The organism is Enterobacter sp. 01-M-03-SI-ECC, from assembly GCF_047530215.1.
Classification (GTDB): domain Bacteria; phylum Pseudomonadota; class Gammaproteobacteria; order Enterobacterales; family Enterobacteriaceae; genus Enterobacter; species Enterobacter chengduensis.
Genome location: NZ_JBLKDA010000008.1, coordinates 56,862 through 112,796 on the forward strand (window position 1 = coordinate 56,862; position 55,935 = coordinate 112,796).

General features: G+C 55.9%; 55 protein-coding genes and 1 other RNA gene (2 of these 56 running past the window's edge). 26 read left to right on the plus strand and 30 right to left on the minus strand.

Annotated features, from left to right (window positions below; translation table 11 throughout):
- The 5 genes from acrB to ACMWKK_RS09920 all read left to right on the plus strand — a co-directional run.
- On the plus strand, positions 1–2,587 hold the 3' portion of the coding sequence (gene acrB, locus ACMWKK_RS09900; RefSeq protein WP_112781126.1) for a multidrug efflux RND transporter permease subunit AcrB. The gene continues 560 nt to the left of window position 1, outside the view; 2,587 of the gene's 3,147 nt are visible here — the last part of the coding sequence; the start codon falls outside the window, past its left edge; it ends in the stop codon at positions 2,585–2,587.
- Positions 2,588–3,097: 510 nt separating this feature from the next.
- Entirely contained in the window at positions 3,098–3,472 is a 375-nt protein-coding gene (gene tomB / locus ACMWKK_RS09905; RefSeq protein WP_008499288.1) for an Hha toxicity modulator TomB, read from the plus strand.
- A gap of 27 nt (positions 3,473–3,499) precedes the next feature.
- On the plus strand, positions 3,500–3,718 hold the full coding sequence (locus ACMWKK_RS09910) for an HHA domain-containing protein (RefSeq protein WP_008499287.1): 219 nt from the start codon (positions 3,500–3,502) through the stop codon (positions 3,716–3,718).
- A gap of 206 nt (positions 3,719–3,924) precedes the next feature.
- Complete coding sequence (maa, locus tag ACMWKK_RS09915; protein WP_045328392.1) at positions 3,925–4,476, plus strand: maltose O-acetyltransferase; 552 nt, start codon at positions 3,925–3,927, stop codon at positions 4,474–4,476.
- A gap of 117 nt (positions 4,477–4,593) precedes the next feature.
- A complete protein-coding gene (locus ACMWKK_RS09920; protein ID WP_045328391.1) occupies positions 4,594–5,061 on the plus strand; it encodes a YlaC family protein in 468 nt (155 codons plus the stop codon).
- On the opposite strand, the gene ACMWKK_RS09925 is transcribed toward ACMWKK_RS09920, so the two are convergent.
- The gene (locus tag ACMWKK_RS09925) at positions 5,033–6,493 is read right to left on the minus strand and encodes a PLP-dependent aminotransferase family protein (protein ID WP_112781125.1); all 1,461 of its coding nucleotides are present in this window, start codon (positions 6,491–6,493) and stop codon (positions 5,033–5,035) included. The genes ACMWKK_RS09920 and ACMWKK_RS09925 overlap by 29 nt on opposite strands.
- A 100-nt stretch (positions 6,494–6,593) precedes the next feature.
- On the opposite strand from ACMWKK_RS09925, the gene ACMWKK_RS09930 reads away from it, so the two are divergent.
- Positions 6,594–7,304, plus strand: a complete 711-nt coding sequence (locus ACMWKK_RS09930; protein ID WP_045328389.1) for a GNAT family N-acetyltransferase — start codon at positions 6,594–6,596, stop codon at positions 7,302–7,304.
- Here the strand turns inward: ACMWKK_RS09930 and ykgO are convergent.
- Together ykgO and ACMWKK_RS09940 are read right to left on the minus strand one after the other, a co-directional pair.
- Positions 7,301–7,441, minus strand: coding sequence for a type B 50S ribosomal protein L36 (gene ykgO / locus ACMWKK_RS09935; RefSeq protein ID WP_003859006.1), 141 nt, complete (start codon positions 7,439–7,441; stop codon positions 7,301–7,303). The two genes, ACMWKK_RS09930 and ykgO, sit on opposite strands and share 4 nt — an antisense overlap.
- Positions 7,442–7,443: 2 nt before the next feature.
- Positions 7,444–7,704 (minus strand): type B 50S ribosomal protein L31, encoded by a 261-nt coding sequence (locus ACMWKK_RS09940; protein WP_006176933.1) that lies wholly within the window; start codon positions 7,702–7,704, stop codon positions 7,444–7,446.
- A gap of 220 nt (positions 7,705–7,924) precedes the next feature.
- Here ACMWKK_RS09940 and ACMWKK_RS09945 point away from each other — a divergent pair, with 220 nt between their 5' ends.
- On the plus strand, positions 7,925–9,490 hold the full coding sequence (locus tag ACMWKK_RS09945) for an EAL domain-containing protein (protein ID WP_112781124.1): 1,566 nt from the start codon (positions 7,925–7,927) through the stop codon (positions 9,488–9,490).
- Here the strand turns inward: ACMWKK_RS09945 and ACMWKK_RS09950 are convergent.
- On the minus strand, positions 9,483–9,755 hold the full coding sequence (locus tag ACMWKK_RS09950) for a metal/formaldehyde-sensitive transcriptional repressor (RefSeq protein WP_028012182.1): 273 nt from the start codon (positions 9,753–9,755) through the stop codon (positions 9,483–9,485). The genes ACMWKK_RS09945 and ACMWKK_RS09950 overlap by 8 nt on opposite strands.
- A 132-nt stretch (positions 9,756–9,887) precedes the next feature.
- Here ACMWKK_RS09950 and ACMWKK_RS09955 point away from each other — a divergent pair, with 132 nt between their 5' ends.
- On the plus strand, positions 9,888–10,730 hold the full coding sequence (locus tag ACMWKK_RS09955; protein WP_112781123.1) for a nickel/cobalt efflux protein RcnA: 843 nt from the start codon (positions 9,888–9,890) through the stop codon (positions 10,728–10,730).
- 38 nt (positions 10,731–10,768) lie between these two features.
- Here the strand turns inward: ACMWKK_RS09955 and ACMWKK_RS09960 are convergent, their stop codons facing one another.
- The 3 genes from ACMWKK_RS09960 to ACMWKK_RS09970 all read right to left on the minus strand — a co-directional run bounded on the left by ACMWKK_RS09960 (position 10,769) and on the right by ACMWKK_RS09970 (position 15,722).
- Positions 10,769–13,858 carry a beta-galactosidase gene (locus ACMWKK_RS09960; RefSeq protein ID WP_112781122.1) on the minus strand — a complete coding sequence of 1,030 codons (3,090 nt, stop codon included), beginning with the start codon at positions 13,856–13,858 and terminating at the stop codon, positions 10,769–10,771.
- Between the two features lie 104 nt (positions 13,859–13,962).
- The gene (locus tag ACMWKK_RS09965) at positions 13,963–15,033 is read right to left on the minus strand and encodes a LacI family DNA-binding transcriptional regulator (RefSeq protein WP_112781153.1); all 1,071 of its coding nucleotides are present in this window, start codon (positions 15,031–15,033) and stop codon (positions 13,963–13,965) included.
- A 77-nt stretch (positions 15,034–15,110) separates the two neighbouring features.
- Complete coding sequence (locus ACMWKK_RS09970) at positions 15,111–15,722, minus strand: YczE/YyaS/YitT family protein (RefSeq protein WP_112781121.1); 612 nt, start codon at positions 15,720–15,722, stop codon at positions 15,111–15,113.
- Positions 15,723–15,808: 86 nt separating this feature from the next.
- Here ACMWKK_RS09970 and ACMWKK_RS09975 point away from each other — a divergent pair, with 86 nt between their 5' ends.
- Entirely contained in the window at positions 15,809–17,230 is a 1,422-nt protein-coding gene (locus ACMWKK_RS09975; protein ID WP_112781120.1) for a PLP-dependent aminotransferase family protein, read from the plus strand.
- Between the two features lie 83 nt (positions 17,231–17,313).
- On the opposite strand, the gene ACMWKK_RS09980 is transcribed toward ACMWKK_RS09975, so the two are convergent.
- From ACMWKK_RS09980 to ffs, 3 genes are all read right to left on the minus strand, one after another.
- Complete coding sequence (locus ACMWKK_RS09980) at positions 17,314–17,529, minus strand: hypothetical protein (RefSeq protein WP_023293152.1); 216 nt, start codon at positions 17,527–17,529, stop codon at positions 17,314–17,316.
- A complete protein-coding gene (locus tag ACMWKK_RS09985) occupies positions 17,526–17,777 on the minus strand; it encodes a hypothetical protein (protein ID WP_023310587.1) in 252 nt (83 codons plus the stop codon). Before ACMWKK_RS09985 ends, ACMWKK_RS09980 begins: the two co-directional genes overlap by 4 nt.
- 260 nt (positions 17,778–18,037) lie before the next feature.
- An RNA gene (ffs, locus tag ACMWKK_RS09990) (signal recognition particle sRNA small type) lies at positions 18,038–18,134 on the minus strand.
- Positions 18,135–18,304: 170 nt separating this feature from the next.
- Between ffs and ACMWKK_RS09995 the strand changes: the two genes are divergently transcribed.
- Positions 18,305–18,616, plus strand: a complete 312-nt coding sequence (locus tag ACMWKK_RS09995; protein ID WP_045328379.1) for an MGMT family protein — start codon at positions 18,305–18,307, stop codon at positions 18,614–18,616.
- Positions 18,617–18,649: 33 nt separating this feature from the next.
- On the opposite strand, the gene ACMWKK_RS10000 is transcribed toward ACMWKK_RS09995, so the two are convergent.
- On the minus strand, positions 18,650–19,177 hold the full coding sequence (locus tag ACMWKK_RS10000; protein WP_045328377.1) for a YbaY family lipoprotein: 528 nt from the start codon (positions 19,175–19,177) through the stop codon (positions 18,650–18,652).
- 203 nt (positions 19,178–19,380) lie between these two features.
- Here ACMWKK_RS10000 and tesB point away from each other — a divergent pair, with 203 nt between their 5' ends.
- Entirely contained in the window at positions 19,381–20,241 is an 861-nt protein-coding gene (tesB, locus tag ACMWKK_RS10005; RefSeq protein WP_045328375.1) for an acyl-CoA thioesterase II, read from the plus strand.
- A gap of 96 nt (positions 20,242–20,337) precedes the next feature.
- Here the strand turns inward: tesB and amtB are convergent, their stop codons facing one another.
- From amtB to ACMWKK_RS10030, 5 genes are all read right to left on the minus strand, one after another.
- Complete coding sequence (gene amtB, locus ACMWKK_RS10010) at positions 20,338–21,627, minus strand: ammonium transporter AmtB (protein ID WP_024906831.1); 1,290 nt, start codon at positions 21,625–21,627, stop codon at positions 20,338–20,340.
- A 35-nt stretch (positions 21,628–21,662) separates the two neighbouring features.
- A complete protein-coding gene (gene glnK, locus ACMWKK_RS10015; RefSeq protein ID WP_008503304.1) occupies positions 21,663–22,001 on the minus strand; it encodes a P-II family nitrogen regulator in 339 nt (112 codons plus the stop codon).
- 220 nt (positions 22,002–22,221) lie between these two features.
- Positions 22,222–24,003: a SmdB family multidrug efflux ABC transporter permease/ATP-binding protein gene (locus tag ACMWKK_RS10020; protein WP_112781119.1), complete on the minus strand. Its 1,782-nt coding sequence runs from the start codon at positions 24,001–24,003 to the stop codon at positions 22,222–22,224.
- Positions 23,996–25,768, minus strand: coding sequence for a SmdA family multidrug ABC transporter permease/ATP-binding protein (locus tag ACMWKK_RS10025; protein WP_112781118.1), 1,773 nt, complete (start codon positions 25,766–25,768; stop codon positions 23,996–23,998). The genes ACMWKK_RS10020 and ACMWKK_RS10025 overlap by 8 nt, the downstream gene beginning before the upstream one ends.
- A gap of 30 nt (positions 25,769–25,798) precedes the next feature.
- Positions 25,799–26,257: an Lrp/AsnC family transcriptional regulator gene (locus ACMWKK_RS10030; protein WP_008503307.1), complete on the minus strand. Its 459-nt coding sequence runs from the start codon at positions 26,255–26,257 to the stop codon at positions 25,799–25,801.
- A gap of 115 nt (positions 26,258–26,372) precedes the next feature.
- Here ACMWKK_RS10030 and ACMWKK_RS10035 point away from each other — a divergent pair, with 115 nt between their 5' ends.
- The gene (locus tag ACMWKK_RS10035; protein ID WP_112781116.1) at positions 26,373–27,419 is read left to right on the plus strand and encodes a PLP-dependent cysteine synthase family protein; all 1,047 of its coding nucleotides are present in this window, start codon (positions 26,373–26,375) and stop codon (positions 27,417–27,419) included.
- A gap of 40 nt (positions 27,420–27,459) precedes the next feature.
- Here the strand turns inward: ACMWKK_RS10035 and cof are convergent, their stop codons facing one another.
- On the minus strand, positions 27,460–28,278 hold the full coding sequence (gene cof, locus ACMWKK_RS10040; protein WP_112781115.1) for an HMP-PP phosphatase: 819 nt from the start codon (positions 28,276–28,278) through the stop codon (positions 27,460–27,462).
- 101 nt (positions 28,279–28,379) lie between these two features.
- On the opposite strand from cof, the gene ACMWKK_RS10045 reads away from it, so the two are divergent.
- Both ACMWKK_RS10045 and queC read left to right on the plus strand, forming a co-directional pair.
- Positions 28,380–30,080, plus strand: coding sequence for an SgrR family transcriptional regulator (locus ACMWKK_RS10045; protein ID WP_112781114.1), 1,701 nt, complete (start codon positions 28,380–28,382; stop codon positions 30,078–30,080).
- Positions 30,081–30,146: 66 nt separating this feature from the next.
- On the plus strand, positions 30,147–30,842 hold the full coding sequence (gene queC / locus ACMWKK_RS10050; protein WP_045328365.1) for a 7-cyano-7-deazaguanine synthase QueC: 696 nt from the start codon (positions 30,147–30,149) through the stop codon (positions 30,840–30,842).
- A gap of 2 nt (positions 30,843–30,844) precedes the next feature.
- On the opposite strand, the gene ACMWKK_RS10055 is transcribed toward queC, so the two are convergent.
- From ACMWKK_RS10055 to bolA, 11 genes are all read right to left on the minus strand, one after another.
- Positions 30,845–31,174 carry an addiction module antidote protein gene (locus tag ACMWKK_RS10055; protein ID WP_063144765.1) on the minus strand — a complete coding sequence of 110 codons (330 nt, stop codon included), beginning with the start codon at positions 31,172–31,174 and terminating at the stop codon, positions 30,845–30,847.
- Positions 31,146–31,511 carry a type II toxin-antitoxin system RelE/ParE family toxin gene (locus ACMWKK_RS10060; protein ID WP_112781113.1) on the minus strand — a complete coding sequence of 122 codons (366 nt, stop codon included), beginning with the start codon at positions 31,509–31,511 and terminating at the stop codon, positions 31,146–31,148. Before ACMWKK_RS10060 ends, ACMWKK_RS10055 begins: the two co-directional genes overlap by 29 nt.
- A 47-nt stretch (positions 31,512–31,558) precedes the next feature.
- Positions 31,559–31,957 carry a YbgC/FadM family acyl-CoA thioesterase gene (locus ACMWKK_RS10065; RefSeq protein WP_023310574.1) on the minus strand — a complete coding sequence of 133 codons (399 nt, stop codon included), beginning with the start codon at positions 31,955–31,957 and terminating at the stop codon, positions 31,559–31,561.
- Positions 31,958–32,056: 99 nt separating this feature from the next.
- A complete protein-coding gene (locus tag ACMWKK_RS10070; protein WP_112781112.1) occupies positions 32,057–32,437 on the minus strand; it encodes a helix-hairpin-helix domain-containing protein in 381 nt (126 codons plus the stop codon).
- A 148-nt stretch (positions 32,438–32,585) separates the two neighbouring features.
- Positions 32,586–34,457: a peptidylprolyl isomerase gene (gene ppiD, locus ACMWKK_RS10075; protein ID WP_112781111.1), complete on the minus strand. Its 1,872-nt coding sequence runs from the start codon at positions 34,455–34,457 to the stop codon at positions 32,586–32,588.
- A gap of 212 nt (positions 34,458–34,669) precedes the next feature.
- Positions 34,670–34,942, minus strand: coding sequence for a nucleoid-associated protein HU-beta (gene hupB / locus ACMWKK_RS10080; protein WP_002444653.1), 273 nt, complete (start codon positions 34,940–34,942; stop codon positions 34,670–34,672).
- Positions 34,943–35,152: 210 nt separating this feature from the next.
- On the minus strand, positions 35,153–37,507 hold the full coding sequence (lon, locus tag ACMWKK_RS10085) for an endopeptidase La (RefSeq protein WP_023334706.1): 2,355 nt from the start codon (positions 37,505–37,507) through the stop codon (positions 35,153–35,155).
- A gap of 182 nt (positions 37,508–37,689) precedes the next feature.
- On the minus strand, positions 37,690–38,964 hold the full coding sequence (gene clpX / locus ACMWKK_RS10090) for an ATP-dependent protease ATP-binding subunit ClpX (protein ID WP_045328356.1): 1,275 nt from the start codon (positions 38,962–38,964) through the stop codon (positions 37,690–37,692).
- 126 nt (positions 38,965–39,090) lie between these two features.
- The gene (gene clpP / locus ACMWKK_RS10095; RefSeq protein WP_008503317.1) at positions 39,091–39,714 is read right to left on the minus strand and encodes an ATP-dependent Clp endopeptidase proteolytic subunit ClpP; all 624 of its coding nucleotides are present in this window, start codon (positions 39,712–39,714) and stop codon (positions 39,091–39,093) included.
- 260 nt (positions 39,715–39,974) lie between these two features.
- On the minus strand, positions 39,975–41,273 hold the full coding sequence (gene tig / locus ACMWKK_RS10100) for a trigger factor (protein ID WP_045328353.1): 1,299 nt from the start codon (positions 41,271–41,273) through the stop codon (positions 39,975–39,977).
- A 330-nt stretch (positions 41,274–41,603) separates the two neighbouring features.
- Complete coding sequence (gene bolA / locus ACMWKK_RS10105) at positions 41,604–41,921, minus strand: transcriptional regulator BolA (RefSeq protein ID WP_021241655.1); 318 nt, start codon at positions 41,919–41,921, stop codon at positions 41,604–41,606.
- Positions 41,922–42,226: 305 nt separating this feature from the next.
- Here bolA and ACMWKK_RS10110 point away from each other — a divergent pair, with 305 nt between their 5' ends.
- From ACMWKK_RS10110 to ACMWKK_RS10145, 8 genes are all read left to right on the plus strand, one after another.
- Positions 42,227–42,805, plus strand: coding sequence for a lipoprotein (locus tag ACMWKK_RS10110; RefSeq protein ID WP_112781109.1), 579 nt, complete (start codon positions 42,227–42,229; stop codon positions 42,803–42,805).
- Positions 42,806–42,850: 45 nt separating this feature from the next.
- The gene (gene ampG / locus ACMWKK_RS10115) at positions 42,851–44,326 is read left to right on the plus strand and encodes a muropeptide MFS transporter AmpG (protein ID WP_045328351.1); all 1,476 of its coding nucleotides are present in this window, start codon (positions 42,851–42,853) and stop codon (positions 44,324–44,326) included.
- Positions 44,327–44,803: 477 nt separating this feature from the next.
- Positions 44,804–45,751 carry a cytochrome o ubiquinol oxidase subunit II gene (cyoA, locus tag ACMWKK_RS10120; RefSeq protein ID WP_014882770.1) on the plus strand — a complete coding sequence of 316 codons (948 nt, stop codon included), beginning with the start codon at positions 44,804–44,806 and terminating at the stop codon, positions 45,749–45,751.
- 16 nt (positions 45,752–45,767) lie between these two features.
- Positions 45,768–47,759 carry a cytochrome o ubiquinol oxidase subunit I gene (gene cyoB, locus ACMWKK_RS10125; RefSeq protein ID WP_014168864.1) on the plus strand — a complete coding sequence of 664 codons (1,992 nt, stop codon included), beginning with the start codon at positions 45,768–45,770 and terminating at the stop codon, positions 47,757–47,759.
- Positions 47,749–48,363, plus strand: coding sequence for a cytochrome o ubiquinol oxidase subunit III (locus ACMWKK_RS10130; protein WP_008503324.1), 615 nt, complete (start codon positions 47,749–47,751; stop codon positions 48,361–48,363). Before cyoB ends, ACMWKK_RS10130 begins: the two co-directional genes overlap by 11 nt.
- Positions 48,363–48,689 (plus strand): cytochrome o ubiquinol oxidase subunit IV, encoded by a 327-nt coding sequence (locus ACMWKK_RS10135; RefSeq protein ID WP_006176899.1) that lies wholly within the window; start codon positions 48,363–48,365, stop codon positions 48,687–48,689. The genes ACMWKK_RS10130 and ACMWKK_RS10135 overlap by 1 nt, the downstream gene beginning before the upstream one ends.
- 11 nt (positions 48,690–48,700) lie before the next feature.
- The gene (cyoE, locus tag ACMWKK_RS10140) at positions 48,701–49,588 is read left to right on the plus strand and encodes a heme o synthase (RefSeq protein ID WP_013095848.1); all 888 of its coding nucleotides are present in this window, start codon (positions 48,701–48,703) and stop codon (positions 49,586–49,588) included.
- A 213-nt stretch (positions 49,589–49,801) separates the two neighbouring features.
- A complete protein-coding gene (locus tag ACMWKK_RS10145; protein WP_112781108.1) occupies positions 49,802–51,163 on the plus strand; it encodes an MFS transporter in 1,362 nt (453 codons plus the stop codon).
- Between the two features lie 31 nt (positions 51,164–51,194).
- Here the strand turns inward: ACMWKK_RS10145 and ACMWKK_RS10150 are convergent, their stop codons facing one another.
- Positions 51,195–51,686, minus strand: a complete 492-nt coding sequence (locus ACMWKK_RS10150; RefSeq protein WP_033144770.1) for a YajQ family cyclic di-GMP-binding protein — start codon at positions 51,684–51,686, stop codon at positions 51,195–51,197.
- Between the two features lie 121 nt (positions 51,687–51,807).
- Between ACMWKK_RS10150 and panE the strand changes: the two genes are divergently transcribed.
- Together panE and yajL are read left to right on the plus strand one after the other, a co-directional pair.
- On the plus strand, positions 51,808–52,719 hold the full coding sequence (gene panE, locus ACMWKK_RS10155) for a 2-dehydropantoate 2-reductase (protein WP_045328344.1): 912 nt from the start codon (positions 51,808–51,810) through the stop codon (positions 52,717–52,719).
- Positions 52,682–53,275, plus strand: coding sequence for a protein deglycase YajL (yajL, locus tag ACMWKK_RS10160; RefSeq protein WP_112781107.1), 594 nt, complete (start codon positions 52,682–52,684; stop codon positions 53,273–53,275). Before panE ends, yajL begins: the two co-directional genes overlap by 38 nt.
- 94 nt (positions 53,276–53,369) lie before the next feature.
- On the opposite strand, the gene thiI is transcribed toward yajL, so the two are convergent.
- Complete coding sequence (thiI, locus tag ACMWKK_RS10165) at positions 53,370–54,818, minus strand: tRNA uracil 4-sulfurtransferase ThiI (RefSeq protein WP_112781106.1); 1,449 nt, start codon at positions 54,816–54,818, stop codon at positions 53,370–53,372.
- 191 nt (positions 54,819–55,009) lie between these two features.
- On the opposite strand from thiI, the gene xseB reads away from it, so the two are divergent.
- Both xseB and ispA read left to right on the plus strand, forming a co-directional pair.
- Entirely contained in the window at positions 55,010–55,252 is a 243-nt protein-coding gene (gene xseB / locus ACMWKK_RS10170) for an exodeoxyribonuclease VII small subunit (protein WP_045328337.1), read from the plus strand.
- On the plus strand, positions 55,253–55,935 hold the 5' portion of the coding sequence (gene ispA, locus ACMWKK_RS10175; RefSeq protein ID WP_112781105.1) for a (2E,6E)-farnesyl diphosphate synthase. The gene runs 217 nt beyond the window's last position; 683 of the gene's 900 nt are visible here — the first part of the coding sequence; its start codon is at positions 55,253–55,255; its stop codon lies off the right edge, out of view. It abuts the gene before it with no gap.

Consider the following 55,935-nt stretch of genomic DNA (forward strand, 5'->3'; position numbering starts at 1 on the left):
GATGGATCCGAACAAGCTGAACAACTTCCAGCTGACCCCGGTTGACGTCATCAGCGCGATTAAAGCGCAGAACGCCCAGGTAGCAGCCGGTCAGTTAGGCGGTACGCCGCCGGTGAAGGGCCAGCAGCTTAACGCCTCGATCATCGCGCAGACCCGTCTGACCTCGGCCGACGAGTTCAGCAAAATTCTGCTGAAAGTGAATCAGGACGGGTCGCAGGTTCGCCTGCGCGACGTGGCGAAAGTAGAACTGGGCGGTGAGAACTACGACATTATCGCGAAGTTCAACGGTAAACCGGCTTCCGGTCTGGGTATCAAACTGGCGACAGGCGCTAACGCCCTGGACACCGCCACGGCGATCCGCGCAGAGCTGAAGAAGATGGAACCGTTCTTCCCGTCAGGTCTGAAAATCGTTTACCCGTACGACACCACGCCGTTCGTTAAAATTTCGATTCATGAAGTGGTGAAGACGCTGGTTGAGGCGATCATCCTGGTATTCCTGGTGATGTACCTGTTCCTGCAAAACTTCCGCGCGACGCTTATCCCAACGATTGCCGTGCCGGTTGTTCTGCTCGGGACCTTTGCGATCCTGTCGATATTTGGCTACTCGATAAACACCCTGACGATGTTCGGGATGGTGCTCGCCATCGGCCTGCTGGTGGATGACGCCATCGTTGTGGTAGAGAACGTCGAGCGCGTCATGGCGGAAGAAGGTCTGCCGCCGAAGGAAGCGACCCGTAAGTCAATGGGTCAGATCCAGGGCGCGCTGGTCGGTATCGCGATGGTGCTGTCGGCGGTATTTATCCCGATGGCCTTCTTCGGGGGCTCAACCGGTGCGATTTACCGTCAGTTCTCGATTACCATTGTTTCCGCGATGGCGCTGTCGGTTCTGGTCGCGTTGATCCTGACGCCTGCGCTGTGTGCCACCATGCTGAAGCCAATTCAGAAAGGCGGTCACGGCGAGCATAAAGGGTTCTTCGGCTGGTTTAACCGCATGTTTGATAAGAGCACGCACCACTACACCGACAGCGTAGGTAACATCCTGCGCAGCACCGGTCGTTACCTGCTGCTCTATATCATCATCGTGGTGGGCATGGCTTTCCTGTTCGTTCGTCTGCCAAGCTCGTTCCTGCCGGATGAAGACCAGGGCGTGTTCCTGACGATGGCACAGCTTCCGGCGGGCGCCTCGCAAGAGCGAACCCAGAAAGTGCTGGATGAAGTGACGGACTACTATCTCACCAAAGAGAAAGACAACGTTGAATCCGTGTTTGCGGTTAACGGCTTTGGCTTTGCGGGTCGTGGTCAGAACACCGGTATTGCCTTCGTTTCTCTGAAAGACTGGTCTGAACGTCCGGGCAAAGAGAACAAAGTTGAGGCGATTACCGGCCGGGCAATGGGCACCTTCTCGCAGATTAAAGATGCGATGGTCTTCGCCTTCAACTTGCCAGCAATTGTTGAGCTGGGTACCGCGACCGGCTTCGACTTCCAGCTGATTGACCAGGCTGGTCTGGGACACGAAAAGCTGACGCAGGCGCGTAACCAGCTGTTTGGCGAAGTGGCTAAGCACCCTGACCTGCTGGTCGGCGTGCGTCCAAACGGCCTGGAAGATACGCCGCAGTACAAAATCGATATCGACCAGGAAAAAGCCCAGGCGCTGGGCGTATCCATCACCGACATCAACACCACGCTGGGCGCAGCCTGGGGCGGTAGCTACGTTAACGACTTCATCGACCGCGGTCGCGTGAAGAAAGTGTACGTGATGTCAGAGGCGCAGTACCGTATGTTGCCAAACGATATCAATAACTGGTTCGTGCGCGGCAGCAATGGTCAGATGGTACCGTTCTCGGCGTTCTCAACGTCACGCTGGGAATACGGTTCGCCGCGTCTGGAACGCTATAACGGCCTGCCATCCATGGAGATCCTCGGTCAGGCCGCGCCGGGCCGAAGCACCGGTGAAGCCATGAACCTGATGGAAGAACTGGCAAGCAAGCTGCCTGCAGGTATCGGCTACGACTGGACCGGCATGTCCTATCAGGAACGTCTGTCCGGTAACCAGGCCCCTGCTCTGTACGCCATTTCACTGATTGTGGTGTTCCTGTGTCTGGCGGCACTGTACGAGAGCTGGTCAATTCCGTTCTCCGTTATGCTGGTGGTACCACTTGGGGTAATTGGTGCGCTGCTTGCGGCAACGTTCCGTGGACTGACCAACGACGTCTACTTCCAGGTAGGCCTGCTGACAACCATTGGCCTGTCGGCGAAGAACGCGATACTTATCGTTGAATTCGCCAAAGATCTGATGGAGAAAGAAGGCAAAGGCCTGATTGAGGCGACGCTTGAGGCCGTTCGTATGCGTCTGCGCCCCATCCTGATGACGTCACTGGCGTTTATCCTCGGCGTACTGCCGCTGGTTATCAGCTCCGGTGCGGGCTCCGGCGCGCAGAACGCGGTAGGTACAGGCGTGATGGGCGGTATGGTTACCGCGACCGTACTCGCTATCTTCTTCGTACCGGTGTTCTTCGTGGTGGTTCGCCGCCGCTTTAGCCGAAAGAATGAAGATATTGAACACCGTCATTCGGTAGAACCTCACTGATACCGGTTTCACATGATAAAAAGGCCGCATTTGCGGCCTTTTTTATTTTCAGAAAAAATCATAAATTACGCTTATTGTGGTTTTATTTATTTTCTGCCATCTTAATTAGACATATCATAATTAACTGATAACTTAATCGGTGAATTCAGGATTTTTTTAATTTCATTTCTCCGCGTAAACTATTAGGAATATTCCTAATAAAAAGTTCTTACAAAGAAAAGACCGAATCCGAACTTTTCTCATCATTTTTGCTAAGCCAATGAAACGTAAGGAAGCGATAAAACACGCTCATTAATTGGGTTAAAAATGTTGGGTTCCGGATGCCCCTTTGCGTACCTGCTCGCAGTCTGCGGTTTTATTTGTAATTTTTCGTAATAGCGCGATGAAATCCAGGAGGGAGTGGCTTATAGTTAGGTTATCAGGAACACAGCGCTCATGTAGCTAAGTCAGTTGTATCCATCCCGACAATGATGTTCGGTGAGTAAGAAATCACTCAGAAGGGGATGCGCTATGGACGAGTACTCGCCAAAAAGACATGATATCGCACAGTTGAAATTTCTCTGCGAATCCTTGTACCATGACTGCCTTGCCAATCTTGATGAAAGCAACCATGGCTGGGTAAACGACCCAACGTCTGCCATCAATTTACAGTTGAATGAGCTGATAGAGCATATCGCAACCTTCGCACTTAATTATAAAATTAAGTACAATGAAGATAATAAGCTCATTGAGCAAATTGATGAATACCTGGACGACACCTTTATGTTGTTCAGCAGTTACGGCATTAACGCCCAGGATTTGCAAAAATGGCGTAAATCGGGAAACCGGCTATTCCGCTGTTTTGTCAACGTGAGCAGAGCTAACCCGGTTAGTCTTTCCTGTTAAAATTATTACAATTACTAAGGTGAATTTATGTCTGATAAACCACTCACAAAGATCGATTATTTGATGCGCTTACGACGTTGTCAGTCAATCGACACGCTTGAGCGCGTCATTGAAAAGAATAAATACGAGCTCTCGGATAATGAACTGGCGGTATTTTATTCAGCCGCTGACCATCGTCTTGCTGAACTGACCATGAATAAGCTATATGACAAAATTCCTACTTCTGTATGGAAATTTGTCCGTTAATCTTTGAAGGGTGTCTGTAGAGTTCTACGCCACGTTCTGAGTTTTTTACCTATCCCGTTATGCTCCCTGTGCCCAGGCCAGGTATCCGTGTAAAACGCGTTCAGCAGCAGCAATGTTGTGACTCCAGTCACATCGGCTTTTCGGGAACGTTCCCCTCCTGGCCTGTTCCGATTACCCTGCGGTAATCACATCCAGCGAGGTATCCAATGAGCTTAGAAAAACAGAAAATGATTGCCGGTGAACATTACCGCCCCGGCGATGAGACGTTACGGGCCGACCGACTGCGGGCCCGCCATCTGGTTTACCGTTTTAACCACACCGCGCCTGATGAAAAAACAGAACGCCAGAACATTCTGGCGGAACTTCTGGGCACCAGCGAAGGGGCGTATATCGAGCCGAGCTTCCGCTGCGATTATGGATATAACATTTATCTGGGTAAAAACTTTTACGCTAACTTTGACTGCGTAATGCTGGACGTCTGCCCTGTTCATATTGGCGATAACTGTATGCTCGCGCCGGGTGTTCATATTTATACGGCAACCCACCCGCTGGACGCGGAGGAACGAAACAGCGGCGTGGAGTTTGGAAAACCGGTCAGCATTGGCAATAACGTCTGGATTGGTGGCCGGGCGGTCATTAACCCTGGCGTCACTATTGGTGATAATGTGGTGGTGGCCTCCGGCGCCGTGGTGACGAAAGACGTCCCGGCTAACGTCGTCGTAGGGGGCAACCCGGCAAAAATCATCAAAACGCTGTGAGGTTTCGGGGAGTCAACTGTTATGGACTTTTAGGGCCAGACTGTTACTTTTTTCAGCCTGTTGGCTCCCCTAAAATTGGCAGTCACCCTGTATTGTCAACTCTTATGAAGGCAAAAAATGACCGAGATACAGCGCCTGCTTACCGCCACCATCGACGATCTTAACCTCCGCGAAAAGCGCGACAATCGCCCGCGCTTTAGCATTAGCTTTATTCGCAAACATCCTGGACTGTTTGTCGCCATGTATGCCGCCTGGCTGGCGACGCTGATTGTGATGCTAAAGTCCGAAACGCTGGTAGATTCCGTCTGGCTGCTGGTTGTTCTGTTTGTCGTCTTTAACGCCTTTTTCTTTTTCGACGTGAATCCGCGCTACCGCTACGAAGATATCGACGTGCTCGATTTCCGTGTCTGCTACAACGGGGAATGGTATAACACGCGCTACGTGCCAGCGGAGCTGATCGACAGCATCATGCGTTCTCCGGCCGTTGAAACCGTACAAAAAGAGAAGCTGCAGAAGATGGTCTCCACTAAAGGTCAGCTCTCCTTCTATGACGTCTTTACCCTTTCCCGCCCTGCTGCTGCGTAATTAACGCCTGCAGGCGGCGGATCCCCGGCGCAAACTGAGAAGCAGAGGTATTGCCGTAGCCTAAAACCAGACCGGTTTGCCCCTGCTTCGCCTCCAGGTAATACCCGCTCAGTGCCGCGGGGGCCAGCTGAAACGCCCTCGCCTGCGCCACCAGCCTCTTGTCGTCAATACCGTCTATGGCCAGCGTCAGGTGCATCCCGCCTTCCCCGGCCAGAATGCGGTGCGGAGAGTGCAGCTCTGCGCTCAGTACCTCCCGCAGCTGGCGGTAGCGTTTACGGTAAAGCCGACGCATGGCGGCAAGATGGCGGGCATAGTGGCCTTCCTCAATGAACAGCGCCAGCGTGCGCTGTTCCGCACGATGGCCGCCGCGCAGCAGCGAGCCGATAGCCGGGCGAGCCACTTTCGCCAGCGCAGGAGGCAATACCATGAACCCCATTCTGAGCGACGGAAACAGCGTTTTGCTGAACGTCCCCAGATACACAACGGGCGCATTGTTGACCATTCCCAGCATCGCCGGTACGGGCTCACCGGCATAACGGAACTCGCTGTCGTAGTCGTCTTCAATGATCCACGCGTTGTGCTGCCGGGCCAGCGCCAGCAGCGCCAGCCGCCGTCGCGCGCAGAGCACGCTGCCGTAAGGGAACTGATGAGAAGGTGAGGTAAAAATCAGTGAGGGAGCAGGCGCATCCCGCCCTTCCCAGCACATTCCCTCGTCATCCACCGGGATCCCCGTCATGGTCAGGCCGGTTTTAACAAATGCGCTCTTCGCCCCGCCATAGCCGGGGTTTTCTACCCAGGCAACGTCCCCCGGCTCGCTCAGCAGCAGGGTGCAGAGATTCACACCCTCCAGCGCCCCTTCCGTGATGACAATCTGGCTGGCGTCGCAGTCGATACCGCGGGAGAGGGCAAGGTGGCGGGCAATCGCGGCCCGCAGCGACGGCTCTCCGGCCGGGTCGCCATACCCTAACAGGGCATTTCCCTCCTCCCGCATCACGCGATCGTACAACCGCCGCCACAGCGGCAGGGGAAAATAGTTGATGGCCGGCGTGCCTGGGGTAAACGCCAGAACCGGCGTGTCGCGGGGCACCGGCGCAGGCAGCAGTCCAACCCGTTTTGCGAGCGTGATGGCAGGGTCCGGCAATGTCCGGGTGGCAGAACGGTGGGCGAGCTGTGCCACACGCGTTCCCTGGCGATTACGCTGCAAATACCCTTCGAGCGAGAGCTGGTCCAGCGCCGCATTGACGGTATTGCGGGAAAGGGAGAGCCGCTGAGCCAGGGTCCGCGAACCGGGAAGCTGGCTGCCCGACCTTAGCCTTCCGCACAGAATCGCCTCCCGCAGCGCGAGATAGAGCCCGCGCTGGAGCGTCTCTTCTCCACGTTTTTTCAGGGCTGCGTTGAGCAGGGCATAAAATTCATCACCCGGTATATTCATCTTCACTCCTCGTGGCACCATCAAAACATAGCGCAGTGGTTCTTTTTAAGGAACCAGCAATTCACTAGTCTGAAGTTCTTTCAACGTCACGGAAATTAAGATGAAGACATTCAATCAGTTCGGACAGCCTGTAGGCGCCCCGCTTCAGGACTGGCAACCTCGCCCGCATCCGTCCCGGGTGGTCCTTGAAGGCCGCCATTGTCGGCTCGAGCCGCTGCGCGTGGCGCATGCCCACGCGCTGTTCTCTGCGTATGCCCAGGCCGACGATACGCGCAGCTGGACGTGGCTGCTGCGTGAACCCGATGCTACCGCAGAGGCGTTTGCCGAATGGGTGGCAAGCGTAAGTGAGTTATCTGACCCGATGCACTTTGCCGTGATTGATAATCAGACCCAGGCGCCGGTCGGAACGCTGGCTCTGATGCGGATCGATCCTAAAAACGGGGTCATAGAGGTGGGGCACGTTCACTTTTCTCCTCTCTTAAGCCGAACGCCAATGTCGACGGAAGCGCAATATCTGCTGATGCGGTATGTGTTCGATACCCTGGGATACCGGCGCTATGAGTGGAAGTGCAATAGCCTGAACGAACCTTCCCGCAAAGCGGCACTGCGGCTGGGCTTTCAGTTTGAGGGGCGCTTTCGCCAGGCGCTGGTGATAAAAGGCCACAACCGGGATACCGACTGGTTTTCGATTCTCGATAAAGAATGGCCAACGCTGGCGAGCGCGTTTGAAAGCTGGCTTGCCATCGACAATTTTACTGCCGATGGCAAACAGAAAAGAACCCTGGAAAGCTGGCGAGAAGCGCGCGTCTAGCGTCTTTTTTTACGTCCCTGAACCGCCTTAAAGCGCGGATTGGATTTGCAAATCACGTATAAGCGTCCCTTGCGTTTGACTATCTGGCAATCCGGGTGACGCTGCTTTGCACTGCGCAATGAGTTAAGTACCTGCATGGCTAACCCCGCTTCGCATTAAGAAACCCGCCGAAACGCTTGCGGAAGCGCGCTGCGCTGCCGTCCGTGGAGAACGTTTTCTGCTTACCGGTATAAAACGGGTGCGATTTTGATGAAACCTCGATGGTGATGTAGGGATAGGTTTCACCGTCGAGTTCAATTTCGCGGTCGGTCTTAATGGTTGAACCAACCTTGAAGTATTCATTCGCGCTGGTGTCGTGGAAAACCACGGTGCGATAGGCTGGGTGGATATTAGGTTTCATCGTAAATCCTTTATGTTTTGTTATAACATAACAAAATAATATCCAGGCCAGGTTGAAAAAACAACCCCTCTCGTCTGACGGATATTTTCTGGTTTGTCGGAGATAAAATGAAAACCCTGCCACCCGCGTGCTATAACTATATCATTTCGCGGTAAAATCTTTCTCTTCAGGCAGGGAACTCAGTGCTCAGGATCGGGTATACGAGGAAGGACACGACAGCATGAAAACTCGACATCTGGTCAGTCTGGTGACTGGCATACTTATCTTTTCCGTGCTGGTTCCCATTTGCCTGAGCATCTGGCTGGCCCATCGCCAGGCGGAAGATGATTTTGTCGATGCGCTGGAAAACTATGCCTCGCGCGTGCAGATTCGAACCGACAAGGTCGTGGCCCAGGCAAAAGAAGCGCTCAATCATCTGCAGGGCTTTCAGGGCGCACCGTGCAGCCCGTTGCAGCTAAGGGAGATGCGCCGGGCGGCTTTCTCATGGCGCTATGTGCAGGAGGTGATCTATATCGATAACCTTCAACCGCTCTGCTCCTCCCTGGAGCAAACCAGCCATGCCGCCCCTTTTCCTCCGCCGATGCGCATGACCGAAGACGGCTACAGCGCGTGGTTAACCGCGCAAAACGATCTTGGGTTTCATCGCTACATGGCCGCGCTGGGTAAAGGTCATTATCTTGTCATGGTCGATCCGGCCTCGCTGGTCGATGTGATCCCCTTCGGCGATATCGCGGTTGATGCCGCCCTGGTAAGCAGCACAACGCACCTCATCTTTGCCAGCAGTAAAAATCTCGATCCGCACGTTCGCGATGCGATCCGGGGCACGGAAATGACCAGCGTAGAGTACAAGGGTTCAATGTACGTCATGAAGCCCATCCCCGAGCTGGGCTTTACCATCGTCGCCTGGGCAGCGCTCAAACCTCTGGCTCAAACCTGGCACCGGCAGCTTCTCTTCTGGTTACCGTTCGGCATGTTGATAAGCCTGCTCGCCGCGCTCTTCGTCCTGCGAATACTGCGACGTATCCAGTCCCCCCGCAATCGCCTGCTGGATGCCATTAACAGCCGCGATTTTGTGGTTCACTATCAGCCCATAGTGGCGCTCTGTAGCGGAAAAATCGTGGGTGCTGAGGCGCTGACGCGCTGGCCCCAGCCGGACGGAAGCAGCCTCTCACCGGATATCTTTGTCCCTCTTGCTGAACAAACCGGGCTTATCTCCCAGCTGACGCAGCTCGTCATCGAAAAGGTGTTCGAGGACATGGGCGCCTGGCTACACCTTCACGCCGATCAGCACATCTCCATCAACCTCGCACCCGCCGATTTGACCTCCGGCACGCTGCCGCCGCTGCTGAGTCAGTTGCTGAATAAGTGGCAGGTCCATCCAAAACAAATTGCCCTTGAGCTCACCGAGCGCGGCTTTGCCGATCCAAAAATTAGCGCGCCGGCTATCGCCGCATTCCGCCGTTCGGGGCACCCAGTCTATATTGATGATTTTGGCACGGGCTATTCCAGCCTGAGCTATCTGCAGGATCTCGACGTCGACACGCTCAAGATTGATAAGTCGTTCGTGGATGCGCTTGAGTATAAAAACGTGACGCCGCACATCATTGAAATGGCGAAGTCATTGAAGCTGGCGATGGTGGCCGAGGGCGTCGAGACGGAAGGACAGCTCGCCTGGCTGCACAGACACGGCGTGCAGTTCGGCCAGGGCTGGTACTACAGTAAAGCGCTGCCAAAAACGGAATTTATTCTTTGGGCAGAAAATAACCTCAGCGTACACGCTACTTGAGGTAGGATTTGATCACCTGCAACACCACGCCGAGATCGGCTTCACGCTGCGCCTCTTCAGGCTCTTTCACTACATGATCGGTTAAATGCCCTTCGATCACCTGCATCATCATCCCATTGACCGCCCCACGGATTGCCGCCAGCTGCTGTAACACCTCGGCACATTCGTGATCGCTGTTAAGCATTTTTTCCAGCGCCGTACTCTGCCCCTGAATTTTCTTCAGGCGAGTCAATAACATTTTCTTGTCGCGAACGGTATGTGACATCTCTTGATCCTTTATTTTTGGCTTTTAAAGCATATCACGCTCTACTCCCCCTGAGTATTTTTCTACTGGGGGGTAGTATTATGCTACTGGGGGGGAGTAGTATTTGCGCACGCATCCCTACCGGATTTTCCCATGACCGATTTTGCTTCACTCCTTCAGCAGGGCAATGCCTGGGTGTTTGTTCCCAGTGCTATCCTGCTCGGTGCGCTACATGGCCTTGAGCCTGGACATTCAAAAACCATGATGGCCGCCTTTATTGTGGCCATTCGCGGCACGCTGAAACAGGCGGTTCTGCTCGGCCTGGCCGCAACGCTCTCCCATACCGCGGTGGTCTGGTTGGTTGCGATGGCGGGATTGTGGTTTGGTCGGGGCTGGGATGCGCATACGTCCGAACCCTGGTTCCAGCTGATCTCCGGTGTATTGATCGTGGCGATCGCCCTGTGGATGGCGTGGCGAACCTGGAAAGAGAGCCAGCCGCACGATCGTCATCATCACGACCATGATCACCACCACAATGACCATGACCATGACCATGACCATGACCACCATCATGATCATCATCACCACCACGAGCACACGCTGATTGAAGAAGAGTGGCAGGACGCCCACCAGCGCGCGCACGCGCAGGATATTAACCGGCGCTTCAGCGGTCAAAACGTCACCACCGGGCAGATCGTGATGTTTGGCCTGACCGGCGGGCTTATCCCCTGCCCGGCCTCCATCACCGTACTGCTCATCTGCCTGCAGCTGAAGCACTTTGCCCTCGGCGCGACGCTGGTATTCAGCTTCAGTATTGGCCTGGCGTTGACCCTTGTCGCGTCCGGCGCGATTGCCGCCTTAAGCCTCAAACACGCGACAAAACGCTGGCCCGGATTTAGCGAGTTCTCCCGTAAAGCCCCGTGGATCTCTGCCGCGCTGATTACCGTGGTAGGGATTTACATGAGCCTGCACGGCCTGAGCGGCATTCTGGCATAAGACTGCGGCCACGCCCGGTGGCCGCCTCTCCCGGTCAGTTAAGGGTTCTGCTGCCAGCTGAAGGTATAGCGAAGCTGGCGTGCCTGCAGGATGAATTCCGGCGAGACGCTGGGGCTCCAGGAATCGTCGCCGCCCACGCCCATATGGAACGCATCGAGGTTGAGCCAACATCCCGGCTCTTCGCGCAGCAGATGATGATGGGTGGTCTCTCGTAGCTGCTGCTGGCTATAGCGGCTGACCGAGAAATGGAAATGACCGTTCAGCTGATGCGTTCCCAGTACCAGTTTACGGGTATCGCAGCGCAAACCGTTTTCCGTCGGGAAAATATACGGCGTGTGCATGGCCTCAAGAGGCAGCGTCCAGCGCCCCTGCTGCGCCGCGAGCTTTCTGTCCGGGTAGTTTTCATGCGGTCCCAGCCCCAGCCAGGAAACGGCTTCAGGCGTTTCGGCGAGATGAACGCTCAGGCCAATCCGCGCGGGCTCGGGGATATCAGACGCCACATCGACCTGAATATCGCCATGCAGTATGCCCTGCTCGTCCACCCGCCAGGTTTTACGGCTCAGGAACAACGCTTTACCCTGGTACTCCCAGGCATGCAGGGTGTTGACCACCACCTCGCGAGCAAGCTGCTCTGCATCGCAAGACAGTACGCGGGAGGTGAGATCGTACATGCCCGCCGCTTTCCAGCGTTCCACCCACGCGTTCGGATCGATTTTCGTCGCTTCGCTCACGCCGATGTCATTATCCAGCGGTGCGCGGCTGAAGCTATCCGTCAGCGGTGAAATCAGCAGTTCCACGCCATTTCCCCACCACTGGCTCAGGTTTCCGGATGCGCGATCGAACAGCAAGCGCTGTTGACGATGAGCGATCTCCAGGAAGCGGTCGGTTTTCGTTAATACCGGAGGCTCGCCCGCCTGGGCTGGCGGAGCAATAAAGAGTGGGGCCGGAAGCGGCCACTGCTCCCACGCGCAGCGATGGTTTGCCGGTGACCACGGCGTTGCCCGCGGCTGGCGTACTTCGACGTTGAGCCAGACTTCCTCCGGTTCGGCTTTTATTTCTGGCAGCACGATCTCCAGACGCTGCGCGCCTTCAGGCGCCATCGCCAGCGTCACCTCACCCGAAGCCAGCACCTCCCCGTCACGGGCAACCGTCCAGCTCAGCACCTCGTTATCGGTGTGGCGGAACAGGTAGCCGCTTTGCACCTCAATCACCAGCGGAGAGGTGCTGACCCGCGTAAAGGTGAAGAACTGCTGGGCGCGCTGCGCCTCGTAAAGCGCCGGGTGCGGCGTGCGGTCGGGGAACACCAGGCCATTGAGGCAAAACTGCCGATCGTTCGGCTTATCGCCAAAGTCACCGCCGTATGCCCAGAACGGATTGCCCGCTTCATCTTGCTTCGTCAAAGCCTGATCGACCCAGTCCCAGACAAATCCTCCCTGCAGGCGAGGATGGCTGCGAAACGCCTGCCAGTATTTCGCAAACCCGCCGAAGCTATTCCCCATCGCGTGGGCGTATTCACAGAGGATCAGCGGACGCGTTTCGTCCGGCATGCCGATCCATTTCTTGATTGACCATTTAGGCACTGCCGGGAAGGGCTGATCCCAGTCGACCCGGGCGTACATCGGACAAACAATGTCGGTCGCCGCCGTGTTCGCGCCGCCGCCTTCATACTGCACCGGGCGCGTCGGATCCGTGGACTTCACCCAGCGGTACAATGCATCGTGGTTTGCGCCGTGGCCCGACTCGTTGCCCAGTGACCAGATGATAATTGAGGGATGATTACGATCCCGCTGCACCATGCGGGTCACGCGCTCGCTCATTGCGGGCAGCCAGCGCGGATCGTCAGCCAGGCGGCTCATTGGCACCATGCCGTGCGTTTCGATATTCGCTTCGTCCACGACGTACAGCCCGTAGCGATCGCAAAGCCGGTACCACAGCGGATGGTTCGGGTAGTGCGAGCAGCGCACGGCGTTAAAGTTGTGCTGCTTCATGATTTCGATATCGCGACGCATGGTCGCTTCGTCCATCACCTGGCCGTTTTCCGGATGATGCTCGTGCCGGTTCACCCCGCGGATCAGCAGCGGTTTACCGTTGAGCTTCAGCAGGCCGTTGCTGATCTCAACGCGGCGGAAGCCAACGTCGCACGCCTCAACCTCGAGCACCTCTCCCTGCGGATTGAGTAGCGTAATCGTCAGGCGATACAGTTCCGGGGTTTCAGCACTCCACAGCGCGGGACGCTCGACGGGGATCGCCACCGCTAGCCGCTCGGCCCAGCTGCCGCGTTCGTCCACGATGGCAGAGCCTGGCCGTTGGGTAGCGCTGGCACAGCGTTCGCCGTTGCGCCACAGCGTTATCGCCACGTCGCACTCCGCGTAGCCAGCGCCTGCCAGCGCGACCTCCACGTTCAGCACCGCGCGGTCCAGCTCTGCGTTCAGGTCCGTTACCACGTGATAATCGGCAATTTGGGTAGGCGGTTTATGCAGCAACGTCACATCGCGGAAGATGCCGCTCATGCGCCACATGTCCTGATCTTCCAGATAGCTGCCGTCGCACCAGCGCAGTACCATGACCGCCAGGCGGTTCTGCCCGGGGCGTAACGCCGTCGAGAGGTCAAATTCGGCGGGTAGCCGGCTGTCCTGGGAGTAGCCGATCCACCGTCCGTTGCACCACAGATGAAACGCCGAGTTCACGCCGTCAAAGATGATGCGGGTCTGCCCGCCCTGCAGCCAGACCTCATCCACTTCAAATGTGAGCGAGTAATAACCGGTCGGGTTTTCCTGCGGCACATAAGGCGGGTTAACGGGGATTGGATAGGTGACATTGGTATAGATGGGCGTGTCGAACCCCTGCATCTGCCAGTTAGACGGCACGGGCATCGCAACGGCATCTGCACAATCTTCGCTTACCCATGCCTGAGGAACCTGCTCCGGCGCGGTAAAGTAGCTAAACCGCCAAAGCCCGTTAAGAGAGTGTCGGCTGACGGATCCAGTATCCTCTCTGGCAGCGGGCTCATTGCGCCAGCTGTTTAGCGGCGCGTGTGCGGGAAGACGGTTCCACTGGGTGACGACGGGGTTTTCCCAGTCCCGACGGGCCAGGAGGGCGCTGAGGGTCAGCGTAGGGATGTTGGACATATCAACCTCTTTGCGAAGCGCTCACAATTTTGAGTTAACATGCCCTGGCCCCCTGCGGCGGTAAAGCGTTCCATCGCAGGGTAGCGAGTCAGATCACAAAAGTCTTATTGTCGGGCAAGCTGCTCGGCGAGCAGCGCCAGGCTTCTGAGCTGCTGCGCCAGCTCCTCGCGTTCGGCCTGCTGCGGCACGCGGCGCGCGCTGGAATGACGGGTCACCAGCGTCACCGGCAGCTGAACCTGCCAGCAGGTCTCATCTTCGGTGGGGGCCAGCAGCCACTCGACGCTGCGTTCACCCGCCTCGCGAAACGCCTGGCGAACGGTTGTCAGCGGCGGAGAAAACCAGGCGCTGTCGGCCGTATCATCGAACCCAACCACCGATATTTGGCCCGGAATCGCTACCCCTTTTTCCGCGCAGGCGCGCATCACCCCGAGCGCCATTTGATCGTTCGCCACCAGAATCGCGTCCGGTAACGTCGCCGCAGACAACAGCAAATGTCCCTTCTCATAACCGCTGGCCGCGCTCCAGTCACCGCAGGCCACCGCAGCGGCCTCCTGCCCCGCGCGTCCCAGAGCAGCGTTCCATCCCGCCAGGCGCGCCCGGGCAGAGACCGAGCTTTCCGGCCCGCTCAGCAGGGCAATGCGCTGATGCCCCAGCGAAAGCAGATGCTCCACGCCCAGACGCGCCCCCTGATCCGCGTTAAACACGAGGCTGTTTACCTGCGCTGAGGGCGATACATCGAGAAACAGCAGCGGAACCGGCGATGCCAGCGCCCTGAGCGCTTCGGCGTGGGGATCGTCAAGCGGCACATTCACCAGCAGCGCGTCCACCCGCTGTGCCAGCAGCGCCTGAAGCGCGGTCTGACACTGCTGGGGCTGCTCCACCATGGAGATAAGGACGCTCGCCCCCCGTTCCGCCGCACGGGATTTTACCGCCGACACGATTTGCGAAGGCGCGTGCAGGGCCAGATCGGTCGTGATGAAGCCCAGCGTGCGGGTGCGTTTACCCGCCAGCTGCTGTGCCCGAAGGTTAGGCACGTAGTGCAGCTCGGCCATCGCCTGCTGCACCTTTTCTCGCGTGCGGGCAGAGACATGCTCCGCGTCGTTGATGACGCGGGAAACGGTCTGGTAAGAGACCCCCGCAAGGAGGGCAACATCATAAAGAGTGATAGCTTTCATGCATTCTGGCATCGCGTTTTATCATGCCCTTATTCTGGCACAGCGACGCGGTTAAAACATGTGAGCGCTTCGTAAAATTAAACAACCCGCTCCGGCCGGGCGATTTCAGCAGTGCGCGGCTTCTGGCGGAACCAGGGCAGACAGAGCTGGATAAGCGGGCCAATGGTCAGGGCATACAGCACCGTTCCCACCCCAAACGTGCCGCCAAGCACGCACCCAATCAGCAGGACGGCCACTTCAATTGAGGTGCGCACGCTGCGAATGGACCATCCCAGACGGGCATGAATGCCGGTCATCAGGCCGTCGCGCGGGCCAGGCCCGAAACCGGCGCCGATGTACATGCTGGTCGCAATCGCGTTCATTACAATGCCCGATACCAGGAAAGCAATGCGAACGGGCAACGAACCCAGTTCCGGAATAAGCGCCATGCTGGCGTCCGCCGCCAGACCGATGCAAATCACGTTGCTGATCGTGCCCAGACCCGGCATCTGGCGCAGGGGGATCCACAGCAGCAGCACCGCTGCGCCGGTCACAATGATCACCGTCCCGATAGTCATCCCCAGCTGTATCCCTACCCCAAGGTGAAACACATCCCAGGGATCGACACCCAAATCGGAACGAATGAACATTGCGGTGGAAAGGCCATACAGTCCTAAACCGACATAGAGTTGTAGCAGACGACGTACCATTTTTATCTTCTCCCGTGAACCAGGCTTTCATCCTGGCCTAAAATGGCACTATGATTAATGTCCAGTTTTCAAATAGTGGACTGCATATGTCATCACGTCGCTTTGGAAGCCAGTCTCTGGTACGCCTTTTAGGCCACTGGCAGCAGGCCTCCTCCCGCACCCCGCTCTGGCGACAGCTGGCCGACGCGCTGCGCCTACTCATTCTTGATGGACGTCTGGCTTTAAATACGCGGCTGCCGGGCGAGCGCGAGCTGGCCTCTGCGCTGGACGTAAGCCGGACCACCGTCAGCAGCGCCCTCGCCCATCTGCGCGAGGAGGGTTACCTGGAAAGCCGCCACGGCAGCGGGTCACGCGTGCTCCTCCCGGATGCCCGCGCCGTCCCCACGCTTTCCGCGGCGAGTGCGGCGCTGGATCTCTCCACTGCCGCCCTCCATGCCGGGCCGGAGATTCACCAGGCTTATGCCCATGCGCTTACGGCCATTACCCAGCATCTCTCGCTGACGGGCTACGATCAGCTTGGGCTGCCGACGCTGAGGGAGGCCATCGCGGCGCGCTACACCGCGCGGGGTCTTCCCACTCGCGCAGACGAAGTGATGGTGGTCAATGGTGCCGTCAGCGGCTTTTCGCTGGTCCTGCGGATGATGACCGGGCCGGGGGACCGCGTCGTGGTCGATCATCCCACCTATCCGCTGGCGATTGCTGCCATTCAGGGCGCGCAGTGTCGGCCCGTGGGGGTGTCGCTGCCGGAAACCGGCTGGGATACGGACGGCTTCGCGGCGACGCTTGCCCAGACGGCGCCGCGCCTGGCGTATCTGATGCCTGATTTTCACAACCCTACCGGGCGCTGTATGGATATCGCCACCCGTCAGGCCATTACCGATATTGCCGCCCAAACCCGCACGGCGCTGGTGGTGGATGAAACGATGGTGGATCTCTGGTTTGATGCCCCTCCCCCGCCACCGCTGGCCGCCTTTAACCCGCAGGCCACCGTGATTACGTTAGGCTCTGGCGGCAAAAGCTTCTGGGGCGGGCTGCGTCTCGGCTGGATCCGCGCCTCATCGCGCACGATCGCCACGCTTGCCCAGACGCGAGATACGCTCGACTTAGGCTCGCCGCTGCTGGAACAGCTGGCGATGGAGTGGCTGATTAACAACAGCGAGACGTTTTTGCCCGCACGCAGGAAGATGCTGGCGGAACGACGGGAGCGATGCGGTGACCTGCTGCGCGAACATTTCCCGGACTGGCGATTCCATGAAGCGGAAGGCGGGCTCTCTTACTGGATTGAACTCCCGGGCATGCTGGCGACGCAGCTTGCCGCTCGGGCTGAGATTCTGGGGATCAATCTGGGGACCGGCACGCGGTTTGGTTTATCCGGCGCGTTTGACCGCTATCTGCGGATGCCCTTCTCGCTTGAATCGGCAGAGCTGGAGGAGGCGTTGCTGAGGATCAAACCGTTATGGCTGGCACTGAATAAAAACGTGCCATCATTGAAACGCAGCGTGATCTAATATTAAAAATTTTGAAGCAGATCATAAAAAATAAAAACTGCTGACTGTCACGAATACAGTCAGCAGTTTTCACCCGTCGGGATTTAATGCTGAGCAGGAATAGGAAAACCTTTCAGTGAAATAACGAAGTTTTCACCGTCTTTCTTTATTTTTGCGCCGGTATCACACCAGTCAGACGCAATACGAAAGAACTCATCACTTCCGACATTCCAGCCAAGACGTACGTGCTTCACGTAGCCTGAACGCAACAGATCGCAGGCCTCTTTGTAGTCATTGGCAGTTGACAGTTGTTGTTTCATTTTCTCTTCTTCAGAAGTTTACGTAGAGCTTTGATTTCTTTAGGAGTAAAAGGAGAAACACTCTCTTCTTCCGTATGCTGATTATCAATATCCTCTTCCGATACTCCCGCCTCTTCTACTGCTTCGAACGCCAGCAGCAGCAGTTTCTCTGTCGTCACGCTTAAATTCTCGTTATTCACTTCCGCATAGTGACGAAGCCTTTCTTTTAGCGCGTCATCAATCTTAACGTTTAACACCGCTGTAGCCATGTTTGTCACTTCCCTTCGGAATAAGTACTTTATTTAATACACGAAGTTAACAATGTTATCCAGATATATATTTTTTTGAATTATGCTACAAATGGACATCCAATTATAAAATGCCAGTCTATTATTACAGGTTTATGACAACAATATTTCAGTGCCATGAAATATATATTACAGGATATAGGCACAATATTATTATGGGGATAGCGATTTAGGATAAAGGCGAAGCTGGAGAAACTGATGAGGGCAGAAATGGGTGGGGGCCCTGCCAGCTACATCCCGGCACACACGTCGTCTGCCCTGGCTGCTTCCTTCCGGACCTGACCTGGTGAACAGAGTAGCGTTGCGGGAGAACCAACAGAGCCCCCATTGAGAGCGTTGATAACCAACGCGCTGGCGCATTATCCCTGTGCGAAGCCCCAATTGCAAGCCGCCAGGAACCGGATGCTGGTTTCTTGCGCAAACTGGCGCAGCAATCATGACAATCTTCGTTTACCATAGCTTTCCAGAAACTCCCCACAGGTGAAGGTATGGACGAACACGACTCCTTTCCACAGCGCGTATGGCAAATCGTGGCCTCAATCCCGGAAGGCTATGTCACTACCTATGGCGATGTCGCGCGTCTGGCCGGTTCCCCGCGCGCGGCGCGACAGGTGGGAGGCGTTCTGAAACGGCTGCCGGAAGGCAGTACGTTGCCCTGGCATCGGGTGGTGAATCGTCATGGCGTGATTTCGCTTACCGGACCGGATCTCCAGCGTCAGCGTCAGGCGTTACTTTCAGAAGGAGTGCAGGTGTCAGGGTCAGGACAGATCGATTTGCAGAAGTTTCGCTGGGTTTACTGACCCCTCTCCCAAAGGAGAGGGGCAAGGCATACGTTACATCTGAGTCGGCGGGGTTGGCAGAGACGGCTGATTGGTCTGCTGCGCGACCGGTACTTCGGTCTGCTGCACGGGCACCAGGTTCAGGTCGATTTTTGTCCCACCGTGGTTAATCGCTTCCTGGACCGTATCGGTGATAAAGACCAGCTTACCGTTGATGGTGACCGCTGCGCTCAGCAGGATACGCGCGTTAGGCTGCACATCCGACGGGTTAAACGGCAACACGAAGCTAAACGGCGCCTGCTTGCCTTCGGTACGGACGGCACGCTGAGCCAGAACCTTCGACGGCGCGTCGGCCAGAGAAGCATCAGACAAGGTCACCGTTAATACCGCATCCGGCGGCAACGCAACTTTCTGTTTAATCCAGATGGTACCTGAAACGTTAGGCTGCTGAATGGATTGCTGCGAAAGGGTATTAATCCCATTCGGGTTTGCTGTTGGTACTGGCACCTGAGCGCTCTTACCGGCACAGGCGGACAACGCCACCGCAATCGCTACACCACTTAGCATAGGCACGAGTTTCATTGAAGTCTCCTTATCATCAATGCACCAGCGGGATCGATCCCATCCGATGTCGTTTCAATCACATAACGTATCCAAGTGTGGCACAGATCACCGATTTCTGCCTGAAAACGTACCGATATTCAGATTAATCTACCCATCGGACCACTTTCGTTTCTGCGTTATACTCTGCCTATCTTTCGCTACGGCGTTTATTGAGGAAAACTATGAGTCAGGCACTGAACAATCTGCTGACATTATTGAATCTGGAAAAAATTGAGGAAGGACTCTTTCGCGGACAGAGCGAAGATTTAGGCTTACGCCAGGTCTTCGGTGGGCAAGTCGTAGGACAAGCGCTGTACGCGGCAAAGGAGACTGTCCCGGCAGACCGTCTGGTGCATTCGTTCCACAGCTACTTCTTGCGCCCCGGCGATAGCGCAAAACCCATCGTGTATGACGTTGAAGTGCTGCGAGACGGCAACAGCTTCAGCGCGCGCCGCGTCGCGGCCATTCAGAGCGGCAAGCCGATCTTTTACATGACCGCCTCTTTCCAGGCGCCGGAACAGGGCTATGAGCATCAGAAAACCATGCCCCCGGCCCCCTCGCCGGACGATCTCAAATCGGAAACGGATATCGCTCGCGCGCTGGCGCATCTGCTGCCGCCGCAGGTCAAAGAGAAGTTTCTCTGCGATAAGCCCCTTGAGATCCGCCCGGTGGAGTTCCACAACCCGATGAAAGGCCACACCGCCGAGCCAAAGCGCCAGGTCTGGATCCGCGCCAACGGCACGGTGCCGGAAGATTTCCGCGTCCATCAGCATCTGCTGGGCTATGCGTCTGACTTCAACTTCCTGCCGGTGGCGCTGCAGCCGCACGGCGTTGGCTTCCTCGAAAAAGGGATGCAGGTCGCGACGATCGATCACTCTATGTGGTTCCACCGCCCGTTCAACATGAACGAGTGGCTGCTCTACAGCGTGGAAAGTACGTCGGCGTCGAGCGCGCGCGGGTTTGTGCGCGGTGAGTTTTATACCCAGGACGGCGTCCTGGTCGCCTCGACGGTGCAGGAAGGGGTGATGCGTAATCGCGGTTGACGTTAAAAAGCCGGGTGGCGGCTTCGCCTTACCCGGCCTACAAAAGCACGATCCGTAGGCCCGGTAAGCGCAGCGCCACCGGGCAATGGACGCTACTCAAGCGTTATACGCATTCTCGCCGTGGCTGTTCACATCCAGACCTTCGCGTTCCTGCTCTTCCGGTACGCGCAGACCCACCGTCATGTCCGCCAGCTTGTAGCCAATGAACGCGACAACGGCTGACCACACCACGGTGATAGCGATACTTTCCAGCTGCACCAGCACCTGGTGCACCATGGTGACGCCTTCCGCGTAGCCCACGCCGCCCAGCGATTTCGCAGCGAAGATGCCGGTCATGATACAGCCGACGATGCCGCACACGCCGTGCACGCCAAACACATCGCAAGGGTCATCCACGCGCAGCAGACGTTTCAGCGCGGTCACGCCCCACAGACCAGCCAGACCGGACACCAGGCCGACCAGCAGCGCACCGCCCACGCCGACATAACCACACGCAGGCGTGATGCCAACCAGACCGGCAATCGCACCGGAACAGGCACCCAGCAGTGACGGTTTACCGCGAACGGCCCACTCGCCAAACACCCAGGAGAGGATCGCACCCGCCGTGGCCACAACGGTGTTAACGAAGGCCAGCGCGGCGATTTCGTTTGCTGCGCTTGCGGAACCGGCGTTGAAGCCAAACCAGCCAAAGTAGAGGATCGCGGTACCGGTAAAGACCATCGGCAGGTTGTGCGGTTTGAACGCTTCTTTACCGAAGCCCACGCGCTTGCCAATCAGGTAGGCACCCACCAGACCCGCGACCGCGGCGTTAATGTGAACAACGGTACCGCCCGCAAAGTCCAGCGCGCCGTGCGTCGCCAGCAGACCACCGCCCCAGACCATATGCGCAATCGGCACATAGGAGAGCGTCAGCCAGACCACCACGAAGATCAGGACCGCAGAGAACCGAATACGCTCCGCCAGCGCGCCCACGATCAGCCCGACGGTAATGCAGGCAAACGAGCCCTGGAACGCCACGTGAATGTACTGATAGAAACTGCCCATCAGCGCGGTCAGCTCAATATTCTTCAGCATCACCCAGTCGAAGTTACCAAAGAAGGCGTTGCCCGTGCCGAACGCCAGCGAGTAGCCGTAAACCACCCACAGCACGCAGACCAGTGCAAACGTCACGGCAACCTGCGTCAGCATGGAGAGAACGTTTTTGCCACGGATCAGGCCGCCGTAAAAGAGGGCAATACCCGGAATAGACATGAACAGCACCAGCGCGGTGCTGATCATCATAAAGGCGTTATCGGCTTTGTCGACCACCGCAGGGGTAGCCGCCAGCGCCAGGCCCGGCAGCAGTGCCAGCGAACCCAGACCCGTTTTGAGTGTTGCTATCTTCATTTTCTCGATCCCTATCACTGTGTGCCAGGAGTTACTTACAGAGCCGCTTCGTCAGATTCGCCGGTACGGATGCGAATGACGCGCTGCAGTTCGGCAACGAAAATTTTGCCGTCGCCAATTTTGCCGGTGTAGGCCGCTTTGCTAATGACATCAATGACTTCATCAAGCTGGTCATCCGCAATCGCAACGTCAATTTTTACTTTTGGCAGAAAGTTAACGCTGTATTCCGCCCCGCGATAAAGCTCGGCATGCCCCTTCTGACGACCAAAGCCTTTCACTTCGGTGACAGTCAGTCCCTGAATACCCATTGAAGACAACGCTTCACGCACGTCTTCGAGTTTGAATGGTTTGATTACAACCGTAACCAGCTTCATAGATCCCCTCCAGTCAGAATTCGGTAATGGCCGCAGCTTACGCAGAAGGTACTGCAAGGGGTGTGCCAGAAATGAAAACGGGAAGGAACAGCGATGCGATGAGCGTTATACGCTCTTGATAGATGAAGAGGCGAAAAAAAACGCACCATGCCGGTGCAGGGTGCGTTTCAGTTTTGCACCAACAGGAATGACCGTTAGCGCGGCGCCTCATTTTAGTGCATCAGGCGCTAAGCGACTCTTCATCGCGCACGCTGGCTGCCAGCTCTTCGCCCGCCAGCTGCAGCTGGTACATCTGCCAGTAGCGCCCTTTTGCTTCCAGCAGCTCACGGTGCGTACCGCGCTCCACGGCCTGTCCGCGATGCAGCACCAGAATGGTATCCGCGTCGACGATGGTGGAAAGGCGGTGGGCAATCACCACCAGCGTCGTATGGTCGCGTACCGCGGCCAGCGCCTGCTGAATCGCCTGCTCGGTGCCAGAGTCAATGCTGGCCGTGGCTTCGTCCAGAATCAACACCTGCGGCGTTTCAATCAGAACGCGCGCCAGCGCCAGAAGCTGCTTTTGCCCCACGGAGAGATTGTTGCCCTGCTCGCCCAGTTTGGTATTGATCCCCTCGCTGAACCCGCGCGCCAGATCTGCCAGCTGCACCGTTTCCAGCACCGCCCAAACCTGCGCCTCTGAATAGTCCCGCCCCAGGGTGACGTTGGCGTAGAAGGTATCGGCCAGCACGACCGGATCCTGCTGCACCATCGCAACGCCTTTGCGTAGCACCGTGTGGCTGAGCGACGCGAGCGGGCGTCCGTCGAGACGGATTTCGCCGTGCGTAACCGGGTAGTAGCCCATCAGCAGGCTGGCGAGCGTGCTCTTACCGCTCCCGGTATGCCCCACCAGCGCGACGAAACCGCGCGACGGAACGTCAAGGGAGATGTCCTGCAACACCAGCCGGTCTTCGCGATAGGCAAACGAGACGTTATCAAACGCAATGGCGCCGCTTTGCAGAGGCCGCTCATCGCTGCCGTAGGCCTGACGCGGCCTGTCCATCAGTTCAAATACACGCTCACCGGCGACGACCGCCTGCTGCAGCATTGATTGCTGGGTGGTGAGTTCAATCAGCGGCTCGTTAAGGCGACCCAGATAGCTAATAAAGGCATACAGCACGCCCACTTCAATCGTACCGTTTGAGCTCAGGCCAAAGAGCATCAGCAGCCCGCACAGCACCAGCGCCGAGAAAAGGCTCAGCAGCGGCCGCAGCAGGAAACCGTCAAGCCGCAGCGTCTGCATACGCGCCATATAGTGCGAACGGCTGGCTTCGCCCATCCGCTCGCCAAAGCGCGCCTGCTGGCGGAACTGCTGGATGACGCTCATGCCGTTGATCACTTCGTTGAAGCCGTCGTTGATGTCGGCCAGGTAGGCGCGAACCCGACGCACAATCGGCGTGCTGTAGCGCTGGTAAATCACCATGACGATCAGCACCGCCGGGAAGATAGTGATTGCTACCAGCGCCATGCGCCAGTCGAGGCTGAACATCGCGACAAGCATCGCGCCAATCAGCGCCGCGCTGCGCAATACGGTCGCCACCACGGTGACGTAGAGATCGCGGATCACCTCGGTATCGTTGGTCACGCGCGAGATCACCTGCCCGACCGGCTGGATATCAAACTCACTGAGCGGCTGGCGCAGCGCCGCATCCATCACATCGGTACGCAGCTGCTGAACGACGCCCACGGCGGCACGGTTAAACAGCAGCGACTGGGCATAGTGCAACCCGGCGGCCGTCAGCTGTAAGCCCACGTAGGCCACGCCCAGGCCCGCCACCAGCCCGAGCGGCAGGTAGCTTTTGGCGACCATATTGTCGATGAAGTAGCTGATGAGCAGCGGACCGCTCACCTCTGCAATGGCCGCAATCCAGAGTAAAAGCACGGCAACCGAGAGCGGTTTACGCCACGGCGAGCCGTAGGCCAGCAGACGTTTGAGCGTCGGCCACATCGTTCCGAGCTTACGCATTGGCGGCCTCCTCGTCCTGCTCCGGCGCATCGTCCAGCGCCGCTTCAAGCTGCTGATAGCGGTACATATCGCGATACCAGCCCGGCTGCTCGGCCAGCGCGTCATGCTGCCCGCGCTGGGCAATGTGCCCGTGCTGTAAGACCAGAATTTCGCTGGCTTCGGTGAGCGCGGACAAGCGGTGGGCACTGATAATAATCGTCCGTCCGTCGCCCCACTGGCGCAGGTTATGCAGAATTTGATGCTCGGTACGACCGTCCACGGCGGAAAGCGCATCGTCCAGGATCAGGATTTCGGCATTCAGCAGCAGCGCGCGGGCAATGGAGATACGCTGTTTTTGCCCGCCGGACAGCATGACGCCGCGTTCCCCAACTTCCGTTTCGTAGCCCTGCGGCAGACGCAAAATATCATCATGTACGCTGGCTAAACGCGCCACGTGTTCAATCTCTTCCTGCGTTGCCCCGGGGCGTCCAAGGGCTATGTTGTTCGCCACGGTGTCCGAAAACAGGAACGGCGTCTGGCTGACGACCGCCAGGCGGCCACGCCACTCGTCCAGCAGCAGCCTGGTCAGGGGAATATCATGGAAGCGGATATCGCCCTCGGTGACGTCAAAGTGGCGCTGAAGCAGGGAGAGCACGGTACTTTTTCCGGATCCCGTCGGGCCGCAGATGCCCAGCATCTGACCCGGCTGCAGGCTAAAGCTGACGTTTTCCAGTACCGGATGCTCAGTATGCGGATAGGTAAACTGACGAACGTCGACAGTCATGACCCCGCGCCCTTCCGGTAACGCCTCGCTGCCGTCAATGACCACCGGCGCTTCGGCCAGCATGGCGCGAATGCGGCTATAGGCGGCGCTGCCGCGCTCTACGATGTTAAACATCCAGGCCAGCGCCAGCATCGGCCAGATCATGAGCCCGAGATACATCGCAAAGCTGGTCAATTGCCCCAGGGTCAGCGTGCCCTGTACCACCATCCAGCTTCCGCCGCCAATCGCCAGCAGGTTTGCCATGCCAATCGCGATATAGATCGTCGGGTCAAAGCGGGCATCGATACGCGCGACGCGCATGTTCTTCGCCCCGGTGTCTGCGGCATCGGCCGCAAACAGCGCAGACTGCCGGTCTTCCAGGCCAAACGCTTTGATCATGCGGATGCTGGTCATGCTCTCCTGGGTGCGATCGTTCAGAGACGAAAACGCCGCCTGCGCCAGCTTGAAGCGCTCGTGCAGCTGTTCGCCGTAGCGATTGATCGCCAGCGCCATAATCGGCATCGGCAGCAGGGCGAGCAGGGTCAGCTGCCAGCTGATCTGCGTGGACATCACGATCAGCACCGCACAGCCCATCACCAGCGAGTCCACCAGCGTCAGCACCCCTTCCCCGGCGGCAAAGACCACCCTGTCGACATCGTTAGTGGCGCGGGCGATAAGATCGCCGGTGCGGTGGCGCAGATAAAATTCGGGATGCTGTCGGCTCAGCTGGCGGTAAAAATCTTCACGCAGCTCAACGGCCAGCTGATAGGACGCACCAAACAGCAGCACGCGCCAGACGTAGCGCAGGAGATACACAATGACCGCCGTCAGCACCAGCGTGCCGACCCACATCAACACCCGTGCGGTGGTGTAATGCTGTTCAGTGACGCCATCCACGACGTAGCCCACCACTTTCGGCGGGATCAGCTGCAGAATGGCAATGATAATAAGCAGGGCGACCGCACCGAGGTAGCGTTGCCACTCCCGACGAAAGTACCAGCTTAATTGGGCAAATAATCGCACGCGGTTTGTTCCTGAAGGTATTTTACGAAGTTATTCAATGGGTAATGCTGTGGTGTACTTAATCTGTTCCATGGCGAAGCTTGAGGTGACGTCCGATAAGCCCGGGACGCTGTTCACCAGCCGCTTGTAGAAATCATCATAGCGCTTCATGTCGGCCACCTGGACGCGCATCAGGTAATCGTACTCGCCGGCCATACGCCAGAAACCGAGCACTTCGGGCATTTCAGACACCTGGGTCACGAAGCGGCAATACCACTCGCTGCTGTGATGCTGCGTTTTTATCAGCACAAATGCCGTCAGCCCAAGCCCCAGCTTTTCGGGATCGAGTAACGCGACGCGCCCAAGAAGAATGCCGTCATCTTCCAGCTTCTTGAGGCGCTTCCAGCATGGGGTGGTGGTCAGATTAACGGCATCCGCCAGCGCCTGCAAAGAGAGGGTACAGTCACTTTGCAGCAAGGAAAGGAGCTTGCGGTCAATTTTATCTAGCATACCCACCTCACAGAGAAAAATTTTCTCCCTTAATTCTATTTTAAAGGCCAGATAGCAACAATTTTTTCTGTGCTTTTCGCTATGCTAGGCACAAAATGACAAACGGATAACGACGATGAATAGCACCTGGGTTAAACATGCGATCAGCGAAATCAATGCCGACTATCAGCGCTCGGCGGATACCCACCTGATTCGCCTTTCCCTGCCGGGATTTGACGGCATTCAGCTCTATCTGAAAGACGAAAGCACCCATCCCACCGGTAGCCTGAAGCATCGCCTGGCGCGCTCGCTGTTTTTATACGGCTTATGCAACGGCTGGATTAAAGAAGGCACCACCATTATTGAATCCTCATCCGGCTCTACGGCGGTGTCCGAAGCCTATTTCGCCCGTCTGCTGGGCCTGCCGTTTATCGCGGTGATGCCGTCCTGCACCGCAAAACGCAAAATCGAACAGATCGAATTTTACGGCGGCCGCTGCCACTTCGTGGAAAGCGCCTGCGAAATCTATGCGGCCTCTGAAATGCTGGCCCGTGAACTCAACGGCCACTATATGGACCAGTTCACCTTCGCCGAGCGCGCGACGGACTGGCGCGGCAATAACAACATTGCCGACAGTATTTTCCGCCAGATGACCCACGAACCGCACCCGGTTCCGTCGTACATTGTGATGAGCGCCGGTACCGGCGGCACGTCAGCCACCATTGGACGCTACATCCGCTGTCAGGGCTACGATACTCAGCTGATGGTGGTTGACCCGCAGAACTCCGTGTTCCTCGACTACTGGCAAAACCGCGATGCCGGTCTGCGCAGCCCGGTGGGCAGCAAAATTGAAGGGATTGGCCGCCCGCGCGTGGAGCCCTCATTCATCCCTGACGTTGTGGATGAGATGCTACGCGTGCCGGATGCCGCCAGCGTGGCCACCGCACACTGGCTGGAAACGCAGCTGGGGCGCAAAGTGGGGGCATCGACGGGCACCAATATGTGGGGCGCACTGCAGCTTGCCGCACGTATGCGTGAAGCGGGTCGCACCGGCTCCATCGTCACGCTGCTGTGCGACAGCGGCGAGCGTTATCTTGAGACCTACTACAACGCGGAGTGGGTACAGGCCAACATTGGCGATATCTCACCGTGGAAAGCGCAGATTGCGCAGCTGCTGAAATAAAAAAAGCCAGACCGAAGTCTGGCTTGCTGGAAGGATCTCGCTATTCGGGGGAATAAGGGAGGTTGTTGTTGTCCAGCCAATGCGTCAAAAAATGGGACACCGCTTCATTGCGGCAGTGCCCGATAACCGGTAGATGGGGAAGTTCTGCGATGAGCTGCGGCATCGCATTCCCCATGATCAGACCGCGACCCACGCTGCCCAGCATTTCGCGGTCGTTCATGGCGTCGCCAAACGCCATACAATCCTGCATCGTCAGGCCCAGGTGGTCGCTCAGCACCGCCAGCGCGGAGCCTTTGTTACAGCCCACCGGCAGCACCTCCAGACAATCCACCGCCGAGAAGGTTAAATGTGCCCGGTCGCCCAGCGCCTCATCCAGTTGGATCCTCAGGCGACGGAGATCGTCGCGATCGCCGCAGAAGCAGATCTTGGTTACCGCATGGGCGGGGATCCGACGCAGATCGATAAGCTGGTATTTAAAGCCGCTGTACACATGCGCGTGCAGCAAATCCGGGATTTCATGACCGGTAAACCAGCCCCGATCGTTAAAGACGTGGATGCTGGCCTGCGTGTCCCAGGTGCTGTGCAGCACGATGTCCGCCACTTCCGGGCTGAGATCCTGTCGGTGCAGCACATCGCCTTCTACGGAGTGAATTCGCGTCCCGTTGCCGGTAATCAGAAAAGCGTCGAGGGAAAACGCGCCCAGCAAATGACGCATTTCCAGCACGTGACGCCCGGTGGCAAACGTCAGGGTGACATTACGCTCGTGCAGGCGCTTCAGCGTGTTCAGGGTCTTCTCCCCTAAACGGTGATCCGGCATTAACAGCGTACCGTCCATATCAAATGCAGCGAGCCGAGCCATGATAACTCCCGAAATGTGATGCGGTTAACTTGTGCATCAGTATCGTGTGAGATATACGGAAGTAATAGTGAATAGATGATAATTATTGTTCCGGGTTTCCTATGCGCCAGCTCAATCGACTCAACCAGTATCACCGCCTGTGGCAGCCTTCCCTGGGCGCAACGCAGCAGGTCACCATCAGCGAACTGGCCGCCCGCTGTTTTTGCAGCGAGCGGCATGTCCGCACGCTGCTGCGTCAGGCCCAGGAGGCGGGCTGGCTGAGCTGGCGAGCGCAGTCTGGCCGCGGCAAGCGGGGAGAGCTGACGTTCCACGTCGCGCCGGAGTCATTGCGCAATGCGATGATGGAGGAGGCGCTGAAGCGCGGAGAACAGCACAACGCGCTTGAGCTGGCCCAGCTTGCCCCCGCTGAATTACGGTCATTGCTGCATCCGTTTTTAGGCGGGCAGTGGCAAAACGACACGCCGACGCTGCGCATTCCCTATTACCGCTCGCTGGATCCGCTTCAGCCGGGGTTTTTACCCGGCCGGGCAGAGCAGCATCTGGCAGGACAGGTCTTCTCCGGACTGACGCGATTTAACGGTAACAGCAGCGAACCCACCGGCGACCTGGCGCATCACTGGGAGGTCTCCGCTGACGGGCTGCGCTGGCATTTCTACATTCGTTCCACTCTGCACTGGCATAACGGCGATAAGATCGAAACCGGGCAGCTTCAGCAAAGCCTTAATGCGCTTTTTGCCTTGCCTGCCCTGCGCAAACTGTTCCAGAGCGTGTTACGCGTTGACGTTACCCATCCTCAGTGTTTGACCTTTACGCTGCATCAGCCGGATTACTGGCTGGCACACCGCCTGGCAACCTACTGTAGCCGGCTTGCACATCCTGAACAGCCGATGACGGGCAGCGGCCCTTTCAGACTCAGCGTGTATGAGCCGGATCTGGTTCGCCTGGAAAGCCACGAACAGTACCATCTCAGCCATCCGCTGCTTAAGGCTATCGAGTACTGGATCACACCGTCTCTGTTTGACCAGGGGTTAGGGACCAGCTGTCGCCATCCGGTGCAGATCGCCATTGGCGAGCCGGATGAGCTGAAGAGCCTGCGCCCGGTGACGAACAGCACCAGTCTCGGCTTTTGTTACCTCACCCTGAAGCAAAGCCCGCGCCTGAGCGACATGCAGGCTCGTCGGCTCATCAACATCATTCATCTCTCGACGCTTCTGCATACGCTTCCGCTGAATGAAGGGCTGATTACCCCAACAGAGGAGTTGCTCCCCGGCTGGGCGATCCCTCAGTGGCCGGACTTAACTCATGTCCCTCTGCCGAAGAAATTAACCCTTATTTATCATTTACCGGTTGAGTTACACACGATGGCACGCCAGCTAAAACAGTACCTTGCACAATACGGATGCGAGCTTACGGCGATCTTCTACGATGCGAAAACCTGGGACGGGTGCCCGCACCTGGCGGACGCGGACATTATGATGGGCGACAGGCTGATTGGCGAAGCGCCGGAATATACGCTTGAGCAGTGGCTGCGCTGTGATGCCCTCTGGCCACACGTGCTTAGCGCACCGCAATATGCTCATCTTCAGGCTACCCTTGATGCGGTGCAGACTCAGGCAGACGAACAGGCCAGACATGCCGGGCTGAAGGCCATCTTTTCCCGACTCATGGAAAAGGCGGCGATCACTCCCCTGTTCAATTATCAATATCAGATCAGCGCCCCGCCGGGCGTCAACGGCATTCGCCTCAACACCCGCGGCTGGTTTGACTTCACCGAAGCCTGGCTGCCCGCGCCCAAATCGTGAAGAAGCTGGTCGCCGTCGTGGTCTGACGGTAACATAACGTTTTTACCGTAACAGTCGAGATGATTTATGAAACGTGCCGTCGTCGTGTTCAGCGGAGGACAAGACTCTACTACCTGCCTGGTTCAGGCTCTTCATCAGTACGATGAAGTTCACTGCGTCACTTTCGATTATGGTCAGCGTCATCGCGCTGAGATCGACGTTGCCCGTGAACTGGCCCTGAAATTGGGCGCACGCGCGCACAAGGTGCTGGACGTTACGCTGCTAAATGAACTGGCCGTGAGCAGCCTCACCCGAGACAGTATTCCCGTCCCGGACTACGAACCTGATGCCAGCGGCATTCCGAATACCTTCGTACCGGGCCGCAATATTCTTTTCCTGACCCTGACGGCGATTTACGCCTATCAGGTAAAAGCCGAAGCGGTGATCACCGGCGTCTGCGAGACCGACTTCTCCGGCTACCCGGACTGTCGTGATGAGTTCGTGAAAGCGCTAAACCACGCCGTCAATCTGGGGATGGCGAAAGAGACGCGCTTTGAAACCCCGCTCATGTGGCTGGATAAAGCCGAAACCTGGGCGCTGGCGGACTACTGGGGCAAACTGGACCTGGTTCGCAGCGAAACGCTCACCTGCTATAACGGCATCAAAGGCGACGGTTGCGGACAGTGCGCGGCCTGCAATCTTCGCGCTAACGGGCTGAATCATTATCTAGCCGATAAGGTCGGCGTGATGGCCGCGATGAAGAAAAAGACCGGGCTTAGATAACGCTACTTAACCGTGCTGTCGAACAGTTTTACGCCGGCAGCACGAGTCACTTTCATTAGCGTCGTCAGCGTTGGGTTGCCGTTATCAGATAAGGTTCGGTATAACTGTTGACGGGACAGACCTGCTTTGGCGGCGATTTCGCCTATGCCGCCGCGGGATTCGATAACTCGTCTTAACGCGATTAAGTATGCAGGGATCCCCTGGTCTTCATAGATCTCATCCAGGGCAACCTGCAGATATAGCTGAGCGTAGGAAGGGTTTTCACGAAGCATTTTTACGACGGCTTCATCATGGCTGACGGAACTAGAAAATTTTCGTTGGCTCTTGCTCATCCGGTTTATCCTTTTGATGGTCTTTCCAGTAATCTATTGCCAGTTTCACATCAGTCTTTTGACTCTTTTTGTCACCGCCGATCAGCAACAACAGGATCTTCCGATGTTGTACCGCAAAATAAATTCGATAGCCGGGACCACAATCCATTTTCAATTCCCAGATCCCGTCTCTGAGATATCGATAATCGCCGAAATTCCCTTTCTCAGCACGGTCAATTCGCAGAAGGATCCGAAACGCTAACTCCGGATCCTTTCGCTTTATCTTCGTCACCCACTCCTCAAACGGCACTTTTCCGTCATGGGTACGGTAACGTTCAACAACGTAGTCCCTGTCCATTATTCTATCCCTGAAGAATCCTTTTGTCTTTTATAAAAGACAAACTTTTAAGCGATCATCAATTCCAGCTTTTCCCGCAACTCCCCTTCCAGCGGCAGCGCTTTCTGCGTTTTCAAATCGATACAGACAAAGGTGATCAGCGCATCAGCGACCATCTGCCCTTCCGGATCGAGCGTCACTACCTGGCTTAACACCCCGCTTTTGCCATTGATCTGCTGAACCTGGCTGGTCACCGTGAGCACATCGCCCAGCACGGCCGGGCGTCGGTAGTTGATGTTGATATTGACGACAACGAACGCGATGTTGTGCGCGGTCAGCCACTGAAAGCTTTCGCTATTTTCCAGCCCGTCCCAGCGCGCTTCTTCAAGAAACTCAAGATAGCGAGCGTTGTTCACATGCTGGTAAACGTCGAGATGAAAACCGCGTACTTTGATTTTTGTCTGCATAGCGCAATAGCCTTTACTGTTATTGTAGGATGAGAGGTCATAACTGGTATGACCTCTTTATCCTGGCAAAATTTTGCCGCAGTGCAAGAAATTGCTTAATTACAACGTCAGGTGTGAGAGGTTGCGCTCAACCAGCGCGCTGCCCATGCCCGGCACCTGTTTGAGATCGTCGACCGTTTTGAAAGGACCATACTCTTCTCGGTAGCTGACGATGGCCTGCGCTTTTTTCAGGCCGACACCGTTCATCACTCGGGCCAGATCTTCCGCTGAGGCCGAATTGATGCTGACCCGCGTACCGTCATCATCCGCATTTTTACCGGCTTCAGTCGCTTTAGTTTGCCCCTGCACCGGCGCTGCCGCGTCGGACCTGCTCTGCGTAGCCTGTGCTTTGGCGGCGGGCGCCGCCGCAAGCGCGCCCGCGCTCATTCCGGTGGTGGCAATAGCCAGCGTAATTAACAGTGCTTTGATTCCACATTTCATGCTGTTATCTCCTTGTTTGTTGACAGCCAGGTCACGATAGCCGCCAGATAAACTCGGTACAAACAGCAGATTGCAGAAATGGAAAAGGCCGCGAAAGCGGCCTTCAGTTATTGCAGAGCGTTACGAAAATCTGCGAGCAGACACGTAATTACTGCTGCTGAGTCATGACATCACCCAGCTTGATTTTGGCTTCTTTACGCAGGTTGCTCATCATGGCTTCGAAGGCAATCTGGGCATTGTTCTGGGTAATTCCCTGAACCATCGCTTTCTTCTGCGCGTCTGGCAGGGTGCCGGCTTTCACTTCATCCAGCGCCAGCAGAACGACGTTACCCTGCGCATCGGTGGTGGTACCGAAGCTTGGCTTGTCCTTCGCAGGCAGAGTCAGAGCAAACGCGGCCTGGCTGATTGGATCCTGACCGGTACGGCTCAGCGTTTTCGCTTCACCGAAGCTCAGGCCAGCCGCTTTCAGCGCGTCTTCTTTACCCGCTTTCAGATCGGACAGAATCTTTTCAGCATCCAGTTTCGCCTGCTGTTCCGCCTTGTTGTGCTTAACCTGAGCGGCAACCTGATCCTTCACGTCCGCCAGCGGTTTGACCGCTTCTGGCTTGTGCTCGCTGACGCGCAGCACAAACGCACGATCGCCGTCGACGGTAATGATGTCAGAGTTACTGCCCGGCGTGCCGTTCTCGCCCACCAGACCACCGTTGAAGATGGCATCAGAAACCGGTTTGAAGTTCAGCTCTTCCGGCAGGTTGTCACGGCCAAACCAGCCCGTCTCAACCGCCTTCACACCCGCTGCCTGCTCTGCGCCCGCCAGCGATTCGTTATCGTTGCTGGCCGCATCGCTCACCTTCTGCTGCAGCGCGTAGTAGGCATCCAGCGCTTTTTCCTGCTTCACTTTCGCCGCGATATCGTCACGAACCTCAGCCAGCGGCTTGGTTTTTGCCGCGGTGATGTCGTCAAGACGCACGACCAGGAAACCAACGGAAGACTTAATCACGCCTGAAAGCTGGCCTTTCTCTTTCAGACCGGCATTTTTCAGCTCGTCTGGCGTGGTCGCATCTTCCAGCCAGCCCATGTCGCCGCCGTTTTTCGCGGAGATAATGTCGGTGGATTTCGCTTTCGCAACGGTGGCGAAATCAGCGCCTTTGCTCAGCTCTTCCAGAACCGCTTTGGCATCAGCCTCGGTTTTGGTCTGAATCACGCTGTAGCGGTTACGCTGCGGCTGAGTGAACTGATCCTGATGCTGGTCGTAGTAAGACTGAATTTCCGCGTCGGATGCGGTTTCCTGCAGCGCGGCCGCATCCAGCTTGATGTAGCTCACGCGGAACTGCTCTGGGGAAACAAAGGAATTCTTGTTTTGCTCGTAGTAAGCGTTCAGTTCAGCGTCGCTTACCTGCTGTTTCGCCGCCAGGGCGTTCACATCAATTGTCGCTTCGCGTACAACGCGCTGCTGCGCCACCAGCGCGGCCAGTTCGTCCGTTTCACCTTTGAGCATGAAATCGGTGCCCACGACGGCATTGATGAGCTGCTGGGTCGTCAGCTGGTTACGCAGCGCCTGCGCGTACTGATCGGCCGTCATCCCCATCTGGTTGACGATACTGTTGTAACGCGCGTTGTCGAATTTCCCGTTAGACTGGAAGGCCTGGGTGGAGAAGATGGCTTTTTTCACCTGCTCATCGCTGATGCCAAGGCCCAGTTTTTTGGCATACTGATCCAGCAGCGCTTCGTCGATAAGACGATTCAGCGTCTGTTGGCGCAGGGTCTTCATATACCCTTCGTTCGCCGCCAGTTCAGAGAATTGGTCGCCCAGCTGTTGCTGCATACGGTTACGTTCACCGGCAAAAGCATTCTCGAACTGACCACGGCTGATCTCCTGGCCATTCACTTTTGCGGCGTAGTTTGCGCCACCGCCAATAAGGTAACTGCTCACGCCGGTCAATATGAACGACACGATAATGATACCGAAAATAATCTTGAGCACGAGACTGTTAGCAGCCGTGCGTAAGCTGTCCATCATGGTGTAACAACACTCCGCTGTAGGTGACTGGTTACCTGACGCTGACGGAAAATCCTGCCCGTCGCGCGTGAAGGCGTATTGTGACAAGAAAACGGGGCGATTGTCAGCCCACAACTCGCATAAACTCGCACAAATCAGGTCTGGACAAATAAAAAAGGCACATCAAATGATGCGCCCTTGTACTTTCCGGCTTCCCTGAAACGGGAAAGCAATCAGTTTACTGCGTCTTTCAGCGCTTTACCTGCACGGAAACCCGGCACTTTAGCAGCAGCAATGGTGATCTCTTTACCGGTCTGAGGGTTGCGGCCAGTACGGGCAGCACGCTCTTTAACAGCAAAAGTACCGAAGCCTACCAGTGCAACGTCGTCTCCAGCCTGCAGAGATTCAGTAACAGAAGCAATTAATGCATCTAACGCACGTCCAGCTGCAGCTTTAGAAATATCAGCACCCGCAGCAATTTTGTCAATCAGTTGAGATTTATTCACTGTTCTCTTCCTCTCTTTATAATTTATATCGCGCCTGAATCCTTCACGACGCGACCGCGCAGCAGTTATATCAGGCCTGCCATGACCTTACAACACCCGTTGTTGATGGCTGACCTAATCAGCAATCTAAATTAGCTATACAAAAAAAGGCTGGCAAGTGCGAAATGACTTACCAGCCTTGTTTTTATTGACGCTCTTTGCGCGAGGTCACTATTTTGCGGTTACAACCTGCATTCCTGACGGTTCATTTTGCAATGCGAGGCTAAGAACTTCCTCAATGCGCTTAACAGGATGGATCTGCAGGTCGGCAATCACGTTGTCCGGAATCTCTTCCAGATCGCGTTTATTTTCATAGGGGATCAATACGGTTTTGATCCCACCGCGGTGTGCCGCCAGCAGTTTTTCTTTTAAGCCACCGATTGGCAGAACCTGACCGCGCAGCGTAATTTCACCGGTCATTGCCACATCGGCACGCACCGGGTTACCTGTAAGACAGGAAACCAGAGCGGTACACATGGCAATACCCGCGCTTGGGCCATCTTTCGGCGTCGCCCCTTCAGGAACGTGTACGTGGATGTCGCGTTTTTCGTAGAAATCAGGGTTGATACCCAGTTTCTCCGCGCGCGCGCGCACCACGGTCAGCGCCGCCTGGATGGACTCCTGCATCACTTCACCCAGCGAGCCGGTGTAGGTCAGTTTGCCTTTGCCCGGCACACAGGCGGTTTCGATGGTCAGCAGATCGCCGCCCACTTCCGTCCATGCCAGACCGGTCACCTGGCCAACGCGGTTTTCGTTGTCCGCACGACCATAGTCGAAGCGCTGAACGCCCAGGTAGGCATGCAGATTGTCGCCGTTAATCACAATGTGTTTCAGGCTCTTATCCAGCAGCAGCTGTTTCACCGCTTTACGACACAGCTTAGAGATTTCACGCTCAAGGCTACGCACGCCCGCTTCACGGGTGTAGTAGCGAATGATGCCGATAATCGCGCTGTCCTCGACGGTCAGCTCGTTGGCTTTCAGCGCGTTACGCTCAATCTGCTTCGGCAGCAGGTGCTGCTTAGCGATGTTCAGCTTCTCGTCTTCGGTATAGCCAGAGAGACGGATCACTTCCATACGGTCCAGCAGCGGAGCCGGAATGTTCATGGAGTTGGAGGTTGCCACGAACATCACGTCGCTCAGGTCGTAGTCCACTTCCAGGTAGTGATCGCTGAACGCCACGTTCTGTTCTGGATCAAGCACTTCCAGCAGGGCAGACGCCGGATCGCCGCGCATGTCCGACGACATTTTATCGATTTCATCGAGCAGGAACAGCGGGTTTTTAACGCCCACTTTCGCCATCTTCTGGATCAGTTTACCCGGCATAGAGCCGATGTAGGTACGGCGGTGACCGCGGATTTCCGCTTCATCGCGTACGCCACCCAGCGCCATACGGATATACTTACGTCCGGTCGCTTTAGCGATGGACTGGCCCAGAGAGGTTTTACCCACCCCCGGCGGTCCGACCAGGCACAGAATCGGGCCTTTAATTTTGTTCACACGGCTTTGTACCGCGAGGTACTCAAGAATGCGGTCTTTGACGCGTTCCAGGCCGTAATGGTCGGTGTCCAGGATCTCCTGCGCCTGACGCAGGTCTTTTTTGACCTTGCTGCGGGCGTTCCAAGGAACCTGCACCATCCATTCAATGTAGCCGCGAACGACGGTCGCTTCAGCCGACATTGGAGACATCATTTTCAGCTTCTGCAGTTCCGCTTCGGCCTTCTCTTTCGCCTCTTTCGGCATTTTCGCCGCGTCGATCTTACGCTTCAGCGCTTCGTTTTCGTCCGGCGCGTCGTCCATCTCGCCCAGTTCTTTCTGAATGGCCTTCATCTGCTCATTCAGATAGTACTCACGCTGAGATTTCTCCATCTGCTTTTTCACGCGGTTGCGAATACGCTTCTCAACCTGCAGCAGATCGATTTCAGACTCCATCATCGCCATCAGGTATTCCAGACGTTCGTTAACGTCGGACATTTCCAGTACGGACTGTTTGTCAGCCAGCTTCAGCGGCATGTGTGCAGCGATGGTGTCCGCCAGACGCGCAGGATCGTCGATGCTGTTCAGCGACGTCAGCACTTCTGGTGGGATTTTCTTGTTCAGCTTGATATAGCCTTCAAACTGGCTAATCGCGGTGCGCACCAGCACTTCCTGCTCGCGCTCATCAAGTTCAGGCGAATCAAGGTACTCTGCCTTCGCAGAGAAGTGCTCGCCGTCGTCTGACAGAGTGGTAATACGCGCACGCTGCAGCCCTTCTACCAGCACCTTCACGGTGCCGTCAGGCAGCTTCAGCATCTGCAAAATAGAGGCCACGGTCCCGACGGTGAAAAGATCGTTTACACCCGGCTCATCCGTTGATGCTTCTTTCTGCGCCACCAGCATGATTTTTTTATCATGATCCATAGCGGCTTCGAGGCAACGGATAGATTTTTCCCGCCCTACAAATAAGGGTATGACCATGTGCGGATAAACCACCACATCGCGCAACGGCAATACGGGGATTTCAATGCGTTCAGAACGCTCAGGATTCATAGAGCTCTCTCTTAGTTAGTGTCCGCCAGGTAAGCTGGTCATGTCACTGTGCTTCACATAACCATTAACATGTATCCAGTATATGGGGATGTTTCCCACACATTCAACGCTATGAATACGGAAAAAGTAAAGGGGAGATAAAATCCCCCCTTTTTGATTAACTGCTTGTATGATTTGGTGAATTATTCGCCAGATGCCTGCTGTGCTTCCGGCTTGCCGTAAATCAGCAGCGGCTTGGTTTGACCGCTGATGACCGACTCGTCAATCACCACTTTCTCAACGTCTTCCATCGACGGCAGATCGTACATGGTGTCGAGCAGTGCCGCTTCAACGATAGAACGCAGACCACGGGCACCGGTTTTACGAACCATCGCTTTCTTGGCAATCGCATCCAGCGCTTCGTCGCGGAATTCCAGGTCAACGCCTTCCAGATTGAACAGCGCCTGATACTGCTTGGTCAGCGCATTTTTTGGTTCTTTCAGGATCTGGATCAGCGCCTCTTCGCTCAGCTCATTCAGCGTTGCCACAACCGGCAGACGACCGATGAATTCTGGGATCAGACCGAATTTGATCAGATCTTCCGGTTCAACCTGAGACAGCAGCTCGCCTTCGTTCGGTTTTTCAGCCGTCGATTTCACCGTTGCGCCAAAACCAATGCCGGAGCCGGTTTCAACACGGTGGGAGATGACTTTGTCCAGACCGGCAAACGCGCCGCCACAGATAAACAGGATCTTGGAAGTATCAACCTGCAGGAACTCCTGCTGCGGATGTTTACGCCCCCCCTGCGGTGGAACGGCGGCAACCGTACCCTCGATCAGCTTCAGCAGCGCCTGCTGCACGCCTTCACCGGACACGTCACGGGTGATGGACGGGTTGTCTGATTTACGGGAGATCTTGTCGATCTCATCGATATAAACAATCCCGCGCTGGGCTTTCTGTACGTCGTAATCACACTTCTGCAGCAGTTTCTGGATGATGTTTTCGACATCCTCACCCACATAACCGGCCTCGGTCAGGGTAGTGGCATCCGCCATAGTGAACGGAACATCAAGCAGACGCGCCAGGGTTTCAGCCAGCAGCGTTTTACCGGAACCGGTTGGGCCGATCAGCAGAATGTTACTTTTACCCAGTTCTACGCCGTTGCTGGTATCGCCGTTACGCAGACGTTTGTAGTGGTTATAGACCGCTACCGCCAGCACTTTCTTGGCCTGCTCCTGGCCGATGACGTAGTCGTCAAGGTGATGACGAATTTCATGCGGCGTTGGCAGCGCGCTGCGCTCACGGTGCGGTGCGACTTCTTTAATCTCTTCGCGAATGATGTCGTTACATAAATCGACGCATTCGTCGCAGATATACACGGACGGCCCGGCAATCAGTTTACGCACTTCATGCTGGCTTTTGCCGCAAAAAGAGCAGTACAGCAGTTTGCCCGAACCATCTTTGCGTTTATCTGTCATGAGTCCAAACCTCTTTTTAAGTTCTTTGTGCCGCACATGACGACGCAAATGCCATTCTAAGACGCAAGCTGCATTCAGCAGCGTGCCGCCCTACCTTAGTATAGCGGCACACTCGCGTCGCGGGCATCAATTACGATGGGTCAACACGGAGTCGACTAAGCCGTACTCAACTGCCTCTGAAGCAGAGAGGAAGCGATCGCGCTCGGTATCGCGCTCGATCTGCTCGAGGGGTTGACCCGTATGCTGCGCCATAAGTTCATTCATGCGCGCTTTTACTTTCAGAATTTCGCGGGCGTGGATTTCAATATCCGTCGCCTGCCCCTGGTAACCGCCCAGCGGCTGGTGAATCATCACGCGGGAATTCGGCAAGCAGAAACGCTTGCCCTTCGCCCCTGCCGTTAACAGGAACGCGCCCATAGATGCAGCCTGACCCATACAGATGGTGCTGACATCCGGTTTGATGAATTGCATGGTGTCATAAATGGACATCCCTGCTGTAATCACGCCACCCGGGGAGTTAATGTACAGATAAATGTCTTTTTCCGGGTTTTCCGCTTCCAGAAACAGCATCTGCGCCACGATCAGGTTAGCCATGTGGTCTTCTACCTGGCCGGTCAGAAAGATAACGCGTTCCTTGAGCAGACGGGAATAGATATCAAAAGAACGCTCACCACGTGAGGTCTGTTCAATAACCATTGGCACCAGCGCCATATGGGGTGCAAAGTTATCTCGTTCGCCACTGTATGACATTTCCGTCTCCTGGATCAAAATTGAAAACACCTGCTGTACTGATTGTAACCTTACGGACGGATTATCAGCCAGTCTCATTCATCATGATTACGTACTTATGGGGTTCGCAGTGCCCTATTTCAAGCATAACAACCTTTTGTTGTTACGCTAACACCGAAAGGGCGTTTTAGCACTCTTCCTGGGCTCAGGCTGCGATAAAAAAAACCCGCTGCCGCAAGGCAACGGGTTTTCTGTTCAAACTTTAAACCGTTGGGGCGAAATTACGCCTGCTGGTTCATCAGTTCGTTGAAAGAGGTCGCTTTTTCGGTCACTTTCGCTTTCGCCAGTACCGCTTCAACAGCCTGCTCTTCCAGGGCAACGTTGCGCATGTTGTCCATCAGCTCTTTGTTCTTACCGTAGAACTCGATCACTTCTGATGGATCTTCGTATGCAGACGCCATCTCTTCGATCAGGCCTTTCACACGCTCTTCGTCAGCTTTCAGCTCGTGGGTACGAATCACTTCGCCCAGCAGCAGGCCAACCACAACGCGACGTTTGGCTTGCTCTTCGAACAGCTCGCGCGGCAGTTCCATCGCTTGCTGCTGGTTGCCACCGAAACGCTGTGCAGCCTGACGGCGCAGAACGTCGATTTCGCTGTCGATCAGGGCAGCTGGAACGTCGATTTCGTTGGCTTTCACCAGACCTTCGATCGCCTGAGATTTCACACGGTTACGCACAGCACCGTTCAGCTCGCGTTCCATGTTCTTACGCACTTCGGTACGCAGACCCGCTACGGAACCATCTTCAACGCCGAAACGCTTGATGAACTCTTCAGTCAGTTCTGGCAGTTCGCGCTCTTCCACTTTCTTCAGGTTGATCACGAACTTCGCTGCTTTACCTTTCAGGTTTTCAGCGTGGTACTCTTCCGGGAAGGTCACGTCGATGGTGAACTCTTCGCCAGCCTTGTGGCCTTTGATACCGTCTTCGAAGCCTGGGATCATACGACCCTGGCCCATTGCCAGTACGAAGTCAGACGCTTTGCCGCCTTCGAACTCTTCGCCGTCTACAGAACCGGTGAAGTCGATGGTGACACGGTCTTCCGCGTCAACAGCGCCGTCTTTCTCTTTCCAGTTAGCCTGCTGCTTGCGCAGGGTATCCAGCATGCCGTCAACGTCTTCGTCAGTCACGGAGACAATTGGCTTTTCAACTTCGATAGATTCCAGACCTTTCAGCTCAACTTCCGGGTACACTTCGAACTCTACGGAGTAGGTGAAGTCTTCGCCCAGTTTGTATTCGCCTGGAACGTAGTTTGGCGCACCGGCCGGATTGATTTTTTCTTTGATGATCGCATCAATAAAGTTACGGCTCATCAGTTCACCCAGCACATCCTGACGCACGGAAGCGCCATAACGCTGAGCAACAACATTCATTGGTACTTTGCCCTTGCGGAAGCCGTCAATACGTACTTTTTTTGCTACGTTGACCAGCTCGCTTTTCACAGCAGTTTCGATGCTGTCAGCAGCGATAGTAATCGTTACACGGCGGCCAAGGCCTTGAGTGGTTTCAACTGAAACTTGCATCTTGTTACCTCAAAAAAATCACAGTGCTCGGTCAACTCTGAATCTGTCTGTTATACCGGGATGCTCTCTTAGTGCAGATTCACATTCCCTGTCGCCAGAATCATCCCGAAGACATTCAATAAGACGCGGCATTATAGCGGCATCACTTAGGTGAGTCGAGAACGGTTGGAGCATGTTGCTGCGGCTTTTTTCACACTTTAAGGCTATTTTTAGCCTTAAAATCGCACCATCCGCTCAAAACTCAGACAAAACAAAACGGCCCGGAGGCCGTTTTGAGGAAATCTGTAAGCAACATACTGGAAAAGCTCCAGCCGTTGCAAATCCGATTTATCAGGCGATAGTGCCTGCACCGCGACAGGGCGGCGATGCGAAGACCGTATCCTGCAAACCTTCCCATTCCTTAATGGTGTAAGTATGCAGTGCCAGCGCATGCACGGTCGTGGAGAGTTCTTCCGTCAAGGTGCTGTAGATCAAGCGGTGTCGATTCAGGAAACGTTCTCCCGTGAAGCGATCGCTGACCAGAACCACTTTAAAGTGGCTTTCAGAACCTGCCGGCACGTTATGACGATAGCTTTCGTCGACGACTTCGAGGAACACAGGGTTGAACGCTGCCCTTAATTTATCTTCTATATGCTCACGTATCATCATGAAATTACTCCTCCGACAACGCCAGGATGTCACCCATCCCTTTAAATGTTAGCCGCTTTTACCGTTTCCATTACACCTTGACAACAAATATTTAGCTTTCGTCTGATTTTCTCATTCAAACGAATGAAGTTCACTGTGAAACTCATACCTTTTGTCATACACGGATTGGGAAAATCGGGGAACTGGTCAGATTTCGGACAAGGCGATGAATTTACATGCGTTGACCACTTCCCCTCGCCGTTGGCGATGTTATGATGGCGACAATTTTTCTCTTTATATGCTTACGATTCGTTGAGAACCCGAAAATGTTAAAAAAACTCTTCTTTCCGTTGGTAGCCCTTTTTATGCTGGCAGGCTGCGCTACCCCGCCGACCACCATTGATGTCTCACCAAAAATCACGCTGCCTCAGCAGGACCCAAGCCTGATGGGCGTTACCGTGAGCATTAACGGTGCCGATCAGCGTCAGGATCAGGCCCTGGCAAAAGTGACCCGCGATAACCAGCAGGTGACCCTGACCGCTTCCCGCGACCTGCGCTTCCTGCTGCAGGAAGTGCTGGAGAAACAGATGACCTCCCGTGGCTATATGGTTGGCCCAAGCGGCGCGGTAGATCTGCAGATCATCGTGAACAACCTGTACGCTGACGTCTCTCAGGGTAACGTACGCTACAACATCGCCACTAAAGCGGATATCGCCATCATCGCAACCGCGAAGACCGGCAACAAGATGACCAAGAACTACCGTGCGAGCTACTCTGTCGAAGGCGCGTTCCAGGCGTCGAATAAAAATATTGCTGATGCGGTTAACAGCGTGCTGACGGATACCATTTCCGATATGGCGCAGGACACCAGCATTCACGACTTCATCAAGCAGAACGCGCGTTAATCCCGCTCGCTGACCCGGTGCATCACCGGGTCAGTTTTATAAAACATGTCCAGTCATTACTTACGCATTTTCCAGCAACCGAAATCAGCGATTCTGCTGATTCTTGGCTTTGCCTCGGGTTTACCCCTCGCGCTCACCTCCGGCACGCTTCAGGCGTGGATGACGGTTGAGAATATCGATCTTAAAACCATCGGCTTCTTCTCGCTTGTGGGCCAGGCCTATGTCTTTAAGTTCCTGTGGTCTCCGGTCATGGATCGCTACACGCCGCCATTCCTCGGGCGTCGACGCGGCTGGCTGGTGATGACGCAGATCCTGCTGCTGCTGGCCATTGCGGGAATGGGTTTTCTTGAACCCACCACGCAGCTTCGCTGGATGGCCGCGCTTGCGGTAGTCATAGCCTTCTGTTCCGCCTCTCAGGATATCGTGTTCGACGCCTGGAAGACGGACGTATTACCTGCGGAAGAGCGCGGCGCAGGGGCCGCCATTAGCGTGCTGGGCTATCGCCTTGGGATGCTGGTCTCCGGCGGGCTGGCGCTGTGGCTGGCCGACCGTTACCTCGGCTGGCAGGGCATGTACTGGCTGATGGCCGCCCTGCTGATCCCCTGCATTATCGCAACGCTCTTCGCGCCCGAACCGAGCGATGTTATCCCGGTTCCCCGCTCGCTGGAGCAGGCCGTTGCCGAACCGCTGCGAGACTTCTTTGGCCGCAACAACGCCTGGCTGATCCTGCTACTTATCGTCCTTTACAAGCTGGGCGATGCCTTTGCCATGAGCCTGACCACCACCTTCCTGATCCGCGGTGTTGGTTTTGACGCCGGGGAAGTGGGCGTGGTGAATAAAACGCTGGGGCTGTTTGCGACCATTGTCGGGGCGCTGTATGGCGGCGTGCTGATGCAGCGCCTGACGCTGTTCCGCGCGCTGTTGATTTTCGGCATCCTTCAGGGCGCCTCTAACGCTGGCTACTGGCTGCTGTCGATCACCGACAAACATACGATCAGCATGGCCGCGGCGGTGTTCTTCGAAAACCTCTGCGGCGGCATGGGCACAGCGGCATTTGTCGCCCTGCTGATGACCCTGTGCAACAAGTCGTTTTCCGCTACCCAGTTCGCGCTGCTCTCGGCGCTCTCCGCCGTTGGCCGCGTGTACGTTGGCCCGATTGCCGGCTGGTTCGTAGAAGCCCACGGTTGGCCAACCTTTTATCTCTTTTCGGTCGTGGCTGCCGTGCCGGGAATTTTATTGCTGCTGGTCTGCCGTCAGACGCTGGAATATACCCAGCGGACAGAGCACTTTATGCCGCGCACGGAATATCACCGCGCCTACCGTTTTGCGTTATGCCTGTTAATGGCGGGCTGCGTTGCGCTGGCACTCTGGCTTGTGGTGCTGATTATTCACGCCAGCACGTCGCTGGCACTGCCGTTCGAAGCCCTGCTGCTGGACGCTGGCGCGCTGCTGGCTATCGCCGGGATCCTGACCGGGGGACTACTCGATTTCATGGCGTTGCGTAAAACGCAGATGACCTGAAGAAAAAGGCGAAAGGTTATTTCCCGTTGTAATCACTAAGCGAAATTATAACGGCGAAATAGCCAACACCAGTAAAAAAAATATTTGTTGTTTTGTGCGGGATAGGATTTGGAAATTATTGGCTACGGTTCCAAAACACTATTTTTCATTAAACGATTCAGCATTCGATAGTTTGATTTTTCGTTTTTTAGATGTCTTTTTATTGATAATTAATTGTTAATTTTTTGTTTATTTTTAACAATGGTTATACCAATTGCCCCTTTTAAGGTATGCTTGGGGGTCCTTTCGTTATAAAGCCCACGCCATGCGGCTTCGGTCATAAAATTCGACATAATTTGCAACACTTGTGACACGTGCGGCAGAACCCAGTAACACCTTCCTGACACAGGCCTAATGATGTTTACAGTAATGTAACCTTCCCGTAAAATGCCCGCACACTTTAAACGCCACCAGACTCCGTGGAATTGAGGTCGTTAAATGAGACTCGGGAAATACAATAAAAGTTTGGGATGGTTGTCATTATTCGCGGGCACTGTATTACTCAGTGGCTGCGATTCTGCACTACTAGACCCCAAAGGACAGATTGGACTGGAACAACGTTCACTGATACTGACGGCTTTTGGCCTGATGTTGATTGTGGTTATTCCTGCCATTTTGATGGCTGTTGGTTTCGCCTGGAAGTATCGTGCGAGCAATAAAGATGCGAAGTATAGCCCTAACTGGTCACACTCCAATAAAGTGGAAGCTGTGGTCTGGACGGTACCTATCCTGATCATCCTGTTCCTTGCCGTACTGACCTGGAAAACCACTCACGCACTTGAGCCAAGCAAACCACTGGTTCACGATGAGAAACCTATTACCATTGAAGTGGTCTCCATGGACTGGAAATGGTTCTTCATCTATCCAGAGCAGGGTATTGCTACCGTGAATGAAATCGCCTTCCCGGCGAACACTCCGGTTCAGTTCAAAGTGACCTCCAACTCCGTAATGAACTCCTTCTTCATCCCACGTCTGGGTAGCCAGATTTACGCGATGGCCGGTATGCAGACCAACCTGCACCTGATCGCGAATGAAGCAGGCACCTATGATGGTATCTCCGCCAGCTATAGCGGCCCGGGCTTCTCAGGTATGAAGTTCAAAGCTATTGCAACGCCAGACCGTGCCGCTTTCGACCAGTGGGTTGAAAAAGCGAAGCAGTCTCCAAACACCATGTCTGACATGGCGGCGTTCGAAAAAGTGGCTGCACCTAGCGAATACAACAAGGTGGAGTACTTCTCTAATGTGAAACCTGATTTGTTCAAAGACGTTATTGGCAAATTTATGGATCACGGCAAGAGCATGGACATGACCCAGCCTGAAGGCGAGCACAGCGCGCACGAAGGTATGGAAGGCATGGACATGAGCCACGCGGAAACCGCTCACTAAGGGGCCGAGGAAGAAAATGTTCGGAAAATTGACACTGGATGCAGTGCCCTACCATGAACCGATTATCGTGGTTACGGTGGCTGCAATTATCATTGGTGGCGCGGCCTTACTGGCCCTGATCACTTACTTCGGTAAGTGGAGCTACCTGTGGAACGAGTGGCTGACTTCGGTTGACCACAAAAAACTCGGTATCATGTACTGCATCGTCGGTATCGTCATGTTAATTCGTGGCTTTGCGGATGCGATCATGATGCGTAGCCAGCAGGCACTCGCTTCTGCGGGTGAAGCCGGCTTCCTGCCGCCGCACCACTACGATCAGATCTTTACCGCCCACGGCGTTATCATGATCTTCTTCGTGGCGATGCCGCTGGTTATCGGTCTGATGAACGTAGTCGTTCCGCTGCAGATTGGCGCGCGCGACGTGGCGTTCCCGTTCCTGAATAACCTGAGCTTCTGGTTCACGGTTGTCGGCGTTATCCTGGTTAACCTGTCACTGGGCGTGGGCGAATTCGCTCAGACCGGCTGGCTGGCTTATCCGCCGCTGTCAGGAATTGAGTACAGTCCGGGCGTTGGCGTCGACTACTGGATTTGGGCGCTTCAGCTCTCCGGTGTCGGTACTACCCTGACCGGTATTAACTTCTTCGTGACCATTATCAAGATGCGTGCCCCTGGCATGACCATGTTCAAGATGCCGGTATTTACCTGGGCATCTCTGTGCGCCAACATCCTGATTATCGCGTCATTCCCAATTCTGACCGTCACCATCGCGCTGCTGACCCTGGACCGCTACCTGGGCACCCATTTCTTCACGAACGATATGGGTGGCAACATGATGATGTACATCAACCTGATTTGGGCCTGGGGTCACCCGGAAGTGTACATTCTGGTTCTGCCTGTGTTCGGTGTGTTCTCCGAAATCGCGGCAACCTTCTCGCGTAAACGTCTGTTTGGTTACACCTCTCTGGTGTGGGCAACCGTGTGTATTACCGTTCTGTCGTTCATCGTTTGGCTGCACCACTTCTTCACCATGGGTGCGGGCGCGAACGTAAACGCCTTCTTCGGTATCACCACCATGATTATCGCCATCCCGACCGGGGTGAAGATCTTCAACTGGCTGTTCACCATGTACCAGGGCCGTATCGTGTTCCACTCAGCGATGCTGTGGACCATCGGCTTCATCGTCACCTTCTCCGTAGGTGGGATGACCGGCGTACTGCTGGCGGTACCGGGCGCTGACTTCGTTCTGCACAACAGCCTGTTCCTGATTGCGCACTTCCATAACGTTATCATCGGTGGCGTGGTCTTCGGCTGCTTCGCTGGCGTAACCTACTGGTGGCCAAAAGCGTTCGGCTTCACGCTGAACGAAAAATGGGGTAAACGCGCGTTCTGGTTCTGGATCATCGGCTTCTTCGTGGCATTTATGCCGCTGTACGTGCTGGGCTTCATGGGTATGACCCGTCGTCTGAGCCAGCAGATCGATCCACAGTTCCACCCAATGCTGATGGTTGCAGCGGGCGGCGCCGTGCTGATTGCCTGCGGTATCGCGTCTCAGCTGATTCAGTTCTACGTGTCTATTCGTGACCGCGACCAGAACCGTGACCTGACCGGTGACCCATGGGGTGGCCGTACGCTGGAGTGGGCAACCTCTTCTCCACCGCCTTTCTATAACTTTGCCATCGTGCCGCAGGTTCATGAACGCGACGCATTCTGGGAAATGAAAGAAAAAGGTGAAGCGTACAAGCAACCTGCTCATTACGAAGAGATCCACATGCCGAAAAACAGCGGTGCGGGCATTGTTATTGCCGCCTTCGCAACGGTATTTGGTTTCGCAATGATCTGGCACATCTGGTGGATGGCGATTGTTGGCTTCGCCGGCATCGTAATCAGCTGGATTGTGAAGAGCTTTGACGAGGACGTGGACTACTACGTACCAGTCCGTGAAGTCGAGAAGCTGGAAAATCAGCATTTCGACGAGATTTCTAAAGCGGGGCTGAAAAATGGCAACTGATACTCTGGCGCACTCAACTGCCCACGCGCATGAACATGCGCACCACGATACAGGACCGACCAAAGTCTTCGGCTTCTGGATCTACCTGATGAGCGACTGCATTCTGTTCTGCTGTCTGTTCGCGACCTATGCCGTTCTGGTGAACGGCACGGCGGGCGGCCCGACCGGCAAGGACATCTTTGAACTGCCGTTCGTTCTGGTTGAAACCGCACTGCTGTTATTCAGCTCCATCACCTACGGCATGGCGGCTATCGCCATGTACAAAAACAACAAGAGCCAGGTTGTCTCCTGGCTGGCGTTGACCTGGCTGTTTGGTGCTGGATTTATCGGGATGGAAATCTATGAATTCCATCACCTGATTATGGAAGGTTTTGGTCCGGATCGCAGTGGCTTCCTGTCAGCGTTCTTCGCGCTGGTCGGCACCCACGGTCTTCACGTGACCTCGGGTCTGATCTGGATGGCAGTACTGATGTTCCAGATCTCCCGTCGCGGCCTGACCAGCACTAACCGTACCCGTATCCTGTGCCTGAGCCTGTTCTGGCACTTCCTGGACGTGGTGTGGATCTGTGTGTTCTCTGTTGTTTATCTGATGGGGGCGATGTAATGAGTCATTCTAACGATCATGGCGCTTCCCACGGCAGCGTAAAAACCTACATGACAGGTTTCATCCTGTCGATCATTCTGACGGTGATCCCGTTCTGGATGGTGATGAGCGGTTCTGCGTCTAAGCCGGTTATCCTGGGTGCAATCCTGGTGACCGCGGTGATTCAGATTCTGGTGCATCTGGTTTGCTTCCTGCACATGAACACCAAGTCCGATGAAGGCTGGAATATGACCGCCTTTATCTTTACCGTGATTATCATCGCTATCCTGGTAGTCGGTTCCATCTGGATTATGTGGAACCTCAACTACAACATGATGGTTCACTAAGAGCGGCGAGTATGTTTAAGCAATACCTGCAAGTTACGAAACCAGGCATCATCTTTGGCAACCTGATCTCCGTGATCGGAGGGTTCCTGCTGGCCTCTAAGGGCAGCATTGATTACACCCTCTTTATCTACACGCTGGTCGGTGTGTCACTGGTTGTTGCGTCCGGTTGTGTATTTAACAACTACATCGACATGGATATCGACAAGAAGATGGAAAGGACCAAAAATCGGGTGCTGGTGAAAGGCCTGATCGCCCCTTCCGTCTCGCTGGTGTACGCCACCTTGCTGGGTATTGCTGGCTTTATGCTGCTGTGGTTTGGTGCTAACCCGCTGGCCTGCTGGCTGGGGGTGATGGGGTTCGTGGTGTATGTGGGCGTCTATAGCCTGTATATGAAACGTCACTCCGTCTACGGCACGCTGATTGGTTCTCTCTCCGGCGCTGCGCCGCCGGTGATTGGCTACTGCGCGGTCACGAACGAGTTCGACAGCGGTGCGCTGATCCTGCTGGCTATCTTTAGCCTGTGGCAGATGCCGCACTCCTATGCCATCGCGATTTTCCGCTTTAAGGATTATCAGGCAGCGAACATCCCGGTTCTGCCGGTCGTGAAAGGCATCTCCGTTGCCAAGAACCACATCACGCTGTACATCATCGCCTTTGCCGTGGCAACGCTGATGCTCTCTCTGGGTGGTTACGCCGGGTATAAATATCTGGCGGTAGCGGCAGCGGTGAGCGTCTGGTGGCTCGGTATGGCGCTGCGCGGCTACAAAGTGGAAGATGACAAAGTCTGGGCGCGCAAGCTGTTTGTGTTCTCGATTGTTGCCATCACCTCGCTGTCCGTGATGATGTCCGTAGACTTCATGGTGCCGGATTCACATAACCTGCTGACTTACGTCTGGTAAGCGTGCTGAATTGAAAAAGCCAGGTTAATCACCTGGCTTTTTTTTTGCCCGGCGGCGCTACGCTTGCACGGGCATACGGGATCGGTAGGTCGGGTAAGGCATCGCCGCCACCCGACCCGGTTTTGCACGACGGTAATATCTCTTAAACAAACGCCTATTTACCGCAATTAACACCCCGCCTAAACTAGTGCCTGCTTTTGAACTGAGGTGGTAATGAACGATTATAAAATGACGCCAGGCGAGCTTCGCGCGACCTGGGGCTTAGGGACTGTCTTCTCGCTACGGATGCTCGGCATGTTTATGGTCCTGCCTGTTCTGACCACGTACGGTATGGCGCTGCAGGGGGCTAGCGAGGCGCTGATTGGGCTCGCGATCGGCATCTACGGTCTGGCGCAGGCGGTGTTCCAGATCCCCTTTGGCCTGCTCTCGGACCGGGTGGGCCGCAAGCCGCTGATCGTCGGCGGGCTGCTGGTCTTTGTGCTCGGAAGCGTGATTGCCGCCCTCTCCCACTCCATCTGGGGAATTATTCTCGGCCGCGCCCTGCAGGGTTCCGGCGCGATTGCCGCCGCCGTCATGGCGCTGCTGTCAGACTTAACGCGCGAGCAAAACCGCACCAAAGCGATGGCGTTTATCGGCGTCAGCTTTGGCGTGACGTTTGCGATTGCGATGGTGCTGGGCCCCATCATCACGCACAAGCTGGGCCTGCACGCCCTGTTCTGGATGATTGCCGTGCTGGCCACCATCGGCATTGCCTTAACCCTGTGGGTGGTGCCGGACAGCAAGAACCATGTTCTGAACCGTGAATCGGGGATGGTAAAAGGCTGCTTTAGCAAAGTGATTGTCGAGCCGCGCCTGCTGAAGCTCAATTTTGGCATTATGTGTCTGCACATCCTACTGATGTCGACCTTTGTCGCCCTGCCCGGCCAGCTTGCCGCTGCGGGTTTCCCGGCGTCTGAGCACTGGAAAATCTATCTGGTCACGATGCTGATTTCGTTTGTCTCCGTCGTGCCGTTCATCATCTACGCCGAAGTGAAGCGCAAAATGAAGCGCGTCTTCGTGGGCTGCGTGGCGGTCCTGCTGATTGCCGAGATTGTGCTCTGGGGTGCCGGTCCGCACTTCTGGGAGCTGATTGCCGGCGTGCAGCTGTTCTTCCTGGCCTTTAACCTGATGGAAGCCCTGCTCCCGTCGCTGATCAGCAAAGAGTCCCCCGCCGGTTACAAAGGCACGGCGATGGGCATCTACTCCACCAGCCAGTTCCTTGGCGTGGCGATCGGCGGCTCGCTCGGCGGCTGGGTGGACGGTCTGTTTGACTCTCAAACCGTGTTTCTCGCCGGTGCGCTGCTGGCAACGGTCTGGCTGCTGGTTGCCAGCACCATGAAAGAGCCGCGCTACGTGAGCAGCCTGCGGGTTGAAATTCCGGAGGATGTGGAAATCAGCGACGCGCTTAAGCAGCGTCTGGAAGTCAAAGAGGGCGTGACGGAGGTGTTGATTGTCCCGGAAGAGCGCAGCGCTTACGTCAAAATAGACAGCAAGGTGACCAACCGCTTCGAGGTCGAGCAGGCCTTAAAGGCGTAAAAAAAGCCCGGTGAAGCCGGGCTTTATTGTATTAATCGCGGAAGTTTTTAAACTGGAACGGCTGTCCCAGATCGCCGCCGCGCACCAGCGCCATTACGGACTGGAGGTCGTCGCGGGACTTACCGGTCACGCGAATCTCTTCGCCCTGGATCTGCGCCTGAACCTTCAGCTTGCTGTCTTTGATGAGCTTCACGATCTTCTTCTGCACCGCACTCTCGATGCCCTGCTTCAGCCTGGCTTCAACAAACCAGTTCTTGCCGCTGTGCACAAACTCTTCCGGCACGTCCAGAGACGTTCCTTCGATGCCGCGCTTTAACAGCTTGGCGCGCAGAATGTCGAGCAGCTGATTCACCTGGAAATCAGATTCGCTCAGCACCTTAATGGTCTTATTTGCGTCGTTCAGCTCAAACGACGCCTCAACGCCACGAAAATCGAAACGTGACTCAACTTCGCGGGTTGCGTTCTCAACGCCGTTGCGAACTTCCTGGATATCAACTTCGGAAACAATATCGAAAGATGGCATCTTTTCTTCTCCCTTCACTTTTGTTGCGTTGCATAATACCCGCTACGAGGCATAACTCAACAGAAGCTTAGCTGTATAATTAAGCTGTAACACCTGGCGCAGTTGCAGGTGAGGAGGAACAATGAAAATTACGGTGCTCGGATGCGGAGCGCTTGGTCAGCTGTGGATGACCGCGCTGTGCAAGCACGGACATGAGGTTCAGGGCTGGCTGCGCGTGCCCCAGCCCTATTGCAGTGTAAACCTGATTAGCGAAGACGGAAGTATCTTTAACGAATCCCTCACCGCGAACGATCCCGATTTCCTGGCAAAAAGCGACCTCCTGCTGGTGACGCTCAAGGCGTGGCAGGTCTCAGACGCGGTAAAGACGCTGGCGGCGCAGCTCCCCTCCACTTCGCCCATTCTGCTGCTGCATAACGGCATGGGGACCATTGATGAGTTGAAAAGCGTTGCGCAGCCTCTGCTGATGGCGACAACGACGCACGCCGCGCGTCGCGACGGCAATATTATCGTGCACGTTGCCAGCGGCGTGACGCATATTGGCCCCGCGAGGACGCAGGATGGGGACTACAGCTATCTCGCCGACGTGCTGCAGAACGTATTGCCGGATGTCGCCTGGCACAACAACATCCGCCCTCAGCTGTGGCGCAAGCTGGCGGTAAACTGCGTGATCAACCCGCTGACGGCGCTATGGGACTGTCCAAACGGCGCGCTAAAAAACCATCCGCAGGAAATCGCGGCGCTGTGCGAAGAGGTGGCTTCGGTCGTTGAGCGTGAGGGCTTACACACCTCGGCGGATGATTTACGCTATTATGTCGAGCAGGTGATTGATAGCACTGCAGAAAACATCTCCTCGATGCTGCAGGACGTGCGGGCGTTACGCCACACCGAAATCGACTACATCACCGGCTATCTGCTAAAGCGCGCCCGTGCGCACGGTATCGCGGTGCCGGAAAACGCCCGCCTGTACGATCGGGTAAAACGTAAGGAAAATGAATATGAGCGCGTCAGCACTGGTATGCCTCGCCCATGGTAGCGAAGAGATGGAAGCGGTCACCGCCATTGATTTGATGGTGCGCGGCGGCATTAAGGTCACCACCGCCAGCGTTGCCAGCGACGGCAATCTGGCAATCACCTGTTCACGCGGGGTAAAAATCCTCGCGGATGCCCCGCTGGTACACGTGGCGGACGGAGATTTCGACATCATCGTGCTGCCCGGCGGCTTAAAAGGCGCGGAATGTTTCCGCGACAGCCCGCTGCTGGTGGAGACCGTGCGTCAGTTTCATCTATCCGGCCGTATCGTCGCAGCCATCTGCGCCGCCGCCGGAACGGTTCTGGTTCCGCACGATATCTTCCCCATCGGCAATATGACCGGCTTCCCGGGGCTTAAGGATACGATCCCGGACGAGCACTGGGTGGATAAACGCGTCGTCTGGGACCCGCGCGTCAACCTGCTGACCAGCCAGGGCCCGGGCACCGCCATTGATTTTGGCTTAAAGATTATTGACCTGCTGGTCGGGCGCGAGAAGGCCTACGAAGTGGCGTCATCGCTGGTGATGCCGGCGGGGATTTATAATTACTATGAAGAGTAGTGCATAAAAAAAGCCGGGTGACGGCTACGCCTTACCCGGCCTACGAATGCACGGTACCGTAGGCCCGGTAAGCGAAGCGCCACCGGGCGAGAAACTACGGGCGATACACCTTCACATTGGCAAAACCCTGCTCGCGCAGATACAGCGCCTGCAGTCGGCTCATCACCCCGCGCTCGCACCACAGCAGATACGTTTTGCTCTGGTCGAGGTCGCCAAACTTCGTGCTCAGCTTGTAGAACGGCAGAGAAACCACCTCGACGCCTTCAACCTGCAGCGGCTTGTCGTCCTGCTCATCAATCGAGCGGATATCCAGAATCGCATCGTCAGGGCCGAAACCGCTCACGGTTTCCACTTCAACCACGTCCTGCTCGGTCTGCTGGGCAATCTCGCGGATATCAATGTTGGAGGCTTCCGCCACCACTTTTTCCAGGATGCTGAAATCGAAGTTCTCTTCTTCGGCTTCGATCTTCGCCTTCACCGCCTTCACCGTTGGGCTTTTTGAGATCACGCCGCAGTATTCCGGCATGGTGCGGGCAAAATCTTCGGTACCGATTTCACGCGCCAGATCGATGATATGCTCTTTATCGTGGGAGATGAGCGGACGCAGGATCAGCGTATCAGACACGTTGTCGATCAGACGCAGGTTGGTCAGCGTCTGGCTGGAAACCTGGCCCAGCGCTTCACCGGTGACCAGCGCCTGCACGCCGTAGCGTTCGGCCACTTTGGACGCCGCGCGCACCATCATGCGCTTCAGGATGACGCCCATCTGGCCGTCGTCCACTTTTTCAAGGATTTCGCCGACCACAGGTTCGAAGTTGATCGCCACGAAACGCACGCGGTGGGAGCTGCCGAAGCGGTTCCACAGGTAATGTGCCACCTGACGAACGCCGATTTCGTGCGCCGCGCCGCCCAGGTTGAAGAAGCAGTAATGCACGCGGCAGCCGCGACGCATCAGCATATAGCTGGAGACGCCGGAGTCGAAGCCGCCGGAGATCAGGGACAATACGTCTTCCTGGGTGCCAATCGGGAAGCCGCCGATACCTTCATAGCGCCCTTTCACCAGCAGCAGGCGATCGTTTTCGATCTCCAGGTTAACCGTCACTTCAGGGTTCGTCAGACGCACGCGCGCAGACTCAACGTGCTGGTTCAAACCGCCGCCGACGTAACGTTCCACTTCAATGGAGCTGAATTCGTGCTTGCCGCGACGCTTCACGCGCACGCAAAAGGTTTTACCTTCGATCTGGTCGCGGTACTGAACCAGCGCTTTTTCGAAGATGTCGTGCATATCGCTGAACGGAACATCCTCCACTTCCAGAATATGGTGGATCCCCGGAATGCGGGTCAGCGCATCGCGAATATCCTGACGCTTGTTTTCGTCTTTCGCACGGACCTCAACGTGGTCCCAGTGGCGCACCACGGCGAGGGTTTCGTCGTAGTGCTTTAATACGTTACGAATGTTCCCGGTGAGAATTTTAATAAAGCGCAAACGCACAGATTGGCTTTTGATGGTGATTTCAGGGAACAATTTAATGATAAACTTCATGGCGGCAATGTTTCTTAGGCAAGCGTATTAAGGCTTGTAATGGAAAAGAGTACAGCAGCCCACACCCGTGGCTGCATCCAGGCGCGCAAGTATACCACCATCGCGCCGCTCCTGTGCACATTGCGCGTTATTTGATAATTGCCCTGAGTCCGTTACCATGTCGGGGCTGAGAATATAAGAGTCAATTCACTATGCCGAAGAAGAACGACGCACCGGCCAGTTTCGAAACTGCGCTGAATGAACTGGAGCAAATCGTTACCCGTCTTGAGAGCGGCGATCTCCCGCTGGAAGAGGCGCTCAACGAATTCGAGCGTGGCGTGCAGCTGGCGCGCCAGGGGCAGGTCAAGCTGCAGCAGGCCGAACAGCGCGTGCAGATCCTGCTTTCCGACAGCGAAGACGCGAAAACCACGCCTTTCACACCGGACGCTGAGTAAATGGATTTTGCCAACGAGCTTGAGGCGCGCGTCGTACGCGCCAACGACGCCCTGCGCCGTTTTATTGCCCCACAGCCTTTTCAGAACACTCCACTGGTTGAGGCCATGCACTATGGCGCACTCTTGGGTGGAAAGCGCCTGCGCCCGTTTCTGGTGTACGCTACAGGCAATATGTTTGGTATCAGCGATAACACGCTGGATGCCCCGGCAGCCGCCGTTGAGTGCATTCACGCCTACTCGCTGATCCACGACGATCTCCCGGCGATGGACGACGACGATTTGCGTCGGGGTCAGCCCACCTGCCATATCAAGTTTGGCGAAGCGAATGCCATTCTGGCGGGTGATGCCCTGCAAACGCTGGCCTTCTCGATTCTGAGCGATGCGCCGATGGCGGAAGTGGCCGATCGCGACCGCCTGGCGATGATCTCCGAACTGGCCATGGCCAGCGGCGTGGCGGGCATGTGCGGCGGCCAGGCATTGGATCTTGAAGCGGAAGGACGTCAGGTTAATCTGGAACAGCTGGAGCGTATTCATCGCCATAAAACAGGGGCATTGATTCGTTCCGCCGTTCGCCTGGGCGCGCTGAGCGCGGGTGAGCAAGGGCGCAAAGCCCTGCCGATTCTGGACAGATACGCAGAAAGTATCGGTCTGGCATTCCAGGTTCAGGATGACATTCTGGATGT

Coding starts and splice junctions, on each gene's coding strand:
- tomB (WP_008499288.1), top strand. CDS start 3,098: ATGGACGAGTACTCGCCAAAAAGACATGATATCGCACAGTTGAAATTT.
- ACMWKK_RS09910 (WP_008499287.1), top strand. CDS start 3,500: ATGTCTGATAAACCACTCACAAAGATCGATTATTTGATGCGCTTACGA.
- maa (WP_045328392.1), top strand. CDS start 3,925: ATGAGCTTAGAAAAACAGAAAATGATTGCCGGTGAACATTACCGCCCC.
- ACMWKK_RS09920 (WP_045328391.1), top strand. CDS start 4,594: ATGACCGAGATACAGCGCCTGCTTACCGCCACCATCGACGATCTTAAC.
- ACMWKK_RS09925 (WP_112781125.1), bottom strand. CDS start 6,493: ATGAATATACCGGGTGATGAATTTTATGCCCTGCTCAACGCAGCCCTG.
- ACMWKK_RS09930 (WP_045328389.1), top strand. CDS start 6,594: ATGAAGACATTCAATCAGTTCGGACAGCCTGTAGGCGCCCCGCTTCAG.
- ykgO (WP_003859006.1), bottom strand. CDS start 7,441: ATGCAGGTACTTAACTCATTGCGCAGTGCAAAGCAGCGTCACCCGGAT.
- ACMWKK_RS09940 (WP_006176933.1), bottom strand. CDS start 7,704: ATGAAACCTAATATCCACCCAGCCTATCGCACCGTGGTTTTCCACGAC.
- ACMWKK_RS09945 (WP_112781124.1), top strand. CDS start 7,925: ATGAAAACTCGACATCTGGTCAGTCTGGTGACTGGCATACTTATCTTT.
- ACMWKK_RS09950 (WP_028012182.1), bottom strand. CDS start 9,755: ATGTCACATACCGTTCGCGACAAGAAAATGTTATTGACTCGCCTGAAG.
- ACMWKK_RS09955 (WP_112781123.1), top strand. CDS start 9,888: ATGACCGATTTTGCTTCACTCCTTCAGCAGGGCAATGCCTGGGTGTTT.
- ACMWKK_RS09960 (WP_112781122.1), bottom strand. CDS start 13,858: ATGTCCAACATCCCTACGCTGACCCTCAGCGCCCTCCTGGCCCGTCGG.
- ACMWKK_RS09965 (WP_112781153.1), bottom strand. CDS start 15,033: ATGAAAGCTATCACTCTTTATGATGTTGCCCTCCTTGCGGGGGTCTCT.
- ACMWKK_RS09970 (WP_112781121.1), bottom strand. CDS start 15,722: ATGGTACGTCGTCTGCTACAACTCTATGTCGGTTTAGGACTGTATGGC.
- ACMWKK_RS09975 (WP_112781120.1), top strand. CDS start 15,809: ATGTCATCACGTCGCTTTGGAAGCCAGTCTCTGGTACGCCTTTTAGGC.
- ACMWKK_RS09980 (WP_023293152.1), bottom strand. CDS start 17,529: ATGAAACAACAACTGTCAACTGCCAATGACTACAAAGAGGCCTGCGAT.
- ACMWKK_RS09985 (WP_023310587.1), bottom strand. CDS start 17,777: ATGGCTACAGCGGTGTTAAACGTTAAGATTGATGACGCGCTAAAAGAA.
- ACMWKK_RS09995 (WP_045328379.1), top strand. CDS start 18,305: ATGGACGAACACGACTCCTTTCCACAGCGCGTATGGCAAATCGTGGCC.
- ACMWKK_RS10000 (WP_045328377.1), bottom strand. CDS start 19,177: ATGAAACTCGTGCCTATGCTAAGTGGTGTAGCGATTGCGGTGGCGTTG.
- tesB (WP_045328375.1), top strand. CDS start 19,381: ATGAGTCAGGCACTGAACAATCTGCTGACATTATTGAATCTGGAAAAA.
- amtB (WP_024906831.1), bottom strand. CDS start 21,627: ATGAAGATAGCAACACTCAAAACGGGTCTGGGTTCGCTGGCACTGCTG.
- glnK (WP_008503304.1), bottom strand. CDS start 22,001: ATGAAGCTGGTTACGGTTGTAATCAAACCATTCAAACTCGAAGACGTG.
- ACMWKK_RS10020 (WP_112781119.1), bottom strand. CDS start 24,003: ATGCGTAAGCTCGGAACGATGTGGCCGACGCTCAAACGTCTGCTGGCC.
- ACMWKK_RS10030 (WP_008503307.1), bottom strand. CDS start 26,257: ATGCTAGATAAAATTGACCGCAAGCTCCTTTCCTTGCTGCAAAGTGAC.
- ACMWKK_RS10035 (WP_112781116.1), top strand. CDS start 26,373: ATGAATAGCACCTGGGTTAAACATGCGATCAGCGAAATCAATGCCGAC.
- cof (WP_112781115.1), bottom strand. CDS start 28,278: ATGGCTCGGCTCGCTGCATTTGATATGGACGGTACGCTGTTAATGCCG.
- ACMWKK_RS10045 (WP_112781114.1), top strand. CDS start 28,380: ATGCGCCAGCTCAATCGACTCAACCAGTATCACCGCCTGTGGCAGCCT.
- queC (WP_045328365.1), top strand. CDS start 30,147: ATGAAACGTGCCGTCGTCGTGTTCAGCGGAGGACAAGACTCTACTACC.
- ACMWKK_RS10055 (WP_063144765.1), bottom strand. CDS start 31,174: ATGAGCAAGAGCCAACGAAAATTTTCTAGTTCCGTCAGCCATGATGAA.
- ACMWKK_RS10060 (WP_112781113.1), bottom strand. CDS start 31,511: ATGGACAGGGACTACGTTGTTGAACGTTACCGTACCCATGACGGAAAA.
- ACMWKK_RS10065 (WP_023310574.1), bottom strand. CDS start 31,957: ATGCAGACAAAAATCAAAGTACGCGGTTTTCATCTCGACGTTTACCAG.
- ACMWKK_RS10070 (WP_112781112.1), bottom strand. CDS start 32,437: ATGAAATGTGGAATCAAAGCACTGTTAATTACGCTGGCTATTGCCACC.
- ppiD (WP_112781111.1), bottom strand. CDS start 34,457: ATGATGGACAGCTTACGCACGGCTGCTAACAGTCTCGTGCTCAAGATT.
- lon (WP_023334706.1), bottom strand. CDS start 37,507: ATGAATCCTGAGCGTTCTGAACGCATTGAAATCCCCGTATTGCCGTTG.
- clpX (WP_045328356.1), bottom strand. CDS start 38,964: ATGACAGATAAACGCAAAGATGGTTCGGGCAAACTGCTGTACTGCTCT.
- clpP (WP_008503317.1), bottom strand. CDS start 39,714: ATGTCATACAGTGGCGAACGAGATAACTTTGCACCCCATATGGCGCTG.
- tig (WP_045328353.1), bottom strand. CDS start 41,273: ATGCAAGTTTCAGTTGAAACCACTCAAGGCCTTGGCCGCCGTGTAACG.
- bolA (WP_021241655.1), bottom strand. CDS start 41,921: ATGATGATACGTGAGCATATAGAAGATAAATTAAGGGCAGCGTTCAAC.
- ACMWKK_RS10110 (WP_112781109.1), top strand. CDS start 42,227: ATGTTAAAAAAACTCTTCTTTCCGTTGGTAGCCCTTTTTATGCTGGCA.
- ampG (WP_045328351.1), top strand. CDS start 42,851: ATGTCCAGTCATTACTTACGCATTTTCCAGCAACCGAAATCAGCGATT.
- cyoA (WP_014882770.1), top strand. CDS start 44,804: ATGAGACTCGGGAAATACAATAAAAGTTTGGGATGGTTGTCATTATTC.
- cyoB (WP_014168864.1), top strand. CDS start 45,768: ATGTTCGGAAAATTGACACTGGATGCAGTGCCCTACCATGAACCGATT.
- ACMWKK_RS10130 (WP_008503324.1), top strand. CDS start 47,749: ATGGCAACTGATACTCTGGCGCACTCAACTGCCCACGCGCATGAACAT.
- ACMWKK_RS10135 (WP_006176899.1), top strand. CDS start 48,363: ATGAGTCATTCTAACGATCATGGCGCTTCCCACGGCAGCGTAAAAACC.
- cyoE (WP_013095848.1), top strand. CDS start 48,701: ATGTTTAAGCAATACCTGCAAGTTACGAAACCAGGCATCATCTTTGGC.
- ACMWKK_RS10145 (WP_112781108.1), top strand. CDS start 49,802: ATGAACGATTATAAAATGACGCCAGGCGAGCTTCGCGCGACCTGGGGC.
- ACMWKK_RS10150 (WP_033144770.1), bottom strand. CDS start 51,686: ATGCCATCTTTCGATATTGTTTCCGAAGTTGATATCCAGGAAGTTCGC.
- panE (WP_045328344.1), top strand. CDS start 51,808: ATGAAAATTACGGTGCTCGGATGCGGAGCGCTTGGTCAGCTGTGGATG.
- yajL (WP_112781107.1), top strand. CDS start 52,682: ATGAGCGCGTCAGCACTGGTATGCCTCGCCCATGGTAGCGAAGAGATG.
- thiI (WP_112781106.1), bottom strand. CDS start 54,818: ATGAAGTTTATCATTAAATTGTTCCCTGAAATCACCATCAAAAGCCAA.
- xseB (WP_045328337.1), top strand. CDS start 55,010: ATGCCGAAGAAGAACGACGCACCGGCCAGTTTCGAAACTGCGCTGAAT.